Source organism: Kitasatospora dryopteridis (genome assembly GCF_050749075.1).
Lineage (GTDB): Bacteria > Actinomycetota > Actinomycetes > Streptomycetales > Streptomycetaceae > Kitasatospora.
Genome location: NZ_CP192749.1, coordinates 3,439,030 through 3,493,796, shown reverse-complemented (window position 1 = coordinate 3,493,796; position 54,767 = coordinate 3,439,030). Strand labels below are relative to the sequence as shown.

General features: G+C 73.6%; 55 protein-coding genes and 1 pseudogene (2 of these 56 only partly in view). 37 read left to right on the top strand and 19 right to left on the bottom strand.

Features of this window, described 5'->3' with window-relative positions:
• The 5 genes from ACQ614_RS15885 to ACQ614_RS15865 form a co-directional block, all read left to right on the top strand.
• Nucleotides 1-934, top strand: the 3' portion of a protein-coding gene (locus ACQ614_RS15885; RefSeq protein ID WP_431679219.1) for an acetoin utilization protein AcuC. The gene continues 266 nt to the left of window position 1, outside the view; the window shows 934 of its 1,200 coding nt (coding positions 267-1,200); the start codon falls outside the window, past its left edge; it ends in the stop codon at nt 932-934.
• 277 nt (nt 935-1,211) lie between these two features.
• Nucleotides 1,212-1,421, top strand: a complete 210-nt coding sequence (locus tag ACQ614_RS15880; protein WP_052390398.1) for a helix-turn-helix domain-containing protein — start codon at nt 1,212-1,214, stop codon at nt 1,419-1,421.
• A gap of 87 nt (nt 1,422-1,508) precedes the next feature.
• The gene (locus ACQ614_RS15875; protein ID WP_425555045.1) at nt 1,509-1,640 is read left to right on the top strand and encodes a 30S ribosomal protein bS22; all 132 of its coding nucleotides are present in this window, start codon (nt 1,509-1,511) and stop codon (nt 1,638-1,640) included.
• Nucleotides 1,641-1,872: 232 nt separating this feature from the next.
• The gene (locus tag ACQ614_RS15870) at nt 1,873-2,931 is read left to right on the top strand and encodes an NAD-dependent epimerase/dehydratase family protein (protein WP_431679217.1); all 1,059 of its coding nucleotides are present in this window, start codon (nt 1,873-1,875) and stop codon (nt 2,929-2,931) included.
• Nucleotides 2,928-3,941 (top strand): lysophospholipid acyltransferase family protein, encoded by a 1,014-nt coding sequence (locus ACQ614_RS15865; protein ID WP_431679216.1) that lies wholly within the window; start codon nt 2,928-2,930, stop codon nt 3,939-3,941. Before ACQ614_RS15870 ends, ACQ614_RS15865 begins: the two co-directional genes overlap by 4 nt.
• An 85-nt stretch (nt 3,942-4,026) precedes the next feature.
• Here ACQ614_RS15865 and ACQ614_RS15860 read toward each other — a convergent pair whose 3' ends face one another.
• The 3 genes from ACQ614_RS15860 to ACQ614_RS15850 form a co-directional block, all read right to left on the bottom strand.
• On the bottom strand, nt 4,027-5,235 hold the full coding sequence (locus ACQ614_RS15860; protein WP_431679215.1) for a DUF5667 domain-containing protein: 1,209 nt from the start codon (nt 5,233-5,235) through the stop codon (nt 4,027-4,029).
• A gap of 256 nt (nt 5,236-5,491) precedes the next feature.
• Nucleotides 5,492-6,349 (bottom strand): ECF subfamily RNA polymerase sigma factor, BldN family, encoded by an 858-nt coding sequence (locus ACQ614_RS15855; RefSeq protein ID WP_431679214.1) that lies wholly within the window; start codon nt 6,347-6,349, stop codon nt 5,492-5,494.
• Between the two features lie 476 nt (nt 6,350-6,825).
• Nucleotides 6,826-7,830, bottom strand: a complete 1,005-nt coding sequence (locus tag ACQ614_RS15850) for an HAD family hydrolase (RefSeq protein ID WP_431679212.1) — start codon at nt 7,828-7,830, stop codon at nt 6,826-6,828.
• A gap of 109 nt (nt 7,831-7,939) precedes the next feature.
• Here ACQ614_RS15850 and ACQ614_RS15845 point away from each other — a divergent pair, with 109 nt between their 5' ends.
• The 7 genes from ACQ614_RS15845 (at nt 7,940) to hemB (ending at nt 15,225) form a co-directional block, all read left to right on the top strand.
• The gene (locus ACQ614_RS15845) at nt 7,940-8,215 is read left to right on the top strand and encodes a glutaredoxin family protein (RefSeq protein WP_431679211.1); all 276 of its coding nucleotides are present in this window, start codon (nt 7,940-7,942) and stop codon (nt 8,213-8,215) included.
• Nucleotides 8,216-8,409: 194 nt separating this feature from the next.
• A complete protein-coding gene (locus ACQ614_RS15840) occupies nt 8,410-9,132 on the top strand; it encodes a 3'-5' exonuclease (protein WP_431679210.1) in 723 nt (240 codons plus the stop codon).
• Between the two features lie 107 nt (nt 9,133-9,239).
• Nucleotides 9,240-10,154, top strand: coding sequence for a redox-sensing transcriptional repressor Rex (locus ACQ614_RS15835; RefSeq protein ID WP_431683938.1), 915 nt, complete (start codon nt 9,240-9,242; stop codon nt 10,152-10,154).
• Nucleotides 10,151-11,497 carry a glutamyl-tRNA reductase gene (locus tag ACQ614_RS15830; protein WP_431679209.1) on the top strand — a complete coding sequence of 449 codons (1,347 nt, stop codon included), beginning with the start codon at nt 10,151-10,153 and terminating at the stop codon, nt 11,495-11,497. The genes ACQ614_RS15835 and ACQ614_RS15830 overlap by 4 nt, the downstream gene beginning before the upstream one ends.
• A gap of 41 nt (nt 11,498-11,538) precedes the next feature.
• Nucleotides 11,539-12,537 carry a hydroxymethylbilane synthase gene (gene hemC / locus ACQ614_RS15825; protein ID WP_431683937.1) on the top strand — a complete coding sequence of 333 codons (999 nt, stop codon included), beginning with the start codon at nt 11,539-11,541 and terminating at the stop codon, nt 12,535-12,537.
• Nucleotides 12,534-14,180, top strand: coding sequence for a uroporphyrinogen-III synthase (locus tag ACQ614_RS15820; protein WP_431679208.1), 1,647 nt, complete (start codon nt 12,534-12,536; stop codon nt 14,178-14,180). The genes hemC and ACQ614_RS15820 overlap by 4 nt, the downstream gene beginning before the upstream one ends.
• A gap of 46 nt (nt 14,181-14,226) precedes the next feature.
• On the top strand, nt 14,227-15,225 hold the full coding sequence (gene hemB, locus ACQ614_RS15815) for a porphobilinogen synthase (protein ID WP_431679207.1): 999 nt from the start codon (nt 14,227-14,229) through the stop codon (nt 15,223-15,225).
• A gap of 126 nt (nt 15,226-15,351) precedes the next feature.
• On the opposite strand, the gene ACQ614_RS15810 is transcribed toward hemB, so the two are convergent.
• The 3 genes from ACQ614_RS15810 to ACQ614_RS15800 form a co-directional block, all read right to left on the bottom strand.
• Nucleotides 15,352-15,609, bottom strand: coding sequence for a hypothetical protein (locus ACQ614_RS15810; protein WP_431679206.1), 258 nt, complete (start codon nt 15,607-15,609; stop codon nt 15,352-15,354).
• Between the two features lie 258 nt (nt 15,610-15,867).
• Nucleotides 15,868-16,215: a rodlet layer protein gene (locus tag ACQ614_RS15805; RefSeq protein ID WP_431679204.1), complete on the bottom strand. Its 348-nt coding sequence runs from the start codon at nt 16,213-16,215 to the stop codon at nt 15,868-15,870.
• A 156-nt stretch (nt 16,216-16,371) separates the two neighbouring features.
• A complete protein-coding gene (locus tag ACQ614_RS15800) occupies nt 16,372-16,716 on the bottom strand; it encodes a rodlet layer protein (RefSeq protein WP_263104826.1) in 345 nt (114 codons plus the stop codon).
• Nucleotides 16,717-17,025: 309 nt separating this feature from the next.
• Between ACQ614_RS15800 and ACQ614_RS15795 the strand changes: the two genes are divergently transcribed.
• On the top strand, nt 17,026-17,676 hold the full coding sequence (locus ACQ614_RS15795; protein ID WP_431679203.1) for a hypothetical protein: 651 nt from the start codon (nt 17,026-17,028) through the stop codon (nt 17,674-17,676).
• 95 nt (nt 17,677-17,771) lie between these two features.
• On the opposite strand, the gene ACQ614_RS15790 is transcribed toward ACQ614_RS15795, so the two are convergent.
• The 4 genes from ACQ614_RS15790 to ACQ614_RS15775 all read right to left on the bottom strand — a co-directional run bounded on the left by ACQ614_RS15790 (nt 17,772) and on the right by ACQ614_RS15775 (nt 19,427).
• Entirely contained in the window at nt 17,772-18,161 is a 390-nt protein-coding gene (locus tag ACQ614_RS15790) for a hypothetical protein (protein WP_431679202.1), read from the bottom strand.
• Nucleotides 18,162-18,286: 125 nt separating this feature from the next.
• The gene (locus ACQ614_RS15785) at nt 18,287-18,550 is read right to left on the bottom strand and encodes a chaplin (protein WP_431679201.1); all 264 of its coding nucleotides are present in this window, start codon (nt 18,548-18,550) and stop codon (nt 18,287-18,289) included.
• A 90-nt stretch (nt 18,551-18,640) separates the two neighbouring features.
• A complete protein-coding gene (locus tag ACQ614_RS15780; RefSeq protein ID WP_431679199.1) occupies nt 18,641-18,883 on the bottom strand; it encodes a chaplin in 243 nt (80 codons plus the stop codon).
• A 301-nt stretch (nt 18,884-19,184) separates the two neighbouring features.
• Nucleotides 19,185-19,427 carry a chaplin gene (locus ACQ614_RS15775; RefSeq protein WP_431679198.1) on the bottom strand — a complete coding sequence of 81 codons (243 nt, stop codon included), beginning with the start codon at nt 19,425-19,427 and terminating at the stop codon, nt 19,185-19,187.
• A gap of 334 nt (nt 19,428-19,761) precedes the next feature.
• On the opposite strand from ACQ614_RS15775, the gene ACQ614_RS15770 reads away from it, so the two are divergent.
• The 3 genes from ACQ614_RS15770 (at nt 19,762) to ACQ614_RS15760 (ending at nt 22,281) form a co-directional block, all read left to right on the top strand.
• Nucleotides 19,762-20,001, top strand: coding sequence for a chaplin (locus ACQ614_RS15770; protein ID WP_363492106.1), 240 nt, complete (start codon nt 19,762-19,764; stop codon nt 19,999-20,001).
• Nucleotides 20,002-20,199: 198 nt separating this feature from the next.
• Entirely contained in the window at nt 20,200-21,447 is a 1,248-nt protein-coding gene (locus ACQ614_RS15765) for a serpin family protein (protein ID WP_431679197.1), read from the top strand.
• Between the two features lie 78 nt (nt 21,448-21,525).
• Nucleotides 21,526-22,281 (top strand): Clp protease N-terminal domain-containing protein, encoded by a 756-nt coding sequence (locus ACQ614_RS15760; RefSeq protein ID WP_431679195.1) that lies wholly within the window; start codon nt 21,526-21,528, stop codon nt 22,279-22,281.
• 76 nt (nt 22,282-22,357) lie between these two features.
• Here ACQ614_RS15760 and ACQ614_RS15755 read toward each other — a convergent pair whose 3' ends face one another.
• Nucleotides 22,358-22,846 carry a hypothetical protein gene (locus tag ACQ614_RS15755; RefSeq protein WP_363492109.1) on the bottom strand — a complete coding sequence of 163 codons (489 nt, stop codon included), beginning with the start codon at nt 22,844-22,846 and terminating at the stop codon, nt 22,358-22,360.
• A gap of 493 nt (nt 22,847-23,339) precedes the next feature.
• Here ACQ614_RS15755 and hemL point away from each other — a divergent pair, with 493 nt between their 5' ends.
• The 7 genes from hemL to ACQ614_RS15720 all read left to right on the top strand — a co-directional run bounded on the left by hemL (nt 23,340) and on the right by ACQ614_RS15720 (nt 30,380).
• On the top strand, nt 23,340-24,716 hold the full coding sequence (hemL, locus tag ACQ614_RS15750) for a glutamate-1-semialdehyde 2,1-aminomutase (protein ID WP_431683936.1): 1,377 nt from the start codon (nt 23,340-23,342) through the stop codon (nt 24,714-24,716).
• A 26-nt stretch (nt 24,717-24,742) separates the two neighbouring features.
• Nucleotides 24,743-25,390 carry a histidine phosphatase family protein gene (locus ACQ614_RS15745; protein WP_431683935.1) on the top strand — a complete coding sequence of 216 codons (648 nt, stop codon included), beginning with the start codon at nt 24,743-24,745 and terminating at the stop codon, nt 25,388-25,390.
• Between the two features lie 189 nt (nt 25,391-25,579).
• Entirely contained in the window at nt 25,580-26,179 is a 600-nt protein-coding gene (locus ACQ614_RS15740) for a TlpA family protein disulfide reductase (RefSeq protein WP_431679194.1), read from the top strand.
• On the top strand, nt 26,176-26,946 hold the full coding sequence (locus ACQ614_RS15735) for a cytochrome c biogenesis CcdA family protein (RefSeq protein ID WP_431679193.1): 771 nt from the start codon (nt 26,176-26,178) through the stop codon (nt 26,944-26,946). The genes ACQ614_RS15740 and ACQ614_RS15735 overlap by 4 nt, the downstream gene beginning before the upstream one ends.
• A gap of 2 nt (nt 26,947-26,948) precedes the next feature.
• The gene (gene resB, locus ACQ614_RS15730; RefSeq protein ID WP_431679192.1) at nt 26,949-28,700 is read left to right on the top strand and encodes a cytochrome c biogenesis protein ResB; all 1,752 of its coding nucleotides are present in this window, start codon (nt 26,949-26,951) and stop codon (nt 28,698-28,700) included.
• Between the two features lie 3 nt (nt 28,701-28,703).
• Nucleotides 28,704-29,840 (top strand): c-type cytochrome biogenesis protein CcsB, encoded by a 1,137-nt coding sequence (gene ccsB / locus ACQ614_RS15725; RefSeq protein WP_431679191.1) that lies wholly within the window; start codon nt 28,704-28,706, stop codon nt 29,838-29,840.
• A 135-nt stretch (nt 29,841-29,975) separates the two neighbouring features.
• Entirely contained in the window at nt 29,976-30,380 is a 405-nt protein-coding gene (locus ACQ614_RS15720) for a hypothetical protein (protein ID WP_363492115.1), read from the top strand.
• A gap of 65 nt (nt 30,381-30,445) precedes the next feature.
• Here the strand turns inward: ACQ614_RS15720 and ACQ614_RS15715 are convergent, their stop codons facing one another.
• Complete coding sequence (locus ACQ614_RS15715) at nt 30,446-30,655, bottom strand: acyl-CoA carboxylase subunit epsilon (RefSeq protein WP_363492117.1); 210 nt, start codon at nt 30,653-30,655, stop codon at nt 30,446-30,448.
• A 58-nt stretch (nt 30,656-30,713) separates the two neighbouring features.
• Nucleotides 30,714-32,297 (bottom strand): acyl-CoA carboxylase subunit beta, encoded by a 1,584-nt coding sequence (locus ACQ614_RS15710; RefSeq protein ID WP_431679190.1) that lies wholly within the window; start codon nt 32,295-32,297, stop codon nt 30,714-30,716.
• On the opposite strand from ACQ614_RS15710, the gene ACQ614_RS15705 reads away from it, so the two are divergent.
• Nucleotides 32,291-33,748 carry a menaquinone biosynthesis decarboxylase gene (locus tag ACQ614_RS15705; RefSeq protein ID WP_431679189.1) on the top strand — a complete coding sequence of 486 codons (1,458 nt, stop codon included), beginning with the start codon at nt 32,291-32,293 and terminating at the stop codon, nt 33,746-33,748. The genes ACQ614_RS15710 and ACQ614_RS15705 overlap by 7 nt on opposite strands.
• Nucleotides 33,745-34,644, top strand: a complete 900-nt coding sequence (mqnP, locus tag ACQ614_RS15700; RefSeq protein WP_431679188.1) for a menaquinone biosynthesis prenyltransferase MqnP — start codon at nt 33,745-33,747, stop codon at nt 34,642-34,644. The genes ACQ614_RS15705 and mqnP overlap by 4 nt, the downstream gene beginning before the upstream one ends.
• A gap of 20 nt (nt 34,645-34,664) precedes the next feature.
• Here mqnP and ACQ614_RS15695 read toward each other — a convergent pair whose 3' ends face one another.
• Nucleotides 34,665-35,624, bottom strand: a complete 960-nt coding sequence (locus ACQ614_RS15695; RefSeq protein WP_431679187.1) for a HEAT repeat domain-containing protein — start codon at nt 35,622-35,624, stop codon at nt 34,665-34,667.
• A 260-nt stretch (nt 35,625-35,884) separates the two neighbouring features.
• On the opposite strand from ACQ614_RS15695, the gene ACQ614_RS15690 reads away from it, so the two are divergent.
• Complete coding sequence (locus ACQ614_RS15690) at nt 35,885-36,268, top strand: VOC family protein (protein WP_431679185.1); 384 nt, start codon at nt 35,885-35,887, stop codon at nt 36,266-36,268.
• A gap of 28 nt (nt 36,269-36,296) precedes the next feature.
• Here the strand turns inward: ACQ614_RS15690 and ACQ614_RS15685 are convergent, their stop codons facing one another.
• Together ACQ614_RS15685 and ACQ614_RS15680 are read right to left on the bottom strand one after the other, a co-directional pair.
• The gene (locus ACQ614_RS15685) at nt 36,297-37,013 is read right to left on the bottom strand and encodes an MOSC domain-containing protein (RefSeq protein ID WP_431679184.1); all 717 of its coding nucleotides are present in this window, start codon (nt 37,011-37,013) and stop codon (nt 36,297-36,299) included.
• Between the two features lie 52 nt (nt 37,014-37,065).
• Nucleotides 37,066-37,806, bottom strand: a complete 741-nt coding sequence (locus ACQ614_RS15680; protein WP_431679182.1) for a cyclase family protein — start codon at nt 37,804-37,806, stop codon at nt 37,066-37,068.
• Nucleotides 37,807-37,903: 97 nt separating this feature from the next.
• On the opposite strand from ACQ614_RS15680, the gene ACQ614_RS15675 reads away from it, so the two are divergent.
• The 6 genes from ACQ614_RS15675 (at nt 37,904) to ACQ614_RS15650 (ending at nt 43,673) form a co-directional block, all read left to right on the top strand.
• Complete coding sequence (locus ACQ614_RS15675) at nt 37,904-38,545, top strand: UbiX family flavin prenyltransferase (protein WP_363492125.1); 642 nt, start codon at nt 37,904-37,906, stop codon at nt 38,543-38,545.
• Nucleotides 38,546-38,665: 120 nt separating this feature from the next.
• Nucleotides 38,666-39,127, top strand: coding sequence for an Lrp/AsnC family transcriptional regulator (locus tag ACQ614_RS15670; protein ID WP_363492127.1), 462 nt, complete (start codon nt 38,666-38,668; stop codon nt 39,125-39,127).
• A gap of 58 nt (nt 39,128-39,185) precedes the next feature.
• On the top strand, nt 39,186-40,148 hold the full coding sequence (locus ACQ614_RS15665; protein WP_431679181.1) for a threonine ammonia-lyase: 963 nt from the start codon (nt 39,186-39,188) through the stop codon (nt 40,146-40,148).
• 122 nt (nt 40,149-40,270) lie between these two features.
• The gene (mqnE, locus tag ACQ614_RS15660; RefSeq protein WP_431679180.1) at nt 40,271-41,434 is read left to right on the top strand and encodes an aminofutalosine synthase MqnE; all 1,164 of its coding nucleotides are present in this window, start codon (nt 40,271-40,273) and stop codon (nt 41,432-41,434) included.
• 226 nt (nt 41,435-41,660) lie between these two features.
• On the top strand, nt 41,661-42,596 hold the full coding sequence (locus tag ACQ614_RS15655; protein WP_431679179.1) for a L,D-transpeptidase family protein: 936 nt from the start codon (nt 41,661-41,663) through the stop codon (nt 42,594-42,596).
• A 132-nt stretch (nt 42,597-42,728) separates the two neighbouring features.
• Complete coding sequence (locus ACQ614_RS15650) at nt 42,729-43,673, top strand: beta-ketoacyl-ACP synthase III (protein WP_363492131.1); 945 nt, start codon at nt 42,729-42,731, stop codon at nt 43,671-43,673.
• Between the two features lie 177 nt (nt 43,674-43,850).
• On the opposite strand, the gene ACQ614_RS15645 is transcribed toward ACQ614_RS15650, so the two are convergent.
• Complete coding sequence (locus ACQ614_RS15645) at nt 43,851-44,492, bottom strand: TetR family transcriptional regulator (RefSeq protein WP_431679178.1); 642 nt, start codon at nt 44,490-44,492, stop codon at nt 43,851-43,853.
• Between the two features lie 457 nt (nt 44,493-44,949).
• Between ACQ614_RS15645 and ACQ614_RS15640 the strand changes: the two genes are divergently transcribed.
• Complete coding sequence (locus ACQ614_RS15640; protein WP_431679177.1) at nt 44,950-47,226, top strand: serine/threonine-protein kinase; 2,277 nt, start codon at nt 44,950-44,952, stop codon at nt 47,224-47,226.
• A gap of 9 nt (nt 47,227-47,235) precedes the next feature.
• On the opposite strand, the gene galE is transcribed toward ACQ614_RS15640, so the two are convergent.
• Nucleotides 47,236-48,210, bottom strand: coding sequence for a UDP-glucose 4-epimerase GalE (gene galE, locus ACQ614_RS15635; protein WP_431679176.1), 975 nt, complete (start codon nt 48,208-48,210; stop codon nt 47,236-47,238).
• Between the two features lie 152 nt (nt 48,211-48,362).
• Here galE and ACQ614_RS15630 point away from each other — a divergent pair, with 152 nt between their 5' ends.
• The 4 genes and pseudogenes from ACQ614_RS15630 (at nt 48,363) to ACQ614_RS15615 (ending at nt 54,404) form a co-directional block, all read left to right on the top strand.
• Entirely contained in the window at nt 48,363-50,000 is a 1,638-nt protein-coding gene (locus tag ACQ614_RS15630; RefSeq protein ID WP_431679175.1) for a glycosyltransferase, read from the top strand.
• A gap of 192 nt (nt 50,001-50,192) precedes the next feature.
• Nucleotides 50,193-52,604 (top strand): annotated as a pseudogene (locus tag ACQ614_RS15625) (bifunctional glycosyltransferase/CDP-glycerol:glycerophosphate glycerophosphotransferase); the annotation flags it as partial.
• A 97-nt stretch (nt 52,605-52,701) separates the two neighbouring features.
• Complete coding sequence (locus ACQ614_RS15620) at nt 52,702-53,265, top strand: CDP-glycerol glycerophosphotransferase family protein (RefSeq protein WP_431683934.1); 564 nt, start codon at nt 52,702-52,704, stop codon at nt 53,263-53,265.
• Nucleotides 53,262-54,404 (top strand): glycosyltransferase family 4 protein, encoded by a 1,143-nt coding sequence (locus ACQ614_RS15615; RefSeq protein ID WP_431683933.1) that lies wholly within the window; start codon nt 53,262-53,264, stop codon nt 54,402-54,404. The genes ACQ614_RS15620 and ACQ614_RS15615 overlap by 4 nt, the downstream gene beginning before the upstream one ends.
• A 284-nt stretch (nt 54,405-54,688) precedes the next feature.
• Here ACQ614_RS15615 and ACQ614_RS15610 read toward each other — a convergent pair whose 3' ends face one another.
• Nucleotides 54,689-54,767, bottom strand: partial view of a sensor histidine kinase gene (locus ACQ614_RS15610; protein ID WP_431679174.1) — the 3' end only. It continues 1,109 nt past the right edge of the window; 79 of the gene's 1,188 nt are visible here — the last part of the coding sequence; its start codon lies off the right edge, out of view; the stop codon is at nt 54,689-54,691.

Here is a 54,767-nt window from a genome sequence, read left to right as displayed (position 1 = left end):
CGACCTGCGGCACGGCCTGGGCACCGACGACAACTGGGCGTTCCCCGGGCTGCACACGGCCTCCGCGCTGATCGCCGGCCAGTCGGTCGCCGCCGCCGAGGCGGTGTGGCGCGGCGAGACCCCGCACGCCGTGAACTTCGCCGGCGGCCTGCACCACGCCATGCCCGACCGGGCGTCCGGCTTCTGCGTCTACAACGACCCGGCGCTGGCCGTCGCCCGGCTGCTGGAGCTCGGCGCCGAGCGGGTCGCCTACGTCGACGTGGACGTCCACCACGGGGACGGCGTCCAGCAGGCGTTCTGGAACGACCCGCGGGTGCTGACCGTCTCGCTGCACGAGAACCCGGCCACGCTCTTCCCGGAGACCGGCTGGTCCACCGAGACCGGCGGCCCGGACGCCCCCGGCAGTGCCGCCAACCTGCCGCTGCCGGCCGGCACCGGCGACGCCGGATGGCTGCGCGCCTTCCACGCCCTGGTGCCCGAACTCCTCGCCGCCTTCCGCCCGCAGGTCCTGGTCACCCAGCACGGCGCCGACACCCACGTCGAGGACCCGCTCGCCCACCTCGCGGTCAGCCTGGACGCCCAGCGGCTCGTCGCAGAGTCCCTGCACGGCCTCGCCCACCAGTACGCCGACGGCCGCTGGATCGCCCTCGGCGGGGGCGGCTACGCCGTCGTCGACGTCGTCCCGCGGACGTGGACCCACCTGGTCGCCACCGCGGCAGGACGCCCGCTCGACCCGGCCGCCGAGACCCCGGCCGACTGGCGCGCCGAGGTCTACCGCCGCACCAGACAGCAGGCCCCGCTGCGGATGACCGACGGCACCAGCCCCGACTGGCACGACTTCCACGAGCGGGGCTACGACCCCGCCTCCCGCCTCGACCAGGCGATCATCGCCGCCCGCCGGGCCGTCTACCCCCACCACGGCCTGCTGCCCTGACCCCGCCCGCCGCCCCGGCCGGGTCGGCGCCCGCCGCGCGCCCCCGCGCCGGGCCGGTGCTTCCGAGCGCCCCGCAGGGCCGAAAGGCCCGGTCCGCCTGCGCCAGACGCCGATCGGCTACGTACTGCAACGGGGGGATGCCGCACCGTACAAGGACTGCGCATCCCCCTCTTCCCACTGGTACCACCCATAACTACTCTGGGGATACACGTGTGCCGGTGGAGTCACCGGAGGGGAAGCCGGTGCCTTGCACACGGGTAAGGGTCGGGTGATGGTCATGAGTTCGGGCGAACGCCCCCTGCAGGAAGTCGTCTTCCTGACCGTGGCCGAGGTGGCCTCGGTCATGAGGGTGTCCAAGATGACGGTGTACCGGCTGGTGCACAGCGGCGAGCTGCCGGCCATCCGGGTCGGGCGCTCCTTCCGTGTCCCGGAGCAGGCGGTCCACGCGTACCTGAAGGAGTCCTACGTGCGCCTCGAGAGCGCGTAGGCCTGACACGGCGGGGCCAGGATTACTGCTTACCCCGAGCGGACGGTAGGCTAGGCCCTCCGTCAGTCGTATGGACACCCGTCTCCCATGGACGGGGTCCGAGTGAGCGAGGGTTGTTCCGTGGGCTCTGTCATTAAGAAGCGTCGCAAGCGTATGGCCAAGAAGAAGCACCGCAAGCTTCTGAAGCGGACTCGCGTGCAGCGTCGCAACAAGAAGTAACCCGCGGCCGGACTACTTCCCGCTCACGCGGGGGGCCAGCCGCTTGCACCGACGGCCGCCTCGCGCGCACCAGGTGTCCGCACTGCCCGCCCGGGCCCAGCCCGGGCGGGCAGTGGTGTCTTCGCACCCGGTGCGCGTCGCGCCGGTACGGCCCGCGCGTGGCGCCGGTACGGCCCGGAAACATCCGCGCGGTACGGTGCACTCAGGGCGATTCCGAGGAGGCCGCAGCAGCGTGGGCAGGACCGTGCTCGTCACCGGAGTGGCACGGCACCTAGGTGCCCGCTTCGCCGCCGGCATCGCCCGCGAGCGCGGCGTGGACCGGGTCGTCGGCGTCGACGTCCAACCGCCCGCCGAGGATCTCCCGCCGGACGTCTCCTTCGTCCGCGTCGACCTCCGCCGCCCCGCCATCGCCCGGGTGATCGCCGAGCACGAGGTCGACACCGTGGTGCACCTCAACGTCTCCGCGACGGGCCCCGGCGGCCGGACGGCGGTCAAGGAGACCAACGTCATCGGCACCATGCAGCTGCTCGGCGCCTGCCAGAAGGCCCCCGGTCTGCGCCGCCTGGTGGTGAAGTCCACCACCGGCGTGTACGGCTCCGCACCCCGCGACCCCGCCGTCTTCGCCGAGCGGATGCAGCCCAAGGAACTCCCCGCCGGCGGGTTCGCCCGCGACGCCGCCGAGGTCGAGGGCTACGTCCGCGGCTTCGGCCGCCGCCGCCCCGACGTCGCCGTCACCGTGCTGCGCTTCGCCAACATCGTCGGCCCCGCCGGCGACACCCCGCTCTGCGCCTACTTCACCCTGCCGGTGCTGCCCACCGTGCTCGGCCGCGACCCCCGGCTGCAGTTCGTCCACGAGGACGACGCCGTCGAGGTGCTCCGCCTCGCCACCCTCGACCCCCGCCCCGGCACGTCCAACACCGGCACCTTCAACGTGGCCGGCGACGGCGTGCTGCTGCTCTCCCAGTGCGCCCGCCGCCTCGGCCGGCCCACCGTGCCGCTGCTCCGCCCGGCCCTCGGCGCCGTCGCCGGGCTCGTCCGGCAGACCAGGCTCGCCGACATCTCGCCCGAGCTCATCCAGCTGCTCACCCACGGCCGGGTCGTCGACACCGCGCAGCTCCGCGAGACCTTCGGCCACACCCCGCGCTTCACCACCGCCGAGGCGTTCGCCGACTTCGTGGCCGCACAGCGGGCCGGCCTGCTGCCCCCCGAGCGGCTCGCCGCCGTCACCGACCGGCTGGCCGCCCTGCTCGGCCAGGACGACCGCCACACCGAGGAGCCGATGCCGCGATGACCGCAGCCCGCAGGACCGAGCCGGCCGAGGCCAAGGTCATTCCGATCGAGTCCGCCCCCAGCTGGCACGCCGGGCAGCCGCCCGCCGGCGGCCTCGCCGACCGCCTCGCCGAGGCCGTCGGCACCGCCCTCTCCGGGCAGCTCGGCGCCACCGCCACCAAGGTCTTCGGCAAGGGCTGGGAGGACCGCGCGGCGAGCGGCCTGGCCTTCCTGCGCCGCCGCATCACCGGCGACTACGAGGTCGACGAGTTCGGCTTCGACCGGGAGCTCACCGAGGAGGTCTTCCTCTCGCTGCTCCGCCCGGTCGCCGAGAAGTACTTCCGGGTGGAGGTCCGCGGCGTGGAGAACATCCCCGCCGAGGGCGGCGCACTGATCGTCGCCAACCACTCCGGCACCATCCCGCTGGACGCGCTGATGACCCAGGTGGCCATCCACGACCACCACCCGCACCGCCGGCACCTGCGGATGCTCGCCGCCGACCTGGTCTTCGTGCTGCCGGTCGCGGGCGAGCTCGCCCGCAAGGCGGGCCACACCCTCGCCTGCAACGAGGACGCCCAGGCGCTGCTGGAGCGCGGCGAGGTGGTCGGCGTCTGGCCGGAGGGCTTCAAGGGGATCGGCAAGCCGTTCTCCGAGCGCTACAAGCTCCAGCGGTTCGGGCGCGGCGGCTTCGTCTCGTCCGCGCTGCGCGCCGGGGTGCCGATCGTGCCCTGCTCGATCGTCGGTGCGGAAGAGACCTACCCGATGATCGGCAACCTCCGCTCGCTGGCCCGGCTGCTCGGGCTGCCGTACGTGCCCATCACGCCGACCTTCCCGTGGCTGGGGCCGCTCGGAGCCGTCCCGCTGCCCACCAAGTGGACGATCCAGTTCGGCGAGCCGATCCCGACCGACAGCTACCCGCGGGAGGCCGCGGACGACCCGATGCTGGTCTTCAACCTGGCGGACCAGGTGCGGGAGACCATCCAGCACACCCTCTACAAGCTGCTGGTGCAGCGGCGCTCGGTCTTCTTCTGAGCGGCGCCGGCCGGGTGCCCGGGCACGGGCGTGCCGCGGCGGCCGTGGGAGCTCGGGAATCCCACGGCCGCCGCGGCGTACGGCCTCAGCCCAGGGTGAGACCGGGCAGCAGACCGGGGATCAGCGGCGGGATGGTGATGCCCTGCCCCTCCGGTGCCGCGCTGGACGAACCGGTCGGCGCGGGGGAGGCGCCGGAGCCGGTCGTGCCGCCCGTGGCCGGGGCGCCGCTCTGCCCGCCGCCCAGGCCGCTGGTGAGGCCGTCGACCAGCCCGCCGACGCCCTGCGGGGCGGTGCTGGGCGCGGCCCCGTTCGGAGCGGTGCCGGTGCCGTGCGCGGTCGGCGCACCCGTGCCGCCCTGCGAGGTGCCCTGGACGGCGCCGCCGGACGCCTTGCCGGAGCCGGACTGCCCGCCGCTCGCCCCCGTGCCGGCCTGACCGCCCTTGCCGGGCTGCGCCAGGTGCAGGGGCGCGACGTCCTCGCTTATGTCGTCGAAGAGCTCGTCGACCTTCTCGGCCTGCGGGCCGAGCTGGCCGGGCAGCCGGTCGTGCAGCTGCGACCAGCGGTCGTCCTCGCCGTCGGCGAAGGTGGCGAGCTGCCGCATCGGGGCGAGCGAGCCGTTGGACCGGTAGACCGAACGCAGCAGGTCGCGGCCGCGGACGGCCTCGGCGTGCATGTCGTCCAGCGCACGGCGGACCTGCTCCACGGTGGCGGGGCTGAGCGTGTCCGGCGAGCCCGAGCGCTGCAGCAGGCTCTGCGCCTCGTCCAGCCGGGCGGAGGCCTGCTCGAGCAGCAGCGCGCCGCGCTCCGAGTCGGAGCCCGCCCAGTCCAGCCGGAGGCCCTCCAGCCCGCGCTTCATGCCGTACAGGGCGTCGCCCGGCAGTGCGTTGCCGCTGGCCGCCGCGGCGCCGGCGAAACTGCCGACCGCGACGCCCGCCACCAGACCGCCGATCGCCAGCCGGCGGCCCCAGCGGCCGCGGCCCGCACGGGCGGCGTGGCCCCCGCGCTGCCGGGGCACCGAGGGGGCCACGCCGCCGGCGAAGGCCTGCTCGAACGCGGCCATCAGCTGCGCCCGCTGGACCGCCTTGGCCTCCGCGGAGAACTCCGGGACGGGCAGCTCCTCCAGGGTGTCCGCCATGGCCAGCAGCTCGGCCATCGCGGTCGATCCGGCACGGTGGGAACCGCCCGCCGTGCCTCCGGCGGGGCCGCCCCCGCCGGGTGGGTTGTCCGTCCGGTGGGCCTCCAATGCCTCGGCGAAGGCCTTCGCCCGCCGGTGCTCCAGCACGTTTGCCGTCACGGGCCACACCTCCCTTCGTCGTTGTCGACACCGTGGCCAGCCGGAAGGTTGTCTCGGCGGGCCGAAACCACACCATCGGGTGATGCGGCCCGATCCTGCTTGACCGCAAGCCCGTCGGTGGTTTCCACGCTGGCCAACGAGCGGTGCCGGGAGTCGGTTACGCACGGCTGATCATGTGACCGCCCTTTCACCCGCCCGTGTCGGAGCACGGGCCCGGGTGACGGGCCGTCGGCGCCGGGCGGCGCGGCCCTGCCGCTCACCGCGCGTCCGGCGGCAGCAGGCGGGCCAGGGTGCGCACCGCGCGGTACTGGAGGGTCTTGATGGCGCCCTCGTTCTTGCCCATGATGCGGGCCGTCTCGGCGACCGAGAGGCCTTGCAGGAAGCGGAGGTTGACACACTCCTGCTGCTGCGGGTTGAGCCGCCGGACGGCGTCCCGCAGGGCTGCGTTGGCGAGCGACTCCAGCACCGACTCCTCGGGGCTGCGCTCGCACTCGTTGGAGTCCAGCATCTCGCCGGTGGTGACCTCCAGCCGGAACCGGCTGGACTTGAAGTGGTCGGCCACCAGGTTGCGGGCGATGGTTACCAGCCAGGCGCCGAAGTCCCGGCCCTGCCAGGTGAAGGTGCCGATCCGGCGCAGTGCGCGCAGGAAGGTCTCGCTGGTGAGGTCCTCGGCGGTGGCCCGGCTGCCGACCCGGTAGTAGATGTACCGGTAGACGGTGTCCGCGTACTGGTCGTAGAGCCGGCCGAAGGCCTCGCTCTCGCCGGCCTGGGCGCGCTCGACCAGCTCCATCACCGGGTTGTGCTCGGTGTCGGCGCCGGTGCCGCGGTCCGTCCGGGGACGGCTGCGGGCCGTGGCACCGATACCGCGGCCGCGGGTGCCGGCGGCGGTGCCGCCGGTCGTCGTCGAGCGCAGCAGGGTGCCCGGGCGGGCGGCGGGGACGGGACGGCGGACGGGCGCGGCGGCCGGGACGGCCCCCGCGACCGCGGGCTGGGGGACCAGCACCTGGAATTCGCGGACGGCGGCCCACAGCCGGTCCAGCCGGGCGCCGGTGCGCAGGGTGGCGGTCGACGGGCGGGAGGTGGCAGGCACGTCGTTCCGGACGGGTGGGTACACGGGACTCCCAGAGGCAGAACTGTGGACGGGTCACCTCCGCCTGTGCGGAGAGCACGCCCCCGGCCCCCGCCGGGGGGACACGCAGGTGCCGTGCATCCAGGAGAGGATAACGCTTTGTGCAATGACGGCTACACCCTGTGGCGGAACTGGTCGTTTGAGATCCGGATGGCGCGTATATTCAGCCGGTACTGATCGCCCCTAGCCGGTCCGGGCGCGCAATGTGTGATCGATTGTCGACGCGGTGTGACCGATTCGGGTGAACGGCGGGCGGTTTCCCTGCCTCGGGGTCCGGTAACCCACAACTTTCCCGAGGCGCCGAACGATCGGATCCGGTCGGCAACGAAGCGGACCCGACCGGCCGGCGCCCCTCCGGGATCGCCCTTCCGTGTGAGCGGTTCCCACCTGCGAAGTGGACGGCGAAGGCCCGGGTCGTCCGGTCCGGGTCGGCCCCGCGCCGCCCGTCCGGTGGCGGACCGTCAGGCCGTGCGCCGCCGGCGGTGGACGGCGAGGGCGGCGGCGGTGGCGCCCGCTGCGACGCCGAGACCCACGGCGGCCGGCAGGCCGACCCTGGCGGCCTTGCGGCCCGTCCGGAAGTCGCGGACCCGCCAGCCGTTGGCCCGGGCGTGCCGCCGCAGCGGGGCGTCCGGGTTCACCACGTAGGGGTGGCCGACCAGGCTGAGCATCGGGATGTCGTTGGCGGAGTCGCTGAACGCCGCGCACCGGGCGAGGTCCAGCTGCTCCCGGCGGGCCAGCGCCTGCACCGCGGCGGCCTTGGCCGGGCCGTGCAGCAGCCCGCCGACCAGCCTGCCGGTGTACTCGCCGTCGGCCGTCTCGGCGACCGTGGCCAGGGTGCCGGTCATGCCGAGCCGGCGGGCGATGATCCGGGCGATCTCCTGGGGCGCGGCGGTGACCAGCCAGACCCGCTGGCCGGCGTCCAGGTGCATCTGGACGAGGGCGCGGGTGCCCGGCCACACCTTGTCCGCGATGACCTCCTCGAAGATCTCCTCGCAGATCTGCTCCAGCTCGGCCGTCCGCTTGCCGGCGACCAGGCCGAGCGCGGTGTCCTGGGCGTCCGCGATGTGCGCCGGGTCCTCCGAGCCGTGCAGCCGGAACCACGCCTGCTGCCAGACGAACCGGGCGACGTCGCGGCGGGTGAAGAAGCGGCGGCGGTACAGGCCGACGCCCAGGTAGAACATGGCGGCGCCGCGCAGGATCGTGTTGTCGCAGTCGAAGAAGGCGGCGGCCCGCGGGTCGTCCGGGGTCGGGGTGTGGTCCTCGGCGGGTGCCTTGGGCGGACGCCCCGGCTTCTCGGCCTTCTCGGCCTTCTCGGCCTTCACCGTGGCGCTGCCGTTCCGCTCCGCGCGCCGGGCGGCGACGGCGAGCAGGTCGGCCTCGGCCGCGTCGGCGGCGGCCTCGCCCGCCAGCGCCGTCCGCTCGTCGGAGGAACGCCTTGCGAGGTGGAGCCTTCGTAGCGCGACCATGGACCGAGCATAGCCAGGCCTGCCGACTCTTCCCGTGACGCCCGCGTGCAGGTGCCGTTAACGGTGCGCATCGGGGCAGTGACCCGCGCCACGGGCGCACAATGGCGGGGTGAGCCTGCTGCGACGCGACAAGAACAAGAAGCCCGCCGACCGGGTCGTCACCCTGATCGGCAAGCCCGGCTGCCACCTGTGCGACGACGCCCGTACCGTCCTCCTCCGGGTCACCGGCGAGCTCGGCGCCGCCTTCGAGGAGAAGGACATCACCCAGGACGAGGCGCTGTACCGCGAGTGCGCCGAGCAGATCCCGGTGACCCTGATCGACGGCCGCCAGCACGACTTCTGGCGGGTGGACGAGCGCCGGCTGCGCGCCGCCCTCGGCGCCTGAGGCGCCCCCGCGGCGCCCGCCCACGCCTCTCCGCCGCCCGCGGAACCCCGGGCCGCCCCCGCCGATCGGCGGGGGCGGCGGACCGAATCGTTGCCTAGCCGATAGAGATCATCCGGCAAATCGGTGAATTCGTCGGCTTACGATCGAGCCTGTTTCGTGTCCGCCGGGGGCCTGCAGGCGAAGGAGAGAGCGCGATGGGCGGCTATGCCGTCGTCGACGTCGAGGCCACCGGCCGCAGCCCCTGGCGGCACCGGGTCGTCGAGGTCGCGGTCGTCCTGCTGGACGGCAGCCTCCGCACCGAGGAGGCCTTCTCCACCCTGGTCGACCCCGTCGGGCCGGTCGGTCCGACCCATGTGCACCGGATCACCCAGGACGACGTGGTCGGCGCCCCGCGCTTCCGCGAGGTCGCCCCCTACCTGCTCGACCTGCTGGCCGGGCGGGTCATGGTCGGCCACCACGTCTCCTGCGACCACGCCTTCCTGGAGCGCGAATTCGCCCGGATCGGGGTGCCGCTGCCGCCCGTCCAACTGCTCTGCACCATGCACCTCGCCCGCACCCACCTGCCCGCCGCCACCGGCTGGGGCCTCGCCGCCTGCGTGGAGGCCGCCGGACTCGGCTGGTACCCGGCGCACACCGCGATGGGTGACGCCCGGGCCGCCGCCGACCTGCTGCGCCACTACGTCCGCGCCGAGGCGCTGCCCCCGGCCGACCGCCGGGAGCCGCTCCGGGCGGCCGCGTCCGTCCCCTGGCCGCGGCTCGGCCGGGCCCGCTCGCTGGCCGAGGGGGAGGCGGTGCCGCTGCTGCGGCGGGAGGCCGCGCTGGGCCCGTGGCCGCTGGGCGCGGCCGTACCGGGGCTGCCCGACCAGGGCGCCGCGGTGGCGTCCGAGGCGGTGCCGACGGCGCCGGGCGGTGAGTGATGCGCATCACTGTGGAGGGACAAATCGGACACCATCTTTGTGCACACGTTCACAAACGCATAGCCTGGCTGCCTAAGCCCAGCTTCACCCTCGGGAGCACCGTGGCAATCGGCCGACCCACCCAGAGCAGTTCGCAGGCGCCCGACACCGGCGCCGCGCGCCGACCCTCGCGTGCCCGGGGCATCCCGGAGGCGACCGTCGCCCGCCTCCCCCTCTACCTGCGGGCCCTGACCGCGCTCTCCGAGCGGTCCGTCCCCACCGTCTCCTCCGAGGAACTGGCCGCCGCCGCCGGCGTCAACTCCGCCAAGCTCCGCAAGGACTTCTCCTACCTCGGCTCCTACGGCACCCGCGGCGTCGGCTACGACGTCGAGTACCTGGTCTACCAGATCTCCCGTGAGCTGGGTCTCACCCAGGACTGGCCGGTCGTCATCGTCGGCATCGGAAACCTCGGCCACGCCCTCGCCAACTACGGCGGCTTCGCCTCCCGCGGCTTCCGGGTCGCCGCCCTGCTCGACGCGGACCCGGGCGTCGTCGGCTCCACCGCCGCCGGCCTGCCCGTCCGGCACATGGACGAGCTGGAGCAGATCGTCGAGAGCCAGCAGGTCTCCATCGGCGTGATCACCACCCCGCCCGGCGCCGCCCAGCAGGTCTGCGACCGCCTCGTCGAGGCCGGCGTGACCAGCATCCTCAACTTCGCCCCCACCGTGCTGACCGTCCCGGACGGCGTGGACGTGCGCAAGGTGGACCTCTCCATAGAGCTCCAGATCCTCGCCTTCCACGAGCAGCGCAAGGCCGGCGAGGAGCCCGGCGGCACCGACTCGGTGCTCGACCGCGCGCCCGGCCCCGTCCGCGCCGCCGCCGCCAAGCTGCGCCGCGCCGCCGGCGGCACCGCCAAGGCCGAGCCCGCCCAGGGCACCGCCGCGCAGCCCGCCCCCGGCCGCGCCGCCAAGACGGCTCCGAGCCCCAAGACGGTCCAGACCGCCGGCGGCGAGGGCGACCTCTCGGCGGTGATGCCGGCATGAGCCTGCTCGTCGTCGGACTGAGCCACCGCACCGCCCCCGTCGGCGTGCTGGAGCGCGCCGCCCTCACCGGCGAGGTCCCCACCCGCCTGCTGCACGACGCCGCCGCCTCGGCCACCGTCGCCGAGGCCGCCCTGGTCAACACCTGCAACCGGATCGAGCTCTACGCGGACGTGGACAAGTTCCACGCCGGCGTCGCCGAGCTGTCCCTGCTGCTCGCCCACCACAGCGGCGTCGACCTGGAGGAGCTCACCTCCCACCTGTACGTCCACTACGAGGACCGCGCCGTCCACCACCTCTTCTCGGTGGCCTGCGGCCTGGACTCGATGGTCGTCGGCGAGGGCCAGATCCTCGGCCAGCTGCGCGACGCACTGGCCCGCGCCCAGGACGAGCACACCGCCGGCCGCGGCCTCAACGAGCTGTTCCAGCAGGCCCTGCGGGTCGGCAAGCGCGCCCACAGCGAGACCGGCATCGACAAGGCCGGGCAGTCCCTGGTCACCTTCGGCCTGGAGCAGGTCGCCGCGGCCGCCGGCGAGATCGCCGGCAAGCGCGTCCTGGTGGTCGGCGCCGGCTCGATGAGCTCGCTCGCCGCCGCCACCCTGGTGCGCTCCGGCGTCACCGACCTGCTCATCGCCAACCGCACCCCCGAGCGCGCCGAGCGGCTGGTCGCCATCCTCGGCACCGGCCGCACCGTCGACTTCGCCAAGGTCCCGGAGGCCCTCGCCGACGTCGACCTGGTCGTCTCCTGCACCGGAGCGGCCGGCGTGGTCGTCACCGCCGACGAGGTCGCCGCCGCCGTCGCCGCCCGCACCGGCGACGGCCCGCTCGCCTTCCTCGACCTCGCCATGCCGCGCGACGTCCACCACGACGTCCACGAGCTGCCCGGCGCCCTCCTGGTCGACATCGAGAGCCTCTCCCACGCGCACTCCGCCGCCGGCCCCGGCGCCGGGGACGTGGACGCCGTCACCGGCATCGTCGCCGACGAGGTCGCCGCCTTCGGCGCCGCCCAGCGCGCCGCCCGGATCGCCCCCACCGTGGTGGCGCTCCGGTCCATGGCCTCCGACGTCGTCATCGGCGAACTCGCCCGCCTCGAAGCGCGGCTGCCCGACCTCGACGAGCGCTCCCGCGCCGAGATCGGCCAGACCGTGCGCCGCGTCGTCGACAAGCTGCTGCACGCCCCCACCGTGCGGGTCAAGCAGCTCGCCGCCGAGCCCGGCGGCGCCTCCTACGCGGACGCGCTGCGCGAGCTCTTCGACCTGGACCCGGCGGCCGTTCACGCCGTCTCCGGCACCCCGGCGTCCGCGCCGGCCGCCGGCCGACCCGCCCACGGCGGAGCGGCCGGATGAACCCCGTAAATCCCCACCGGCACGACCTGGACGAGCACCTCATGAATGGTCAACTGAGCAGCCCCCCGGGCGCCCCCGAGCAGCCGCTGCGCCTCGGCACCCGGCGCAGCGCCCTTGCGATGGCGCAGTCCGGCATGGTCGCGCGCGAGGTGAGCCGGGTCACCGGCCGCCCGGTGGAACTGGTCGAGATCACCACGTACGGCGACACCTCCCGGGAGGCGCTGGCGCAGATCGGCGGCACCGGCGTGTTCGTCTCGGCGCTGCGCGACGCCCTCCTCGAGGGCCGCATCGACCTCGCCGTGCACTCCCTCAAGGACCTGCCCACGGCCGCCCCCGCCGGCCTGCGGCTCGCCGCCGTCCCGGAGCGCGAGGACTTCCGCGACGCACTCGTCGCCCGTGACGGCCTCTCCCTCCAGGAGCTCGTCGAGAAGCTCGCCGGCAGCGGCCGCGCTGCCCGGATAGGCACCGGCTCCCCGCGCCGGATGGCCCAGCTCAACGCCTGGGCCGCGGCCCGCGGCGCCGCCCTGGAGACCGTCCCGATCCGCGGCAACGTGGACACCCGGATCGGCTACGTCGCCTCCGGCGAACTGGACGCCGTGCTGCTCGCCACCGCGGGCCTCAACCGGCTCGGCCGCAGCGCCGAGATCACCGAGCACCTCGACCCCGAGCTGATGGTCCCGGCCCCCGGCCAGGGCGCACTCGCCGTCGAATGCGTGGACGCCGGCCTCGCCGCACAGCTCGGCGCGCTCGACCACACGCCCACCCGGGCCGCGGTCGTCGCCGAACGCGCCCTGCTCGCCGCCCTGGAGGCCGGCTGCTCGGCGCCCGTCGCCGCGCTGGCCACCTGGGCCGGCACCGAACTGAAGCTGGAGGGCGTGGTCGGCACCACCGACGGCGCCACCCTGCTGAGAATGACCGCCACCGGTCCGCTCGTCCTGGACGGGACGGCCGAGGAGCAGGCCGCGGCGCTGGGCCGCGCGCTCGCTGCCCGGCTGCTCGACCAGGGGGCGGCCGGCCTGATGGGGGAGCGAAACCGATGAGCCCCACCGCCGCCACCAGCCCCTCCAACGGCCCGGCCCAGCCGACCGGCCGCTGCACCTTCCTGGGCGCGGGCCCGGGCGACCCGGGTCTCCTCACCCTCCGCGCGGTCGACGTGCTGGCCTCGGCCGACGTTCTGATCGCCGACCCGCTGACCGCCGCCGCCGTCCGCGCGCACTGCCCGGCCGGCGTCCAGGTGCACAACCCCGCCGAGGAGGACGGCCTCGACGTCGCCAAGCTCGTCGCGGACGCCGTCCGCGCCGGCAAGCACGTGGTGCGCACCGTCGACGGCGACCCGGGGCTCGACGGCTGCGCCGCCGAGGAGATGCTCGGCTGCGCCGGCGCGGAGATCGCCTTCGAGGTGATCCCCGGCGTCGCCCAGTCGGTCGGCGTGCCGGCCTACGCGGGTGTGCCGCTGCGCAGCAGCCAGGGCGCCGACGTGCGCTTCGTCGACGCGGCGGCGCTGCTCGGCGGCGCCGGCGTCGACCTGGGCGCGCTGGAGACCACCCTGGTCGTCCGCACCACCCTCGGTCAGCTGCCGGCCACCGCCAACGCGCTGGTCGCCAACGGCCGCAAGCCCGAGGCCGCGCTCTCGGCGACGCTGTCCGGCACCACCACCCGGCAGCGGACCTTCACCTCCACGCTGGCCGGCATCGCCGCCGACCTGAAGGCGGCCCGGGTGCTGCCCTCCCCGGTGTCGGCCCCGGTCGACCCGGCGACGCCGGTGATAGCCGTGGTGGGCGAGCAGGTCGCCCACCGGGCCTCGCACTCGTGGTTCGAGACCAAGCCGCTGTTCGGCTGGAACGTGCTCGTCCCGCGGACGAAGGAGCAGGCGCACGGCCTGTCCGACCAGCTGCGCGGCTACGGCGCCGTCCCGCAGGAGGTGCCGACCATCGCGGTGGAGCCCCCGCGCACCCCGCAGCAGATGGAGCGCGCCATCAAGGGCCTGGTGACCGGCCGCTACGAGTGGATCGCGTTCACCTCGGTCAACGCCGTGAAGGCCGTCCGGGAGAAGTTCGAGGAGTACGGCCTGGACGCCCGCGCCTTCGCCGGCATCAAGGTCGCCGCGGTCGGCGAGACCACCGCGCAGGCCCTGGTCGACTTCGGCGTGAAGCCCGACCTGGTGCCGTCCGGCGAGCAGTCCGCGGCCGGCCTGCTGGAGGACTGGCCGCCCTACGACCCGGTCTTCGACCCGATCGACCGGGTGCTGCTGCCGCGCGCCGACATCGCCACCGAGACGCTCGTCGCCGGCCTGGTCGAACTCGGCTGGGAGGTCGACGACGTGACCGCGTACCGCACGGTGCGCGCCTCGCCGCCGCCGGCCGAGACCCGCGAGGCGATCAAGGGCGGAGGCTTCGACGCGGTGCTCTTCACCTCGTCCTCCACCGTGCGGAACCTGGTCGGCATCGCCGGCAAGCCGCACAACGTGACCGTCATCGCCTGCATCGGCCCGGCCACCGCCAAGACGGCCGAGGAGCACGGCCTGCGGGTCGACGTGATGGCGCCCGCGCCGTCCGCCGCCGCGCTCGCCCAGGCCCTCGCCGAATTCGGCGCCCGCCGCCGGGACACCGCGGTCGCCGCCGGCGAGCCGGTCTACCGGCCGAGCGAGCGCCGCCCCGGGTCGCGCCGCAAGGCCGCCCGCTGAACCCCGCCGCCGGGGAGGCCCCGAGCCTCCCCGGCGGTTTCGTGTCGTGAGAGAGAAGCAGCAGTTGTCCGCCGAATTCCCGACCGTACGCCCGCGCCGCCTCCGCTCGACCCCGGCCATGCGCCGACTGGTCGCCGAGACCCGCCTGCACCCGGCCGAACTGATCCTCCCCGCTTTCGTCCGCGAGGGCATCACCGAGCCGAAGCCGATCACCTCGATGCCCGGCGTCGTCCAGCACACCCGGGACACCCTGCGCTGGGCCGCCGTGGAGGCCGCCGAGGCCGGCCTGGGCGGCATCATGCTGTTCGGCGTGCCCGAGGTGCAGGACGCGGTCGGCAGCGAGGGCACCAACCCGGACGGCATCCTGCAGCAGGCCATCCGCGACGTGGTCGCCGAGGTCGGCGACCAGCTGGTCGTCATGTCCGACCTCTGCCTGGACGAGTACACCGACCACGGCCACTGCGGCGTCCTCGCCGAGGACGGCTCGGTCGACAACGACGCCACCCTGGAGCGCTACGCCGAGATGGCCGTGGTGCAGGCCGACGCCGGCGTCCACCTGGTCGGCCCGTCCGGCATGATGGACGGTCAGATCGGCGTGGTCCGGCGGGCCCTGGACGAGGCCGGCCACCAGGACACCGGCATCCTCGCCTACACCGCCAAGTACGCCTCCGCCTTCTACGGTCCGTTCCGCGAGGCCGTCGGCTCCTCGCTCAAGGGCGACCGCAAGACCTACCAGCAGGACCCGGCCAATGCCCGGGAGTCGCTGCGCGAGCTGGAGCAGGACGTCGCCGAGGGCGCCGACCTCGTCATGGTGAAGCCCGCCATGGCCTACCTGGACGTGCTGCGGCAGATCGCCGACGCCTCCCCGGTGCCGGTCTCCGCGTACCAGGTCTCCGGCGAGTACGCGATGATCGAGGCCGCCGCCGCCAACGGCTGGGTGGACCGCGAGCGGATCATCCTGGAGACGCTCACCTCGATCCGCCGGGCCGGGGCCGAGCAGATCCTCACCTACTGGGCGGTCGAGGCCGCGGGGATGCTGCGCTAGGGCGTTCCTTCAAGGCACCCGGGTGGCCGATCAGGGGCGGTGGTTGCCCGAGTACCTCGTTCGCGCCGACACAGGAGGCCGGGCCGCGGAATCCCGCGGCCCGGCCTCCTGCGTCGTGCGGCCGGGTCAGCCGATGTGGGCCTCGCCCTCGGTGCCGCCGCCGACGGCCGTGCTGGTCGCCCAGCCCCACTCCTGGCCGATCACGGAGATGTTGCTGGTCTCGGCCCAGCCGTGGCCCTCGCCCGCGACGAACGGGTCGTCGGCGGTGGCGACCAGGTGGGCGCCGCCGCCCGCGTCCACGTGCGCCTGGGCGGGCGCCGCGACGCCGGCCACGGCCAGCGCGCCGACGGCGGTCAGCAGGGCCTTGCCGAGCATGCTCTTCATGATGGAGGGGTCCTCTCTACGACGGTGATGCGGACTCAACTGATCACAACAAGCCGCCCCGACCCGGGAACCACGCGCCCGGCCTGACGCGCCGTCACCCGAACGCCACCCGGCCGGGACCGCTGTGCGGAACGGCCCCGGCGGGCGTCGGGGAGGTGCGGAGGCCCAGGGCCCGGCCGGCGGCCGGACGCAGAACGGCAACCGCCGGGCCCGGAGGAGCGGCTCCCCCGGGCCCGGCGGCAGATCGGACCGGCAGGATCAGCCGATCAGGTGGGACACGCCGCCGTCGCCGCTGCCCACGGTGTTCTGGCCCACCACGCAGGTCTGCTGCGGCTGGTTGTTGAGGACCGGGACCTCGATCGGCACGGCCAGGCCGATGACCGCGCCCACCGCGATGTTGTGGACCTCGGGCAGGCAGAGGTTCGGGTTGTCCAGGGTGTGGTAGTTCGGGCTGTGGTCACCGGTGGTGCCGGTGGCGTTGGTGCCGCCGTTGCCCTGGATGGAGGTGGCGGCACCGTCGGCGTCGCCGATCGCCATCGCGGGAGCGGCGGCCATGGCGACACCGGCGGCGGCGACGCCGGCAGCGGCGAGAGCCTTCTTGATCATCTCTGCGTTTCCTTCGTGGGAGGTTCTGAATGGATGGAGCCTCGGCCCGGCGGGTGGCTCACGCCGGGCGTCGTGCGCCGCCCCGGCCGGGGGAGCGGCCGGAGCGGGGAGTTGGGGTTCGGGGCGCCGGCCCCGGGGCACAGCGGTGAGCGGTCGTCAGCCGATCAGGTGGGAGACACCGCCGTCGCCGCTGCCGAGGGTGCCCTGGCCGACCACGCAGGTCTGCTTGGGCTGGTTGTTCAGCGCGTCGACCTCGACCGGGACCGCCACGCCGAGCACGGCCACGCCGATGTTGTGGATCTCGGGGAGGCAGACGTTCGGGTTGTCGGCGAAGTGGAAGTTGGGGCTGTGGTTGCCCCAGGTGCCGGTGGCGTTGGTGCCGCCGTTGCCCTGGATCGAGCCGGCGGAGCCGTCCGCGTTGCCGATCGCGCCGGCCGGGGCCGCGGCGGTGGCGAGGGCGGCGGCCGCCAGGCCGAGGCCCGCGAAGGTCTTCTTCAGCATGGGAGATACCTCTCTGAAATGCTCGGGTGCGGCGGCTCGGCGGCCGAACGCGGTATTCGTCGATTCCGGTCGTGTCGCCGTCGAGCTGCGACATCGGGTTAAAAGAACGACGGCCGGGAAAGTTACGCAGATTCTTCGCAGGCGTCTGATTGATCATCAGGTCGGCGGTATTCCAGTCCGACTATTAGCCCGTAACGGTCAACCGCCGCAATCCGGCCTGTGGTCGGTCGTTGCGCAGATTGCTTTTCCGCGGGGCTCTCCCTGCGGGACAGCCCCGGTAGAACGCACTCGGACAGAACGGTGAATTGCATGAAGCTCTCCAAGCGGGCCACCGGCGCCCTGCTGCTCGCGGTCGGGGCCGGCGTCGTCTCCGCCCAGGGCGCGGCCGAGGCCCGGCCGATGACCCCCGGCGAGGTGGCGGCCGTCGAGGACGGCCTCGCGGGCCAGGAGGTGCCGTTCAACGTCCCGCTGCCGCTGCTCACCCAGACCGGCACGCTCTCCGGCGGGCTGCCCGCCTCGCCGCTGCAGCCGCCGGTGCCCGAGGAGCGCCCGGGCTCCCAGCTCGTCCCGGACCGCATCGTCCCCGCGGTCAACACCGGCCGGGTCGGCCCCGCCGTCGACGCCGTGGTGCCGCTGCCCGCCGCCGACTCCAGCACCGAGCTCGGCCAGGCCGTCCTCAACGTGCCCGCCGCCCCGATCCGGACGGCAGGGCCGGCGCTGGAACTCGGCCAGCCGGTGCGCTACGCCACCGACCACAGCGGGGAGTTCGCCGACGGGGCGCTCTCCTTCGGCGAGCTCGACCCGCAGCTGGTGACCGCACCCGTGCAGGCCGTCCCCGGGGCCAAGGCCTCGCTCGGCGGCGACGACCAGAAGGTCTCCGTCACCGACGCCGTCGGCAACCTCACCGCGACCGCCACGGGCGCGCTGTCCGACAACGTCCTGGCCCAGCCCGCGGTGTGACCCGGCGCAGGCGCAGGAGAGCCCGGCACCCCCTCGGGGGTGCCGGGCTCCTCGGTGTGCGCGGCCGGAGCCGTACGGTGTGGCCGCCGGGCAGGTCAGCCGGGCAGCAGGCCGAGCGCCGGGCCGACCACGGGCAGGCTCTGTGCGCCGCCGCCGGCGCTGAGCGGCGCGGTGAGCGGCGCGGTGCCGACCTGCGGCACGCCGTTGTCCGGCTGGACGGCCACGCCGTTGTTGAGCACGTCGGCGGAGGACTGCGCCCAGGGGTCGAGCCGCAGGGTCTTCACCGGGGCCACCGCGTACCCGAGCGCACTGGTGGTGCCCTCGACCACGTGCCCGGTGTCGGTCGACTGCAGTTGGGCGGTGGGCCGGGGCAGCCCGGCCGGGGCGGTCTGCCCGGCGGCGGAGGCCGGGCCGGCCGCGGCGCCCACCACGGCGGCCGCACCGAGCGCGGCCAGCAGGCCGGTACCGGTCGTCTTCAGCACCATGGCTGAACCCTTCTTGTTCGCTGGGATGGCCGGGCCGCGGCCCGGCGGCGCCGTCGGCGCCGACGCGAACTGCCCCCCGGCCACCGGCCGGGGGGCAGACGCACGAGTGGTGCCGATCGCGGTGATCAGCAGTCCTCCTCGACCTCCGGCGCGTCCACGTTGGCGCAGGTGTTGCCGAACGCCGGGTTCAGCAGGCCGATGACGTTGACGGAGTTGCCGCAGACGTTCACCGGGACGTGCACCGGCACCTGCAGCAGGTTGCCGGAGAGGACGCCGGGCGAGCCCGCCGCCACACCCTCGGCGCCCGAGCCGGCGCTGGCAACGCCCGCACCGCCGAGGACGATGCCGGCCGCAGCGGTGAGGACGGCGGCCTTCTTCACGTTCTGCATGGGAGTCGATCTCCTAATCACACACGGGGAGGATGCGCCGCACCCGGCAGGGCCGGGTGCGGCACGGAGACGGCGTCAGCCGCCGCTGCTTCAGCCGACGTTGGCGCAGGAGTTGCCGAACGCCGGGTTCAGGGCGCCGATCACGTTGACGGTGTTGCCGCACAGGTTGACCGGGACGTGCACCGGGACCTGGACGAGGTTGCCGGACAGCACACCCGGGGAGCCGGCGGCGACGCCCTCGGCCCCGGAGCTAGCGGCGGCGACACCGGCGCCGGAGGCGACCAGGCCGGCGGCGGCGATGGTGAGGACAGCAGCCTTCTTGAACGTGCGCATGGGGATTGTTCCTTCGGTTCGTACCCGGTCTTCCGTGGCCGGAGGACGGGCGCCGGGCGAACAGGTGTCATCGCCCGGCATTTCCTGGATGCTCCGTGCTGGTTGCTCCGCAGCCCGATCGGCGTGGATCGCCCGTGGCTCGGGCGGGCCGTCGGCCGCGTTCGTTCGTGCGCCCCGCCACCATGTCCCGCACGGTGGGGACTTGGCGGCACCGGGCGCTGCCAGGAGGTCGCCGGAGGGCTCCCCCTGGGAGTCGTGGGCCGGCCGCGGGCCGGATGCGGCCGCAGGGCGGCCGTCGGGGTCAGGCGTTGGCGCAGGCGTTGCCGAACGCGGGGTTCAGCAGGCCGATCACGTTCACGGTGTTGCCGCAGACGTTGACCGGGATGTGCACCGGGACCTGGACGAGGTTGCCCGAGAGCACGCCGGGGGAGCCGGCCGCGACGCCCTCGGCCGTCGCGCCCGAGGCGGACGCGGCGGCGGCGCCGCCGAGCAGCATGGCCGCTGCGGCAACGGTGCCGAACGCGCCGTAGGCGATCTTGCGCATGGTGCAGTCTCTTTCTGTTCGCTTGTCCCGCATCGGGTGCGCCGCGGGCCGGTGGGGGCGCCGCGGGCCTGCTCGGGCGGGTGGGTCCGGCACGGCCGGGGAGGCCCCGGGCCGTACCGGTGGAGCCGGTACGCAGGGAAGAACGACGGCGGCCGCCCGGGGAAACGGGCTGATCCCACGATCACCCGAATGCCTTCACTACTGCGTCCGGGTGAATGTCACGGCCGGTTCGGTACCGCACCGAGCAGACCTCGTTGGGCCCGGTGCACGTCCCGTGCCCTTCCGCGCCGAGCCTGTGCGGCCCATGGAAGAACCGAACAACGAGGAGACTCAAATGAGCGTCAAGAAGGCCGCCGCTGTCGGCGCCGCCGTCGTGGGCATCGTCGCTGCCGGTGCCGGCACCGCCATGGCGAGCAGCGGCGCCGAGGGTGTCGCGGCCGGTTCCCCGGGCGTCGCCTCGGGCAACAGCATCCAGGTTCCGGTGCACGTGCCCGTCAACCTGTGCGGCAACTCGATCGACGTCATCGGCCTGCTGAACCCGGCGTTCGGCAACTCCTGCGCCAACGTCGGCTGACCGGGCCCCGAGCCCGTCGGCCGTTCACCGGTCGATTCCGCACCGTTCGGGCCGCCGCCCCCGTCCCCTCCTCCTGGGGCGCGGGCCGGCGGCCCGTTGCGTTCCCCGCCGGGCGGTTGCGGTGCGGGAAATCCGCTGGCCGGAGCGCGGGGGTGGGCCTAGGCTGCGGCGGACACCGGGCGCTGCAGGGCGGGGAGCATGCTTTCGAACACGACCGTACGGGCCGTCAATTCGCTGACCGAGCGCTGGGCGGGCCTCGTCCGCACCGAGGGCGGCACCGTGTTCACCGCGGCCGGGCTGTGGCCGCTGCTCGCCGCGCTCGCCTCCGGGGCGGACGGTGCCGCGGGCAAGGAGCTCGCGGACGCGCTCGGGGTGCCGGCTGCGGACGCGGCCGAGCGCTCCCGCGAACTCCTCGCCGCCCTGGGGAAGTTGCCCGGTGTCGCGGCCGCCGTCGGCCTGTGGACCGAGCCCGGGCTGCGGGTCTCCCCGGACTGGACGGCCGGGCTCCCGGCCCATGTGCACCAGCCGCTCGAAGGCCCGGACATCCAGGCCCGCTTGGACGCCTGGGCCTCCCGTCACACCGACGGGCAGATCGACGCCTTCCCGTTGGAGGTCGCGCCCGGCACGGCGCTGCTGCTCGCCGCGGCGCTGGCCGTCCGCACCGACTGGATACGCCCGTTCAGGCCGGGTTTCCTCGATGTCGAGGCGGGGCCGTGGGCCGGGCGGGAGTTCGCCGGCCTGTACCGGACGACCTCCCTGCTGGAGCGGGTCGCGGTCGCGGAGACGCCGACGGGCAGGGTCTCCGAACTGCGGGTGCTCGGCGGCAACGGCATCGACGTCCATCTGCTGGTCGGTGAGCAGGACGCCCGTCCGGGCGAGGTGCTCTCCGGCGGCCTGGGTATCCTCGCGGGCCGGCACCGCCGGGTGACCGGTGACCTGCTGCCGTACGGCGAGGCGGGCCCGGGAGTCCTGGTCATGGCATCGCGCAGCTTCGTCCCGGAGCACGAACTCTTCGCCCGCGTCGCACGTTTCACGGTGAAGGCGCGGCACGACCTGCTGGCGGACGCCGCCTGTTTCGGCCTGGGGGCGGTCTCCCGGCAGGAGCCCGACGGCAGCGGCCACCTTCCGGGGATCTGTGCGGACCAGCCGCTCGTGGTCGAGGCCGCCGCCCAGGCCGCGACCGCGAGTTTCGGTGCCCTGGGTTTCCGTGCCGCCGCGGTCTCCGCCGTCGCGACCGCCGTAGGGGCGGCGATGTCACCGCCGTACCGGGTGCGCCGGGTGCTGTTCACCACGGACCGCCCGTTCGGCTTCCTCGCCGTGCACCGAACCTCCCGGCTGGTCCTGGCCTCCGGCTGGGTGGACACCCCCGATGCCTTCGACCGGGCGGAGCTGTGGGGCCCGCAGGACGAGGAGGAATCGTGGGACGAGGAGGAGCCGTGGGGCTGACCCGGAGCCCTGCACCGCCGCCGGCTTTACTGTCAACCGACGGTTGACGCCCCGAGGGTGTCAACCTATGGTTGACGCATGGTGAATCCCGTGCAGATGACCAATCCCGTGCGGCTCGACGACCTCATCGCGGCCATCAAGAACGTCCACACCGACGCGCTCGACCAGCTCGCCGACGCGGTGCTCGCCGCGGACCACCTCGGCGAGGTCGCCGACCACCTGATCGGCCACTTCGTGGACCAGGCCCGCCGCTCCGGCGCGTCCTGGACGGACATCGGCCGGAGCATGGGGGTGACCCGGCAGGCCGCCCAGAAGCGCTTCGTGCCCAAGGATCCGGGCGCGGGCGGCCCCGCCGACCTCGACCCGGGCCAGGGCTTCGGCCGCTTCACCGACCGGGCCCGCAACGTCGTCATGGCGGCGCAGAACGAGGCCCGTGCGGCCGGCAACGCCGAGATCGCCCCCGAGCACCTGGCCCTGGGCCTGCTCGCCGAGCCGGAGGGCTTCGCGGCCCAGGCCCTCCTCGCCCAGCGCGTCACCCCGGAGGCCCTGCGGGAGGCCCTCTCGGCCGCCCTGCCGCCGGCCGGCGGGGAGCTGCCCGATCTCATCCCGTACGACGCCCGCGCCCGCAAGGCGCTGGAGCTGACCTTCCGTCAGGCGCTGCGGCTCGGCCACAACTACGTCGGCACCGAGCACATCCTGCTCGCGCTGCTGGAGCTGGAGGACGGCGAAGGCCCGCTCTCCGGCCTCGGGGTCGACCGCGCCGCGGCCGAGACCCTGATCGCCGAGGCCCTCGCCGCCTTCGCGGCCGCCCAGAACCCGCCCTCGCAGGCCTGATCCCGCACGGACACCGACCGCCCCCGGCCTGCAGGCCGGGGGCGGTCGGTGGTGTCCGAGGGGGCGGAGCCCCGTCTCAGGGCCAGACCAGGCAGTACAGCTGGTGGCCGGCGTCGTGCAGGCGGTTGGCGAAGTCCTGCCACTCGTGGAGCATCTGGTAGATCACGAAGGCGTCGCGCGGCCCGCGCCGGTCCGGCACGGTCGACCAGATGAAGGCCGCGGCGCCGAGCTGGGTCTCGTCCGCCTTGCGGAGCGGTTCGACCACGTTGTGCGGCAGCTGGACGACCGCGTAGTCGGGGTGCAGGACGACCAGCTCCAGCGGCGGGACCTGGTGCAGGGGGACGCCCTGGATGCCGGTGAGGACCATGGCGCTCATGGTCTCCGGTTTGATCTTGGTGGAGAGGTGGCCGTTCAGCGAGCCGCTGGTCTCCATGAGGTCGCCCAGCCGCCCCAGGGCACCGAGCTCGCCGGCCTCCAGGCCGAGGCCGCCCGGCCCGAGCGCGGTGGGGACTCTCGCCGCGGTGGCCCGGTCGGGTGCGCCGAAGTACTTGTAGGTGACTCCCACGCGTCCCTCGCCCCGCCTTTCCCTGCCTGTACCCGTACCCCCGTGCGCGGCCTCCGAGGAGGGACGGGGGCCACCCGTGGCCTCCTCGAAGCCGTCCTGCGCCTCGGACACTCGGACCATCCTCACCGGAATTCGCCGGAATCGACAGACCCCCACACGCCCGGTGTCCTTCCGAACGTGCCACTTACCCGTCTTGTGCCGCCGTACACACTGCTTTGTCCGCACCGCCCAACGACCGCGTCGCAGCGGCCTGCCGGGCACGGTCCGAGCGGTCGCCCCCCGGCGTCCCTCGGCCCGATCCCGGGACGTGCGTCCCGCTGTGCCCCCGGACCCACGGCTCTCGGCCGGAATCCTTCGCGACGGTCGCACGGACAACCGTACCGTCCGAACCCCCGGTCAAGGCAGCAGCACACGGATCATCGTTCCAGATGATCGGGTCCGGCATGCATTGGGCAAGGACACGATTTGAGAGCATGTTCTGGTGACCAACCCCGTGAGCAACCCCGAGAGCCGGTCCGAGAGCGCCCCGCGGGCCGGCCTTCCCAGCTATCCGTACGAGGCTCCGCAGTCCCTGGAGCTGTTCGAGCGCGCCTCCGTCGTGACCCCCGGTGGCGTGAACTCGCCAGTCCGTGCCTTCCGCGCGGTCGGCGGCACGCCGCGCTTCATGGTGTCCGGCAGCGGCCCCTGGCTGACCGACGCCGACGGCCGCGAGTACGTCGACCTGGTCTGCTCGTGGGGTCCGATGATCCTGGGCCACGCGCACCCGGCGGTGATCGAGGCGGTGCAGCAGGCGGTCGGCCGCGGCACCTCCTTCGGCACCCCCGGTCAGGGCGAGGTCGAGCTGGCCGAGGAGATCACCGCCCGGGTGGCGCCGGTGGAGCAGGTCCGCCTGGTCTCCAGCGGCACCGAGGCCACCATGTCGGCGATCCGGCTGGCCCGCGGCTTCACCGGCCGCTCCAAGATCGTGAAGTTCGCCGGCTGCTACCACGGCCACGTCGACGCGCTGCTGGCCGCGGCCGGCTCCGGCGTGGCGACCTTCGCGCTGCCGGACACCCCGGGCGTCACCGGCGCCCAGGCCGGCGACACCATCGTGCTGCCCTACAACGACCTCGACGCCGTCCGGCAGGCCTTCGCCGCCCACCCCGGCGAGATCGCCTGCGTGATCACCGAGGCCTCGCCCGGCAACATGGGAGTCGTCCCGCCGCTGCCCGGCTTCAACCGGGGCCTGGCCGAGCTCTGCCGGGCCGACGGCGCGCTGTTCATCTCCGACGAGGTGATGACCGGCTTCCGCGTCTCCAAGGCCGGCTGGTACGGCCTGGAGGCCGCCCGGGAGGGCTGGGCGCCGGACCTCCTCACCTTCGGCAAGGTCATGGGCGGCGGCTTCCCGGCCGCGGCCTTCGGCGGCCGCGCCGACGTCATGGCGTACCTGGCCCCGGCCGGGCCGGTCTACCAGGCGGGCACGCTGTCCGGTAACCCGATCGCCACCGCCGCCGGCCTCGCCCAGCTGCGCCACTGCACCGACGAGGTGTACGCCGCCGTGGACCGGGTCGCCGAGCAGGTCTCCGGCCTGGTCACCGAGGCGCTCGCCAAGGAGGGCGTGGCGCACCGGCTGCAGAAGGCCGGGAACATGTTCTCGGTGTTCTTCACCGAGGAGCAGGTGAACGACTACGACGCGGCCCGCCGCCAGCAGGCGTTCCGCTTCAACGGCTTCTTCCACTCGATGCTGTCCCAGGGCGTCTACCTGCCGCCCTCGGCGTTCGAGTCCTGGTTCGTCTCGTCCTCCCACGACGAGCGGGCGATCGAGCGGATCGCCGCCGCCCTGCCCGCCGCCGCGCGGGCCGCCGCCGAGGCCACCGAGGAGGCCGCGTGACCAGCGAGACCACCGTCGTCCACCTGATGCGCCACGGAGAGGTGCACAACCCGGAGGGCATCCTCTACGGGCGCCTCCCCGGCTACCACCTCTCCGAGCTCGGCCGGCAGATGGCCGACCGGGTCGCCGAGCACCTCGCCGACCGGGACATCACCCACGTGGTGGCCTCGCCGCTGGAGCGCGCCCAGGAGACCGCCGAGCCGATCGGCAAGGCGCACGGCCTGGAGGTGGCCGTCGACGAGCGGCTGATCGAGGCGGACAACATCTTCCAGGGCAAGACCTTCGGCGTCGGCGACGGCTCGCTGAAGAACCCGGGCTACTGGAAGTACCTGACCAACCCGTTCAAGCCCTCCTGGGGCGAGCCGTACATCGAGCAGGTCGTGCGGATGATGGGCGCGCTCGCCGCGGCCCGGGACGCCGCGCGCGGGCACGAGGCGGTCTGCGTCAGCCACCAGCTGCCGATCTGGATCGTCCGCTCCTTCGCCGAGCGCCGCCGCCTGTGGCACGACCCGCGCAACCGGCAGTGCTCGCTGGCCTCGCTGACCAGCTTCACCTACGAGGGCGACCGGATCGTCTCGATCGGCTACCGGGAGCCCGCCCGGGACCTGCTGCCGGCCCACCTGGTCGGCAAGGGCGGCAAGGACAAGCCGGTCGGCAAGAGCTTCGGCGCCTGAGACCCTCCACCGGTCTCCCGCCGTCCCCGCGCGGGCCCTCGCCGGCACCCTCCGGAGTGACCGCCGCCACAGCGGTGAAATGCCCGGTCTAAGGGGATCATAAGTACAGAAACTGCAGGTCGGAGGGGGTTCGACACCTAACGTCGGACCCCCTCAAACCTGCCCAAAGTCCCATGCGAAACTTTTCACATGTCTGGGACGACCCGCCGCCGCGCCCGCCTCGCCGCCACCCTCGGCGCGGCCGCCGCGCTCGCACTGACCGCCTGCAGCAGCTCCGGCACATCCGGCGGAGACGGGCAGGCCGGCTTCATCACCGGCAAGGCCGGCATCGCCACCGCGAGCCCGGCGGAGCGGAAGGCGGCGCCGGACATCACCGGCAAGACCCTCGACGGCAAGCCCGTGTCGCTCTCCGACCACAAGGGCAAGGTCGTCGTCCTCAACATCTGGGGCTCCTGGTGCGGCCCCTGCCGGGCGGAGGGAAAGAACCTCCAGGAGGTCTCGCAGAAGTACGAGTCCCAGGGCGTCCAGTTCCTCGGCATCAACACCCGGGACGTCAACCCGGCGAACGCCGTCCGCTTCGAGCAGCAGACCGGCATCACCTACCCGAGCCTGTACGACCCGGACGGCACCCAGATCCTGCGCTTCCCCAAGGGCAGCCTCAACCCGCAGTCCATCCCGACCACCATCGTGGTCGACCGCGAGGGCCGGCTCGCCGCCCGGGCGATGCGCGCGCTCTCCACCGAGGACCTGGAGAAGATGATCACTCCGGTCCTCGCGGAGCAGAAGTGAGCGCGCTCGCGGCGTTCGGCACCAACGAGACGGTGTTCAGCGGGGCCCTCGTGCTCGCGCTGCCGATCGCCCTCGCCGCCGGGCTGGTCTCCTTCTTCTCGCCCTGCGTGCTGCCGCTCGTCCCCGGCTACCTCTCCTACGTGACGGGGCTGTCCGCCGCCGACCTCGCGGACGCGAAGGGCGCCCGGCGCGGCCGGATGCTCCTCGGCTCCGCGCTGTTCGTGCTCGGCTTCACCGCCGTCTTCGTCTCCGGCGGGGCGCTGTTCGGCGAGTTCGGCCGGACGCTCCAGGAGCACCAGCGGGCGATCGACGTCGTGATGGGCGTGGTGACGATCGTCATGGGCCTCGCCTTCATGGGCCTGCTGCCCGGCCTCAGCATGCGCGAGGTGCGCACCCACCGCCGCCCGGCGGTCGGCCTGCTCGGCGCACCGCTGCTGGGCATCGTGTTCGGCGTCGGCTGGACGCCCTGCATCGGCCCGACGCTGTCGTCGATCCTGACCCTCTCGATCGACCAGGCCAGCGCGGGACGCGGCGCGCTCCTGATGTCCGTCTACTGCGTCGGCCTCGGCGTACCGTTCGTCCTGGCCGCGCTCGCCTTCCGCAGGGCGCTCGGCGCCTTCGGCTGGGTCAAGCGCCACTACCAGGGGGTGATGCGGCTCGGCGGCGGCATGCTCGTCGTGGTCGGCCTGCTCCTGGTGACCGGAGCCTGGTCGGAGCTGGTCAACAACCTGCAGGTCCTCACCAACGACGTCACGATCGGAATCTGACCGTGGGCGACACCAAGACCCTGACCGCCGAGGGCGGCGAGCTCGACGCCGAGCGCCTCAGCACCGCCCCCGAGGAGTCGGAGGCCCCGGTCGGCATCGGCGTCCTCGGCTGGTTCCGCTGGACGTGGCGCCAGCTGACCTCGATGCGGGTCGCGCTGATCCTGCTCTTCCTGCTCTCGCTGGCGGCGATCCCCGGCTCGCTGATCCCGCAGAACAGCCAGAACGCCTTCAAGGTGCAGACCTGGAAGGCCGCCCACCAGGGCATCACCCCGCTCTACGAGAAGCTCCAGCTGTTCGACGTCTACAGCTCGGCCTGGTTCTCGGCGATCTACATCCTGCTGTTCGTCTCGCTGGCCGGCTGCATCGTCCCGCGCACCTGGCAGTTCGTCGGGGTGCTGCGGGCCCAGCCGCCGGCCGCCCCGCGCAACCTCACCCGGATGCCGGTGTACGCGGCCTGGCGCACCGATGCCGACCCCGAGGCGGTCAACGCCGCCGCGCACCGGCTGCTGCGCAAGCGCCGCTTCCGCGCGAACCTCGCCGGCGGCGCCGTCGCCGCGGAGAAGGGCTACCTGCGCGAGGTCGGCAACCTGCTCTTCCACTTCTCGCTGTTCGCCCTGCTGGCCGGCTTCGCCTGGGCGAGCCTGGCGAGCGGGCAGGGCGGCAAGCTGGTGATCGAGGGCCAGGGCTTCTCCAACACCACCACCCAGCTCGACGACTTCACCGGCTCCGCCTTCTACGGCACCGACGACCTGGACGCCTTCGGCTTCAAGCTGGACGGCTTCACCGCCCGCTACCAGACCAGCGGCGAGCAGATCGGCAGCGCCCGCGAGTTCACCGCCCACATCCGGTACTGGACGGGCACCGCCTCCGACAAGCTGGCCAAGGGCTCCATCCAGGTCAACCACCCGCTGGAGATCGGCGACTCCAAGGTCTTCCTGATCGGCCACGGCTACGCGCCGGTGGTCACCGTGAAGAACGCCAAGGGCGAGGTCGTCTACACCGGCCCGACGCCGTTCCTGCCGCAGGACAGCAACCTCACCTCGACCGGCGTGATCAAGGTCAGCGACTACGGCGAGAAGGACGGCAAGCGCACCCAGCTCGGCTTCAACGGCTACTTCCTGCCGACCGCGCCGGTGAACTTCGAGAAGACCGGCCCGATCTCGCTCTTCCCGGACGCTGCCGAGCCGATGCTGGTGCTCACCGCGTTCGCCGGCGACCTGGGCACCGACTCGGGCCTGCCGCAGAACGTCTACCAGCTCGACCAGAGCCACATGACCCAGCTGAAGCAGGACGGCGACATCGCCCGCGTCCGCCTCAAGCCGGGCCAGGGCTGGGAGCTGCCGGACGGCTACGGCACCGTCACCTTCGACGGCTACCAGCAGTGGGCCAGCTTCAACGTCTCGCACCGCCCGGGCAACGCGGTGGCGCTCCTCGGCGCGGTCTGCGCGATCCTCGGCCTGATCGGCTCGCTCTTCGTGCAGCGCCGCCGGATCTGGGTCCGCGCCATCACCTCGCCGGACGGCACCACCCTGGTCGAGCTGGCGGGCCTGGCCCGCAGCGAGTCCGCCCGCACGGCCGAGGAGCTCGCCGAGTTCGCGGTCGAGCTCCAGGACGACGCCCCGGCCCTCGACGACACGGCGCTCGACGCCCCGGCCCTCGACGACGTGACGGCCGACGGGACGGACGCCGCCGGGCCCGATCCTGCCGACACCCCCGTACCGGCAACCCCCGCAGACCCGGACTCCAAGGAGTAGACGGTGAATCTCGCCTCGGTCGACCCGCAGCTGGCCGACCTCTCCAACAAGCTGATCTACTCGGCGATGGCCGTGTACACCCTCGCGATGTTCGCCCACCTCTTCGAGTGGACGTTCGGCAGCAAGGGCGCGATCGCCGTCCGCTCGGCCGAGCAGTCCGGCGGTCTGGCCGAGACCCTCGCCGCCGCGGAGGAGTCCGCCAAGGCCGCCCGCAAGGTCACCGTGACGGTGGCCTCCGCGGACGGCGGCACCACCACGCTCACCCGCACCGCGCTCGCCGACGCCGGCGCCACCGTGGTCACCAGCGGCCGCGGCGACGGCGCCCCGGGCGACGGCCCGGGTGCCGCGGGCAGCAGCGAGAAGGGCGACCTGGCGGGCCGGATCGCCGTCTCGCTGACCGTGCTCGGCGCCCTGCTGCACGCCGGCGGCGTGATCACCCGCGGCCTGTCGGTGATGCGCTGGCCGTGGGGCAACATGTACGAGTTCTCGTGCGCCTTCGGCCTCACCATGATCCTCGCCTACCTGGGCCTGCTGGCCTCCCGCAAGCAGGTCCGCTGGCTGGGCCTGCCGGTGGTGCTGGCCGTGCTGCTGACCCTGGGCGTGGCCGTCTCGGTGCTCTACACCGACTCCGAGCAGCTCGTTCCCGCCCTGCACTCGTACTGGCTGGGCATCCACGTCTCCACCGCGATCATCTGCGGCGGCGCGCTGTACGCGGCCTTCGTGGCCACCGTCCTCTACCTGGGCAAGGACTCCTACGAGCGGCGCGTGGAGGCCGGCCTGCCCGGCGGCCCGCTGGGCACCCCGGCCTCCGTCTGGGACCGGCTGCCCGCCGCGGCGACCCTCGACAAGCTGTCGTACCGGATCAACGCGCTGGTCTTCCCGCTGTGGACGTTCACCATCATCGCCGGCGCGATCTGGGCCGAGGCCGCCTGGGGCAAGTACTGGGAGTGGGATCCGAAGGAGACCTGGTCCTTCATCACCTGGGTCGCCTACGCCGCGTACCTGCACGCCCGGGCGACCGCCGGATGGAGGGGCCGAAAGGCGGCCTATCTGGCCCTGTTGGCCTTCGCCTGCTGGCTGTTCAACTACTACGGCGTCAACATCTTCGTCACCGGCAAGCACTCGTACGCCGGCGTCTGAACCGCCGTCGGGCCCGTACGGGCGGCGGTCGGCATCCGGCCGCCGCCGTACGGGGCCGTTCCACCGAAGAACCGTGAGGGATCGCCCGTCCGGTCGTTGACCAGGACGTCCGAAAAGCCGCGAGGAGGGGCCGCCATGGAGAGCGACGAGGTCATGTTGACCGTACGGATCACCGCGGGGGAGAGAGCACTGCTCCGGCGGCTCGCCCAGGGCCATCACAGCGACGTCTCCGAGGTCGTCGCCGACGGCCTGCTGGACATCCTGCCGACGCTGCACTGCGCCCCGGACGCCTACCGCCTGCTGGCCGCGCTGCGGCCGCCCGCGCCCTGCGCGCAGACCGTCTGGCTGCCCGCCGAGCTCGCCGACCTGCTCGGCCCGGCGGTCGGCCGGATCGCCCAGACCACCGGTGTCCGGCTCGGCTCGTCCTGCATCATGCTGGGCGGCGCCGTGCGGCTCTGGCTCGGCCAGGACCCGCAACTGCTCGCCGAGCACCTCTCCACCATGCACGAGGGCCGTCCGGCCGCCCTGGCGGCCGCGTAGCGCCCCTGCAACGCAGTCCGGGCCTCCCGCACGGTGTGACCCGTGCCGGAGGCCCGAAGTGTTCGTCAGGCGGCCTGCTGCCAGCTGACGGGGGAGTAGTACGCCGGGCGGCGCTCCAGGCGCTGCCAGCTGGCGATCGGCTCGACCGCCGGGGCGGACGCGGCCTGCTGGGCGGCCGCGGCACGGGCCAGCAGCACCGCGGTGACGGCGGCCAGCTCCTCGTCGGTCAGCGAGCCGCGGACGATGCGGACAAGGGGTTCGGCGGAAGCGCTCATGGTCCTTGTTTCTCCCCCATGGTGAAGTCTGACGGGTTCCGAACGGCGTAAGAACCGGTTACATCGGCGGGTTGCCGTGCTTGCGGCTGGGCAGGTCGGCGTGCTTGGTGCGGAGCATGGCGAGCGAGGCGGCGAGGACCTGACGGGTCTCGGCGGGGTCGATGACGTCGTCGACGAGGCCGCGTTCGGCCGCGTAGTACGGGTGCATCAGCTCGCTCTTGTATTCCTTGATCTTCTGGGCGCGCATCGCCTCGGGGTCCTCGGCGGCGGCGATGTCGCGGCGGAAGATGACGTTGGCGGCGCCCTCGGCGCCCATCACGGCGATCTCGTTGGTCGGCCAGGCGAAGGACAGGTCCGCGCCGATCGAGCGGGAGTCCATCACGATGTAGGCGCCGCCGTAGGCCTTGCGCAGGATCAGCGAGATCCGCGGCACGGTCGCGTTGCAGTACGCGTACAGCAGCTTGGCGCCGTGCCGGATGATGCCGCCGTGCTCCTGGTCGACGCCGGGCAGGAAGCCGGGCACGTCGAGCAGGGTGACGATCGGGATGTTGAAGGCGTCGCACATCTGCACGAACCGCGCGGCCTTCTCGCTGGCCCGGATGTCGAGGACACCGGCGAGCCAACTCGGCTGGTTGGCGATCAGGCCCACCACGTGGCCGTCGATCCGGGCCAGCGCGACGATCACGTTGGTCGCCCACCGCTCGTGGACCTCGAGGTACTCGCCGTGGTCGACGACCTCCTCGATCACCTTGCGCATGTCGTACGGCCGGTTGCCGTCCGCCGGCACCAGGTCCAGCAGCGAGTCGTTGCGGCGCTCGACCGGGTCGTCGGTGGCGCTCGCCGGCGGCATCTCCCGGTTGTTCTGCGGCAGCAGCGACAGCAGGTAGCGGACCTCCTCGATGCAGGACTGCTCGTCGTCGTAGACGAAGTGCGACACGCCGGAGACCGCGGAGTGCACGTCGGCACCGCCCAGCCCGTTCTGGGTGATCTTCTCGCCGGTGACCGCCTGCACCACGTCCGGGCCGGTGATGAACATCTGCGAGGTCTCGCGGACCATGAACACGAAGTCCGTCAGGGCCGGCGAGTACGCCGCACCGCCCGCGCACGGGCCGAGCATCACCGAGATCTGCGGGATCACCCCCGAGGCCCTGGTGTTGCGCTGGAAGATGCCGCCGTAGCCGGCCAGCGCGGTGACGCCCTCCTGGATCCGGGCGCCGGCGCCGTCGTTCAGCGACACCAGCGGCGCACCCGCCGCGATCGCCATGTCCATGATCTTGTGGATCTTCTGCGCATGGGCCTCACCCAGCGCACCACCGAAGATCCGGAAGTCGTGCGCGTAGACGAACACCGTCCGCCCGTGCACCGTCCCCCAGCCGACCACCACACCGTCGGTGTGCGGCTTCTTCGCCTCCAGCCCGAAACCCTGCGCACGGTGCCGCCGCAACGGCTCCACCTCACGGAACGAGCCCTCGTCCAGCAGCAGCTCGATCCGCTCCCGCGCCGTCAGCTTGCCCTTCGCGTGCTGCGCCTCGGTCGCCTTCTCGCTCGGACCCCGCCGGACCTGCTCCCGGAGCTCGTGCAGCTCAGCCCCCCTCTTGGCGGGGCCAGGGTAACCGGTACCGGATACTGACAGGCATGGCATACGACGATCTCCGCTCATTCCTCCGCGCCCTGGAGCGAGAGGGCGACCTCAAGCGGATCAAGACCGAGGTGGACCCGTACCTGGAGATCGGGGAGATCGTCGACCGGGTCCAGAAGGCCAAGGGCCCGGCGCTGCTCTTCGAGAACGTCAAGGGCTCCTCGATGCCGCTGGCCATGAACGTCTTCGGCACCGAGCGCCGCCTCGCCAAGTCCCTCGGCCTGAAGTCCCCCGACGACATCGCGGAGAAGATCGCCGGCCTGCTCAGGCCCGAGCTGCCGCAGGGCTTCACCGGCTTCCGGGACGCCTTCGGCAAGCTCGCCTCCATGGCGCACGTGCCGCCGAAGCACGTGAAGTCCGGCGACGCGCCGGTGCAGGAGGTCGTCCTCACCGGCGACGACGTCGACCTGGACCAGCTGCCCGCCCTCTTCACCTGGCCGCTGGACGGCGGCTCCTTCTTCAACCTGGGCCTGACCCACACCAAGGACCCGGACACCGGCATCCGCAACCTGGGCCTCTACCGCCTGCAGCGCCACGACCGGCGCACCATCGGCATGCACTGGCAGATCCACAAGGACAGCCGCAACCACGCGGCCGTCGCCGCCAAGCGCGGCGAGCGGCTGCCCGTCGCGATCGCCTTCGGCTGCCCGCCCGCGGTGACCTACGCGGCGACCGCGCCGCTGCCCGGCGACATCGACGAGTACCTCTTCGCCGGCTTCGTCGCCGGCGAGCGGGTGAAGATGGTCGACTGCAAGACCGTCCCGCTGCAGGTGCCGGCCGACGCCGAGGTCGTCCTGGAGGGCTGGCTGGAGCCCGGCGAGATGCTGCCGGAGGGCCCGTTCGGCGACCACACCGGCTTCTACACCCCGCAGGAGCCCTTCCCGGCGCTGACCATCGACTGCGTCACCATGCGCCGCCGCCCGATCCTGCAGTCGATCGTCGTCGGCCGGCCGCCCACCGAGGACGGGCCGCTCGGCAAGTTCACCGAGCGGTTCTTCCTGCCGCTGCTGAAGGTGATCATCCCGGACATCGTCGACTACGACCTGCCCGAGGCCGGCGGCTTCCACAACTGCGTGATCGTCTCGATCGACAAGAAGTACCCCAAGCACGCCCAGAAGGTCATGCACGCCATCTGGGGCGCCCACATGATGTCGCTCACCAAGCTGATCATCGTGGTGGACGCCGACTGCGACGTGCACGACTACCAGGAGGTCGCCTGGCGGGCGCTCGGCAACACCGACTACAGCCGCGACCTGACCGTCGTCGAAGGCCCGGTCGACCACCTCGACCACGCCTCCTACCAGCAGTTCTGGGGCGGCAAGGCCGGCATCGACGCCACCCGCAAGCTGCCCGAGGAGGGCTACACCCGCGACGGCGGGTGGCCCGAGATGGTCTCCTCCGACCCGGAGACCGCCGCCCTGGTGACCAAGCGCTGGAAGGAGTACGGCCTGTGACCACGGCCGCGTTCGAGGTCCCGCCCGGCAAGGTCAAGTCCTTCCTGCGGCTGGTGATGATCGAGCACTCGGTGTTCGCCCTGCCGTTCGCCTACATCGCCGCACTCACCGCGATGTTCCTGGCGGACAGCCGGGTGCACTGGGGCGAACTGTTCATCGTCACCGTCTGCATGGTCGGTCTGCGGACCTTCGCGATGGCCGCCAACCGCATCATCGACCGCGAGATCGACGCCCGGAACCCGCGAACGGCCGGCCGCGAGCTGGTCACCGGCGCCGTCTCGCTGCGCACCGCGTACGTGGGCTCCGGTGTCGCACTGGTGGTCTTCCTCGGTGCCGCCGCCCTGCTCAACCCGCTGTGCCTGGCGCTCGCCCCGGTCGCCGTCGTCCCGATGGTCGTCTACCCGTACGGCAAGCGGTTCACCGACTTCCCGCACGCCATCCTCGGCCTCGCCCAGGCCGCCGGCCCGATCGGCGCCTGGCTGGCCGTCACCGGCACCTGGTCCTGGGACGCCGTCGTCCTCGGCCTCGCCGTCGGCATCTGGATCGGCGGCTTCGACCTGATCTTCGCCTGCCAGGACGTCGCCGCCGACCGCGCCGACGGCGTCCGGTCGGTGCCGGCCCGGTTCGGGGTGCCGGCCGCCCTGTACGGGGCCCGGGTCTGCCACGTGCTCACCGCGGGCCTGCTCACCTGGTACGCCGTCCTCACCGACGCCGGCCCCGCCTTCTGGGTGGGCCTGCTGGTCGTCGCCGGCGCCTTCCTCTACGAGCACTCCATCGTCAAGCCAGGCGACCTCTCGCGCCTCAACCGCGCCTTCTTCACCACCAACGGCTTCGTCGGCATCTCCCTCTTCGCCTTCGCCCTCCTCGACCTGGTCCTCCGGGGCCTCACGATCTGAGCGGCCGGCTGATCGGGCCCTCAGCCTCCGGGCCGCTTGAGGGCCAGGCGGGCGTAGGCGCGGACGTCGGCGTCGGGGTCGGCGAGGCGGTCGCGGAGGGCGGTGCGGACGGGGGCGGCCGCTGCGTGGGGCGCCAGGGCACGGACGGCGGCCTTGCGGACGTCCATGTGGGAGTCGGCCAGCAGCGCCAGCAGCGGCTCCAGGGCCCCCGCCGCGCCGAGCGCCCTCGCCGCGCCCTTGCGGACCTGCCAGGCGTCGTCCGGCACTGCCGCGAGCGCGGCCAGCGCCGGCGGGCAGCCGACTCCGGCCGCCCCTTCGAAGGCGGCCGCCCGGACCAGCGGGTCGGCGTCGCCCGCAAGCCGCAGCAGGTCCGCCTCCGCAGCCGGGTCGCCGACCGTGCCGAGCCCCTCGCCGACGGCCACCCGGATCTCCCGGGCGGTGTCCCCGGCGGCCGCGGCGAGCAGACCGGCGTCCCGCAGCGAGACCAGGCCGTGCACCGCCTGCAGCCGCACCGGCACCGCCGGGTCGGCCAGCCCCGCGGCGAAGAGCCCTGCCGTGCCGGTCCGCAGCACCCTGGCGAGTTCCAGCACTCCCGCCCGCACCACCGGGTCGGGCGAGCCGGCAGCCGCGCCCAGGGCGGGGCCGATCGAGCCGTCCAGTACCTCCACCAGTTCCCGCAGGCCGGCCACGGCCGCCGACCGCACTTCGGCGTCGGGGTCGCCCAGGGCGGCGGCGAGTGCCGCGCCGGTGCCGGCCGGTGCGGACTCGGTGAGCACGGACACCGCGGTGCGCCGCACCTCCGGTGCCCCGTCCGCGAGGTAGGGCGCCAGCCGGTCCAGCGCCGGCTGCTCCTCGGCGAGCCGGAGCAGTTCGAGCAGCCGGGGCGAGGCCGGTGCCGTGACGGCGGCCTCCTCGCGGGCCGGTGCGGCGGTGCCGCCGGTGCGTCCGACCGCCATCGGGTGGACCTCGCCGATCAGCACGGTCTCCCCCGGCGGGGGCTCCAGGCCCTCCACGAGGGCCGGGCCGATGGCGGCCGGGTTGCCGCAGCATTACGCCACCTGACGGACCGTCGGCCCCCGTTCGGAGCAGCGGCGACGGCACCGCGCCGGACCGAACCGCCACCCCGCCCGGCGGCCGCCGGGCCCGCCACCCGGTAGCCGGAGTCGGCCGCCCCGCGCGGCCCGGTCGCGGGATCATGGAAGGTGCACGAGCCGTCGCAACCCCCGAGGAGTGGTCACCGATGATCGGCAAGCTGCAGTGCGTGGTGCTCGACTGCCACTACCCGGCCGGGCTGGCGCACTTCTACGCCGCCGTGCTGGGCGGCGAGATCGACCGCCCGGACCCCCGCTGGTCGCTGGACGCCGAATGGTCGACCGTGCACACCCCGGACGGCATGGTGCTGGGCTTCCAGCGGGTCGACGACTTCCGGCCGCCGATGTGGCCCGACCCGGCCCATCCGCAGCAGCTGCACCTGGACATCGACGTCGAGGACCTCGACGCGGCGGAGGAGAAGGTGGTGGCGCTGGGCGCGGTGCTGAAGGCCTCCGAGTCGGGCTGGCGGGTGTACGTGGACCCGGCGGGCCACCCGTTCTGCCTGGTCGGCCCGCCTGGCGGCGCGGCCTGAGCGGCCGCGGGTCCCGCCGGCAGGGACGTCAGCCGGCCGACAGCACCAGCGGGTCGCCGACCTGCAGCCGGCCGGGGCGGGCGACGGCGGCCAGTGCGTCCAGCCGGTTGTCGTGGCCGCGGGCGACCGCCCGCAGGATCTCCGGAGCGTGCGGCAGCCCGGGCTGGGGAGCGCCGACCATCACGCAGCGCTCGCTGGAGCGGACGAAGGCCAGCCGTACGCCGTCGCCGAAGCGGCCCTCGCGGCCGAACCAGGTGTCCTCGACGAAGGGCGGGGTGCCCGGCGGGGTGCGGAGCAGGACGTTGGGGCGGAAGCGGCGCTCGTCGACGGCGGCGGCCGGGGCCGCGGCGCGCACCCAGTCGAGGGTGGCGGTGGTGAGCACCGAGACCGGCAGCTGGTCGAAGTGCGAGACGGCGTCCTCCCGGGCGAGGGTGACGTCCGGGCGTTCGAGGTAGGCCTGCAGGAAGGCGTCCGGGTCCTCGACGGGGCCGCCGAGCGGGTCGAGGAGCTCCGGGGCGTCGATCCGCTGGCCGAGCCGGGAGGAGAGCCGCAGCAGGCCGTCCATCCGGCGGAAGCGGCGGGTGTTCTTGCCGGAGCCGAACCGGCCGGCGCCGTCGCGGACGGCGTAGAGCCGGTCGCCGGCGAGGCCGCGCCCGTCCACCTCGACGGCGTCGAGGAGTTCGCCGCCGGTGGACTTCACCGGGTAGCGCCAGATGCGCTCCACGACACCGGAGATCTCTGCCATGGCGGGAGCCTATCCGGCGGCCGGATCGTGGTCTAGACCTATTGGCGGTCCGTCAGCCGACCCGGGCGACCGCCCGCACCGGGGCGCCGTCCGCCGCCGCCAGCCGCAGCGGGAAGAGCGACACCTCCACCGCCGCCCCCGCCTCCCGGGCCGCCAGCAGCGGCGTCAGGTCGGTGAGGTTCTCGGCGATCACCCCGCCGTCCGGCCGGCCCAGCAGCACCCGGTGCGCGGCCAGCGTCGGCTCCTCCTGCGCCGGGTCGTGCTCGTCCGCCAGCTCCGCGAGGAGGGCCGCCACCGCGGGGTCGGCCGGCCCGGGCTCCGGGGTACGGTCCACCGACAGCGCGTCCACGCCGACCGTGCGCACCCCCGCCGCGACGATCGCCTCCGCGGCCTCCCGGGTCAGGTACGGGTGGGCCAGGTACCGGTCGGTGCCCCAGTACCGGGGCCAGCCGGTCGCCAGCAGCAGCACGGCGCCCGGCGTGCACTCCGCGAGGGCGGGGGCGAGCTGATCGGCCGTCACCGCCGTCCGCGGCTCCAGGCCGCGCAGGTCCGCGACCACCGCCGGGCCGGTGAACAGCTCCAGCGGCAGTCCGTCCAGGGTCGGCCAGGTGACGTCCACGTGGTACGGGGCGTCGACGTGCGTCCCGGCCTGCGAACCCAGGTGCAGCGCCAGCACGTTGACCCCGGAGGTGTCCGTGGTCAGGGCGGGCCGCAGCTCCACCTCCGGATCGCCGGGGTAGACCGGCATCCCGGTGGTGAGCGGATGGGTGAGGTCGATCAGCGTCGGCGCCATGCCGTCCATCCTGCCCCGCCCGGCCCCCTCGCCGCAGCCGTGTCCGCCAGGGACGGGCCGGGCGGGCCCGGCGGAGCAACGGCCTAAGGTCGGGGGTATGAGCGATCAGCAGGTACGCAGGCCGTGGGTGGTCGGGGTGTCCGGCGCGTCGGGCACGCCGTACGCGGCGTCGGTTATCCGGGCGCTGCTGGCGGCGGGGGAAGCGGTCGACCTGGTGGTCTCCCGGGCCGCCCGGCTGACCATCCTGGACGAGACCGGCATCTCCTTCCGCGACGCGCACTGGCGCGAGGACCTGGAGCGGTGGATCGGCACCGGCGACCTCGACGGCGTCCGCCACTGGTCGGCAGGGGACTTCGCGGCCGGCCCGTCCTCCGGCTCGTACCCCGCCAAGGGCATGCTGGTCGTCCCGGCGACCACCGGGGCGGTGGCCGGGATCGCGCTCGGGCTCAGCAAGGACCTCCTCCAGCGGGCCGCGAGCGTCACCCTCAAGGAACGCCGCCCGCTGGTGGTGTGCCTGCGCGAGACACCGCTCAATGGGGTGACGTTGAAGCACCTGGTGGAGCTGGACGCCCAGGGCGCGGTGGTGCTCCCTGCCTCGCCCGGCTTCTACGCGGGCGGCTCCACGGCCCGGGAACTGGTCGACTTCGTCGCGGGGAGGGTGCTGGACGCGGTCGGTGTGCCGCACACGCTCTACCGCCGCTGGGAGGGCGAGCTCGGAGCTGCGGCCAAGGCAGAGTGAGACCGTGCGGACCGGGAGAGTATGTTCTTTGCGATATCCGGGTTGACTCGCGCACGCCGCCTTCGAATCCGGATAATGATCTCTCGGTACGGTGAGGTTCGGAAGGGCGCTGGCAGGTATATGGACACAGTGGACAGACAGCTCATCCAGGCACTGCGCGAGAACGGCCGCGCCTCGTACGCCGAACTCGGCCGACTGGTCGGCCTGTCGGGCCCGAGCGTGACCGACCGCATCAACCGGCTGGAGCAGGCCGGTGTGATCACCGGCTACCGCGCCACCGTCAACCCGGCGTCGCTGGGCTTCGGCGTCACCGCGCTGATCGGCCTTCAGCTCACCGACGCCGCCGACCACGAGGACGTCGCGCACCGCCTCAAGGACCTCTCCGAGGTCGAGGACTGCTGGTTCATCGCCGGCGACGACTCGTACATGCTGAAGGTGCGCGTCCCGGACGTGGAGGGGCTGGAATCGGTCGTCAAGCGGATCTCCGGCACCAAGGGCGTGGCCCGCACCCGTACCACCGTCGTACTGTCCACCAAGTGGGAGAGCAGGGTCAGCGACCTGCCGCTGGGCACCGCCGAGTGACCCGGCGGGCGCAGCCCGCCGAACGCACCGCAGCAACGACGGACACGGGAGTGACGGAATGACGCTGGTCGGACTGGAGGAGCTGCGCGCCGCGCAGCAGCGGATCGCCGGGGTCGCCGTGCGCACCCCGCTGCTGCCCTGCCCGTGGGCGGCGGACGGCGACCGCCGGCTCTGGCTCAAGCCGGAGAGCCTCCAGCCGACCGGCGCCTTCAAGATCCGCGGCGCCTACAACCGGCTCGCCGCGCTCACCGCCGAGGAGCGCGCCCGCGGCGTGGTCGCCCAGTCCAGCGGCAACCACGCACAGGCGGTGGCCTACGCCGCCGCCCTGCTCGGCATCCGGGCCGTCATCGTGATGCCGGACACCTCCCCGGCCGTGAAGGTCGAGAACACCCGGGGCTTCGGCTCCGAGGTGATGCTGGTCGCGCCCGACCGGCGCGACACCGTGCCCGCCGAGCTGGTCGCCGAGCACGGCTACGTGTGGGTGCCCCCGTACGACGACCGGTACATCATCGCCGGGCAGGGCACCGTCGGCCTGGAGATCGCCGAGGACGCCCCCGAGGAGCTGGACACCGTGCTGGTGCCGGTCAGCGGCGGCGGCCTGATCTCCGGCACCGCGGCCGCGCTCAAGCTCACCCGCCCCGGCATCCGGGTCGTCGGCGTCGAACCGGAGCTGGCCGCCGACGCACAGGCCAGCCTGCGGGCCGGCGAGCGGATCGCCTGGCCGGTCGCCGACACCTACCGCACCGTCGCGGACGGCCTGCGCACCCCCTCGGTCGGCGTGCTGCCCTTCGAGCACCTGACCACGTACGTGGACGACATCGTCACCGTCACCGAGGACGAGATCCGCGACACCGTCGCCGTGCTGGCCCGCCGCGGCCGGCTGGTCGCCGAGCCGTCCGGGGCGGTCTCCGTCGCCGGCTGGTTCCACCGGGCCACCGAGATCGGCGGCCGGGCCGCGGCCGCAGTGGTCAGCGGCGGCAACATCGAGCCCAAGCTGCTGGCCGAACTGCTCGCGAGCTAGCGGCCCGGGGGCGCGGGAACTGCGCCGCGCGGTTGCCGCGCCCCTGTGGGCGGCTCGCACATACCGAGGCGTAGTCTCGGTTCCGGCATTGTTTCGGCAGGTACGAGAGGCGGGGGCACCGCATGGACGCAGGGCTCAAGCGCGAGCTGGAGGCGAAGGTCTACGCGGGCGAGCGGCTGACCCGCGAGGACGGCATCGCACTCTACGAGAGCGACGACCTCGCCTGGCTGGGCGGCCTGGCCCACCACGTGCGGACGCGGAAGAACGGCGACGTCGTCCACTTCAACGTCAACCGCCACCTCAACATGACCAACGTGTGCAGCGCCTCCTGCGCGTACTGCTCCTTCCAGCGCAAGCCGGGCGAGAAGGACGCGTACACCATGCGGATCGAGGAGGCCGTCCGCCTGGCCAAGGCCATGGAGTCGGAGTCCCTCACCGAGCTGCACATCGTCAACGGCCTGCACCCGACCCTGCCCTGGCGCTACTACCCGCGCTCCCTGCGCGAGTTGAAGCAGGCGCTGCCGAACGTCTCGCTGAAGGCCTTCACCGCCACCGAGATCCACTGGTTCGAGAAGATCAGCGGCCTGTCGGCGAGCGAGATCCTCGACGAGCTGATCGACGCCGGCCTGGAGTCCCTCACCGGCGGCGGCGCGGAGATCTTCGACTGGGAGGTCCGCCAGCACATCGTCGACCACGCCACCCACTGGGAGGACTGGTCGCGGATCCACCGCCTGGCGCACGAGAAGGGCCTCAAGACCCCGTGCACCATGCTCTACGGCCACATCGAGGAGCCGCGCCACCGGGTGGACCACGTGCTGCGCCTGCGCGAGCTGCAGGACGAGACCGGCGGCTTCCAGGTCTTCATCCCGCTGCGCTACCAGCACGACTTCCACGACTCCAAGGACGGCGTCGTCCGCAACCGGCTGATGGACCGCACCGAGATGGCGACCGGCGCCGAGGCGCTGAAGACCTTCGCGGTCTCCCGACTGCTGTTCGACAACGTTCAGCACGTCAAGGTCTTCTGGGTGATGCACGGCGTCACCACCGCGCAGCTGGCGCTCAGCCACGGCGCGGACGACATGGACGGCTCGGTCGTCGAGTACAAGATCACCCACGACGCGGACAACTTCGGCACGCCGAACAAGCTCGGCCGTGACGACCTGCTCGAACTGATCCGCGACGCCGGCTTCCGCCCGGTCGAGCGCAACACCCGCTACGAGGTCATCCGCGAGTACGACGGCCCGGACCTGACCCGCCGGGAGACCCCGCAGGCCATGCGCCTCTGACACCCCGTCGGCCCGTCGCGGCCGCCGTCCCGGGGCCCGTCGGCATGCAGCCGGCGGGCCCCGGCGCGTGTCCGGCACCCGCACGCCCCGCCCTCGGCAACGCCCCTGCGCGCTTTGTCCGATCGGCACTGGCACGCCCCTGCCACCCCGCGGACCGCGTATGCTCACAGGCTCACCACACGCCCCGGGTTTCGCCTCCGCCCGGGACTTTGGGAGGATCGTCCCCATGTCCGGTTCCCATCGCGCCTCCGTCCACCACCGCCCGGCCGACGTGCCGGGCCCCCGCAGCAGTGCGGACGGACAGGCACCACGGCCGCGCGGACACCGGCGCAAGGCCAAGCCGAAGCGCCGCGGCGGCAAGGCGCTGATGGGCGGTACGGCGGTGCTGCTGGCCGCCGCAGCGGGCTGGTTCACCGTCGGCCAGGGCCGGGCCCTCCCCTCGTTCACCAGCGCCGGCGCACCCGAGCGCCCCGAGGCCGACGTGGCGCGGGCCGACATCGCCCCGATGTCGGCCGGCGGGCACACCGAGGGCCCGGCCGCCGCGGACCGCTCCGACCGCACCGACGGCACCGTGGCCGTCATCCCGGGCCTCGGCCCGTCCTTCCTGGCGAAGATCCCCGCCGAGACCACCCAGGTCGTGGTGGCCTCCGGCAAGGGCAAGGACGCCGCCGACACCACCGTCACGCTCTGGACGCGCACCGTGGACGGCCGCTGGAAGCCCGGCCAGGCCTGGGCCGGCCACAACGGCTACAAGGGCTGGGCCGAGCAGAAGCGGGCCGGCGACCTGCACAGCCCGATCGGCGTCTTCGGGCTCACCGACGCCGGCGGTCGCAAGGCCGACCCGGGCAGCAAGCTGCCCTACGACAAGGACCCGGGCTTCGTGGTCGGCGGCAAGGGCTTCAACGGCGAACCGCTGGCGGGCTCCTTCGACTACGTGGTGGCGATCAACTACAACCGGGTGGCCGGGCGCTCCCCGCTCGACACCGCCTCCCCGGAGGGCAAGGCCAAGGGCGGCGGCGTCTGGCTGCACGTCGACCACGGCGGCCCCACCCACGCCTGCATCTCGCTGCCCGAGGCGAACATGATCGAACTGATCCGCGCCCTCGACCCGGCGGCCCACCCGGTGATCGCGATGGGCGACGCGGCCACGCTGGCCACCTGACCCAGACGAGGCGACCGTGCGGCCCGGCCCGTACGGATTGCGGGGAGTTGTCACCCTTCTACAGCCAAATCACCCGGATACTGTGCCGGTGCGTCACCGGGCGACCCGTCGGTAACCCGGTTGAGTTGATGTATGACCGCCTCCCGCATCGTGTCGCTCGGCCACTACCAGCCGCCCAAGGTCCTCACCAACGACGACCTGGCGAAGCTGGTCGACACCGACGACGAGTGGATCCGCTCCCGGGTGGGCATCCGCACCAGGCACATCGCGGTCGACGAGACGCTGGTCGACCTCGCCACCGAGGCGGCCCAGAAGGCGCTCGCGGCCAGTGGCCGGCAGGCCCACGAGGTGGACCTCGTCGTGGTCGCCACCTGCACCGCGATCGAGCGCAGCCCCAACACGGCCGCGGCGGTCGCCGCCCGGCTCGGGGTCACCGCCCCCGCGGCGTACGACATCAACACCGTCTGCTCCGGCTTCTCCTACGCGCTGGCCACCGCGGACCACGCGATCCGGGCCGGCGCCGCCACCCGCGCGCTGGTGATCGGCGCCGAGCGGATGTCCGACACCATCGACTGGACGGACCGCTCCACCTGTGTGATCTTCGGCGACGGCGCCGGCGCGGCGGTCGTGGAGGCCGTCCCGGACGAGCAGGCGGGCATCGGCCCGGTGGTGTGGGGCTCGGAGCCCGAGAAGGGCGACGCGGTGGTCATCACCGGCTGGGACCCGACCATCAGCCAGCAGGGCCAGGCGGTGTTCCGCTGGGCCACCACGCAGATCGCCCCGCTGGCCCGGGAGACCTGCCGCAGGGCCGGCCTCGAACCCTCCGAGCTCCGCGGCTTCGTCGCCCACCAGGCCAACCTGCGGATCATCGACGCCATCGCCGCCAAGCTCGGCGCGGGCCCCGACACGGTGATCGCCCGCGACGTGGTGGACTCCGGCAACACCTCGGCCGCCTCCATCCCGCTCGCGCTCAGCAAGCTGGTCGAGCGCGGCGAGCTCCGCTCCGGCGACCCGGTGCTGCTCTTCGGCTTCGGCGGCGGCCTCGCCTACGCCGGCCAGGTGGTGCGCTGCCCGTAGGGCCTGACAGGACAGCGCAGTGGGGCGCCGGAATCCGAGGATTCCGGCGCCCCACTGCTGCTCGGGCACGTCACGGTGCGTCGGCGAACCTCCCCCGAGGACACGGCCGCCGCCCGCCACGCCCCGGACAGGAGGCCGGGGCGCACGTGCGATGTGGACGGTGGTGGTGGAGCCGTACTACTTGGGCGGCTTCCTGCCCACGACACCCAGGTAGACCTGGAGCGCGAGGTTGGGCTTGAGGTCCTTCACCTTCACGCCCCAGGAGGTGAAGGCCTTCTGGTGCTCCGCCGCGGAGGCGAGCAGGGAGACCAGCGAGCCGGCCACCGCGGCCGGGTCGACCGTCTTGTCGGTCTTGCCCTGGTTCGCCCGTACCGCTTCGGTCAGCGGTCCGACCACCGAGTTGAGGACCTTCATGCGGATCTTGAAGAACCGTTTGTCCCCTTCGGCAGCACCGAGAGTCACCACGCGAAGAATGGCATCGTTCTTGCGCCAGAAGGCGAGGAAACCGTCCACCAGTTCTTCCGAAGTGGCAGCACCGGTCTTTCCCGCCCAGGACTTTCCTTCGACGAGCTCTTTGAGCCCGCCGCTGTCCTCGGCCATTTCCTCTGCGATCTCGAGGACTGCGCCCTCGACATCCGGGAAGTACTGGTAGAAGGTCGCGGGGGAGGTACCCGCCATACGGGCGACGTCGATGACCTTGACGTCCCGGTAAGGCGACGTGCTGAGCATCTCGCGGAGGCAGTCGAGCAGCTTCTGCCGCGTCTCCTGTCCGCGTCGCCCGGCGACGCGACCGTCGACGGTGCGAACTTGTCCTGTCATGCCGTCAGCTTACCGCGGCACGATCTTGGCGCGATTCGGTGATGCGACAATTAGGCCGCCCGGGGTGGTAATGGAGCGCTCGGACGGATATTCAACGCTCCCCTTGTAGCCCCCCCGTGCACTGATGACCCCACAGCGTGACGGCCGGTCTGCTGAGGGGTGGTCGGATGACAGGCAGTGATCGCCGGACGGGCCTCCCGTACCCGCCCGCCCGTCCCCTCCGGAGCGTGCCCCGGTGGTGCGGAGGGCGCGTCCGGGGCGCCGTCGGGCGCCGCTCCGCGCCCCGGCGGTGCGGTTCGCGGCGCACGCTTCGTGCGCGCCCGGTGCGGACGCCGCCCGTCCGGAACACTGCGCCCGCGCGCCGCGGGCGGGGGAGATTGGCTCCCGGGGGCCGGGCATTGGAGAATCGGGGGCGCACCCCGGACGGGGGACGGCACAACGGGGAGGTGGCAGCTCAGTGGACCAGCTGACGGCGCACGATCCAAGGCGGATCGGGCCCTTCGAGGTGCTGGGGCGGCTCGGCGCGGGCGGAATGGGCCTGGTCTACCTGGCGCGCTCCGCCTCGGGCCGCAGGGTCGCCATCAAGACCGTGCGCACAGAGCTGGCCGAGGACGACCTGTTCCGGGTCCGCTTCGCCCGCGAGATCGCCGCCGCCAAGACGGTCGGCGGGTTCTACACCGCCGCCGTGGTCGACGCCGACGCGGACGCCCGGGTGCCCTGGCTCGCCACCGCCTACGTCCCCGCGCCCTCGCTGGAGGACCTGGTCAACCACTGCGGCCCGCTGCCGGTGGACGCCGTCCGCTGGCTGGTCGCCGGCATCGCCGAGGCGCTGCAGTCGATCCACGCGGCCGGGCTGGTGCACCGCGACCTGAAGCCGTCCAACGTGCTGGTGGTCGAGGACGGCCCCCGGGTGATCGACTTCGGCATTGCGGCCGGCGTCTCGCACACCCGGCTCACCATGACCAACGTCGCGGTCGGCACCCCCGCCTACATGTCGCCCGAGCAGGCCAGGGACAGCCGCAGCGTCACCGGCGCCAGCGACGTCTTCTCGCTCGGCTCGCTGCTGGTCTTCTGCGCCACCGGCCACCCCCCGTACCGCGGCGCCAACCCGGTCGAGACGGTGTTCCAGCTGCTGCGCGAGCAGCCCGACCTCTCCGGGCTGCCGGTCGAGCTGATCGAGCTCGTCCGGGCCTGCATGCGGCCCGCGCCCGAGCACCGGCCGACGCCCGCGCAGATCCAGGCCGAGCTCGCCCCGCACCTCTTCTCCCGCGACGACGCGCAGGGCGACGCCGGGGACTGGCTGCCGCCCAGCGCCCTCCAGCTGATCGAGCAGAAGCGCGGCCGCCGCTCGGTGGCCCCGCCGGTCGCCCCGCCGCCCGCCCCCGCGCCCGTCCTGCCGCCGCAGCCCTCGGCGCCCCCCGCGGACAGCGGCCACGGCTCGCTCGGCGGCGAGGCCGCCACCGAGCGGATCGCCCCGCGCCGCCGCCCGGCCGGCGAGGAGGTGCAGCTCTCCGGCGGCCCCGTCCGGATAGGGCCGGGCCCGCGGGCCGACCAGTCCTCCGCCGGTCAGTCCGGCGTGGTGCCGGCCGCACCGGCCGCCACCGACTGGGTGCGCCGCGCCCAGGTGCCGCCGCCCGCGCCCGCGCCGCGCTGGCGGCCCTGGCGGTTCCGGATGTCGAACGACGTCTGGGGCACCCCGGTGGTCGCCGACGGCACGCTGTTCGTCTCCAGCTTCGAGGTGCACGCGCTGGACATCGCCTCCGGCGAGCGGCGCTGGAAGACCCGCGACGTCGCCTGGGCGCTCGCGGTGGCCGACGGCAGGGTGCACGCCGCCGACGGCCCGCACCTGTACACCGTCGACGTCGCCGACGGCACCGAGCGCTGGCGCAACTCCCTGGACGGCTGGGTCTACTCGCTGGACGCCGCCGACGGGGTGCTCTGCTGCGGCATCAGGGGCGGCGGCGTGCAACTGCGTTCGGCCGCCAACGGCGCCGAACTGTGGCGCGCCGACGACGCCCAGCAGGACTACGAGAACCCGCAGTCCGGCCCGGCCCTGATCGGCGGCTCCGCCTACTACTACGGCGGCGGCCGGCTGCGCTGCGTGGACCCGCGCGGCGGCGGGCTGCGCTGGTCGTTCCCGGTCGGAGAGGACGTGCCCTCCCGCCCGGTCGAGCGCGGCGGCGTGCTGTACGTCACCGCCGGGCCCCGGGTGCACGCGCTGGACGCCGCCACCGGTGCCGAGCGCTGGCGCTTCGACGCGCCGGTGGTGCTCTTCACCCCGCCCGCACCGGACGCCTCCGCCGTGTACGTCGCCGACTACCTCGGCACGCTGTACGCCGTCGACCTGGCCACCGGGCGGGAGCGCTGGCGCGGGCGGACGGGCAGCCGGCAGGGCGCCGAGCCGGCCGTCGTCGCGGACACCGCGGTGCTGCTCGGCTCGGGGGAGACCCTGTACGCCTTCGACACCGCCACCGGGCGGGAGCGCTGGCGCTACGCCGCCCGCGGCGAGATCGTCGGCTCGCCGGCGGTCGCCGACGGCCTGGTGCACGTCGGCAGCCGGGACCACTCCCTGCACACCATCGACCTGGTGACCGGGCGGCTCCGCTGGGAGCTCGGCACCAAGGGCGAGCTCACCGGCTCGCCGGTGGCCGTCGCCGGGCGGGTGTTCGCGGGCAGCAAGGACCGCTGCGTGTACGCGCTGGACTCCTACTACGGCACCGCGGTGCCGCAGTAGGAGCCGGGCTCACAGACCGGGGTGGCGGGCGCGCCAGCCCGCCCAGGCGGACTCGATCATCTCGTCGACGCCGTACCGGGCCGACCAGCCGAGCTCCTTGCGGATGAGGTCGGCGGCGGCGACCACCCGGGCCGGGTCGCCGGGGCGGCGCGGGGTGATCTCGGGCGTGGTGCCGAGGCCGGTGACGCGGGCCACGGCGTCCAGCATGCCGCGGACGGAGACGCCCTCGCCGCGGCCGATGTTCAGGGTCATGCTGACCGGGTCGCCGGAGGCGTCCAGCCGGCGGACGGCGGCCAGGTGGGCGGCGGCCACGTCGTCCACGTGGATGTAGTCGCGGATGCAGGTGCCGTCCGGCGTCGGGTAGTCGTCGCCGAAGACCAGCGGCGGCAGGCCGTCGGTGAGCCGCTGGAAGACCATCGGCACCAGGTTGGTCACCCCGTCGTCGGCCAGCTCGGGGGAGGCCGCGCCGGCCACGTTGAAGTAGCGCAGCGAGACGGTGGACAGGCCGTACGCCTTCGCCGCGGCGGCGAGCATCCACTCGCCGACCAGCTTGGTCTCGCCGTACGGGTTGATCGGCGCGCACGGGGTCTCCTCGGTCACCAGGTCGGTGTCCGGCATGCCGTAGACCGCGGCCGAGGAGGAGAACAGCACCTTCCGGACGCCGCCGGCGACGGCCGCGTCCAGCACCGTCCGCAGACCCTCGACGTTCTCCCGGTAGTAGAGCAGCGGCTCCTCGACCGACTCGCCGACCTGCTTCTTGGCGGCGATGTGCAGCACACCGGTGACGCCGTGCTCGCGGACGGCCGCGTCCAGCAGGGCCCGGTCGAGGGTGGAGCCGACCACCAGCGGCACCCCGGCGGGCAGGCGGCCGGCCGAGCCGGAGCTCAGGTCGTCGACGACGACCACCCGCTCGCCCGCCTCGGCGAGCTGCCGCACGACATGTCCGCCGATGTATCCGGCGCCGCCCGTGATCAACCAAGTCATGCCGAGATCCTATGCGGCGGTGTTCGAACCGGGCGGGAGCGGCGGGCACGGTGTCGGCCGGGTGCTTCCGACCCGAGTTATCCGACACCCTGATAAGTACGGTCCGGTACGATCGCAGCCGGTTGTCGTCAGCGGGAGGAGCAGGTCGCGGGATGACCGCCAGCACTCCCGGCCCCGCGCCCAGCACGACTCCGCAGGTCAGCGTCGTGGTGATCGTCTTCGACGACGCGGCGCACATCGCCGATGCCGTGCGTTCGGCGCTCTCCCAGGGGGACGCCGTCGCCGAGGTCGTGGTGGTCGACGACGCCTCCACCGATGCCACTCCGGAGCGCCTGGCGAGGCTCGCCGCCGCCGATCCGAGAGTGAGAGTCGTCACGCGGACGGAGAACAGCGGCGGCTGCGGCACCCCCCGCAACCAGGGCCTCGCCGCCGCCCGCTCGCCGTACGTGATGCTGCTGGACAGTGACGACGTGCTCGCCCCGGACGCCGTCCGGCTGCTGCTGGAGACCGCCGTCGCCGAGCAGGCCGAGGTCGTCGCCGGGGTGTGCGTCCGGCGGGAGCTGCCGGCCGGCACCGACACCCCCTGGCAGCGCGACCTCTTCCCCGCGGTCGGCGCACCGCCCCGGCGCTACGACGGCATCGGCGAGCGGCCCGACTTCCTCCGCGACACCCTCTGCGTCAACAAGCTCTACCAGCGGGACTTCCTGGAGAAGCACCAGGTGAGGTTCGCGGAGGGCCCGGTGCACTACGAGGACTTCGCCTTCACCGCCCGGCTCTACGCGGCCCGGCCGCGGCTGGTCGCGGTCGGCGACACCGTGTACCTGTGGCACGTCCGCCGGGAGGCCGGGCGGCAGTCGATCTCGCTGCGGCGCGACGAGGTCCGCAACTGGCAGGACCGGGTGGACGCGCACGCCGATGTGGTGCGCATCCTCGCCGAGGCCGGCGAACCGGGCCTGGCCGACGCCGCCCGCACCAAGTTCATCGACCACGACCTGCGGATGTACATCCGGGAGATGCGGCAGAAGCCCGCCGCCTACCGGGCCGCCTGGTGGCGGATCGCCCGCGCCCACCTGGCCGGATTCGGCACCGACCCGCTGCTCGGCGCCAGCCCGGCCGGCCGCTGGCTGAGCGAGCTGCTGCTGGCCCGCCCCGAGCCGGTCGAGGGCACCGACCTGGCCCGCGCCTGCGAACTCGCCGCGACCCCGCCCCGGCTCGCCCCGCCCTACCTCGCCGACGAGGACGGCCGGCCGCTGCTGGCCGAGGGCGTGCCGCTCACCGGCCTCGACGAGCTGCCCCCGTCCCGGCTGCCGCTGGCCGTCGACGGCACGGTGCGGCTCGGCCCGGTCTGCAGCGTCCGGCTGCGGGTGCACGACCCGTACGGGCTGGTCTCCGCGGCCGACCCGGTCGACGCCCGGCTCGAACTGCGCACCCGGCTCGGCCCGCCGCTGACCGTCCGCCGCCCGCTGGAACTCGCCGCCCACCCCGACGGCGGCTGGACGGCCGAGACCGCCGTGGACGCCTTCGAACTGCGGGACGTCGGCGAGATGACCGCCTGGTCGCTGCGGGTCGTGCTGTCCTTCGAGGGCGGCGGCCGCGCCGCCACCACCGTCCGCGCCCCGGGCCTCGGCAAGCGGCACGCGATCGTCCACCGGCCGCTGCTGCGCTTCGCCCTGGTGCAGGCGTACGGCACCACCAACGGCGAGCTCGGCCTGCGGGTCGCCGACGGCGTGCGCGGCGGCTGGGAGGTCGTCCGGGCCCGGCTCCGGCGGCTGCTGGCCCGCCTCGGCTGAGGACGAACGGCCCACCCCGGCACGGCGTACCGCGGCCCGGGGAGCGCCCGGGGGACGGGGCACTCCCCGGGCGGTGGGAGAATTCATGGGATTCACACGAAGCCGTGGTCCCATCGGCAGAGCCGGAACGGCAGAGTCGGACGGCCCCGGCAGGCACCTTCGGCACCACCCGACGACAAGGACCCCCGCTCCATGCCCTCCAGTCAGGCGCAGCCGCTGGTCAGCGTCATCGTGATCGTCTACAACGACGCCGCCCGGCTGCCCCGGGCGGTGGCCTCCGCCCTCGGGCAGTCGCTGCGCGGCCTGGAGGTGCTGATCGTCGACGACTGCTCGACCGACGACAGCTTCGCCGTGGCCCGGCGCCTGGAGCGGGAGAACCCGGGGCGCGTGCGGGCCCTGCAGCTGCCCGCCAACAGCGGCGGCTGCGGTGCGCCGCGCAACCACGGTGTCGCCGAGGCCCGCGGCGAGTACGTGATGTTCCTCGACAGCGACGACGAGCTCGCCGAGCACGCCGCCCGCAACCTGTACGAGGCGGGCTCGCGGACCGGTGCCGACCTGGTCTCCGGCCTCAGCGTGCGGCGCTTCCTCGGCAACCGGCACGGCAAGACCGACGCCTGGTACCCGTGGATCTACTCGCGCACCCGCACCCTGGACTCCATCGCCGAGCTGCCCGACCTGCTGGTGTGGGACACCCTCTCCACGAACAAGGCCTACCGCCGGACCTTCCTCGCCGAGCACGCGCTGACCTTCCCGGTCGGCATCCTCTACGAGGACCTGCTCTTCTCCTCGCAGGCGTACCTCGCCGCCGAGCGGATCACCCTGATCCCCAACCGGGTCTACTGGTGGGACGTCGCCCCGCCGAGCAAGGGCGAGCGCTCGCTCTCCAACCGCCGCCACGAGATCCGCAACTTCACCGACCGGCTGGAGATCCACCGCCGGATCGACGCGATGCTCGCCGACCGCGGCATGGTCGAGCTGAAGTACCGCAAGGACGTGAAGTTCCTCAAGCACGACCTGGTGCTGCACCTGCGCGACCTGCCCTTCCTGCCGGAGGACTTCCGCAAGGAGTTCGCCGAGCACGCCCGCGGCTACCTGGCCGGGCTCGCCCCGGAGGCGTACGAGGAGGTCGGCAGCCCGCAGCGGATCTGCGCCTACCTGCTCGGGCAGGACGACTGGGACAACCTGCTGCCCGCCGTCGACACCCTGATCAACCGGGACAAGCTCGCCGCCCCGCTCACCGAGCAGGACGGCCGGGTGTACTTCTGCGCCGAGCACCTCGACGACCCCGAGGGCCGCAAGGTGCTCGACGTCACCGCGCACGGCTACCACGCGGCACCGCTGCGCAAGCTGTTCCTGCGCAACCGGCTCACCGGCTACGCGGCCGGCCCGCAGGGCATCGAGCTGGCCGGGCGGATCGTCAACCCGCTCGGCCGTGTCCCGGCCGACGCCGGGCTCGCCGCCCGGCTGGACTTCTCGCCCCGCCGCAAGGGCATGAAGTCGTTCTCCTTCCCGGTCGCCGAGGTCCGCCACGACGGCGACGGCATCGCCTGGCGGGCCACCGCCGACATCGCCCGCAAGCTGCGCCCGCTCGGCGTGCTGGACGCCGTCTGGGACGTCCGCCTGGTGCTGACCGCCAACGGCGAGCGCACCACCACCCGGCTCACCGTCGGCGACATCGACCTCGCCGCGGCCGCCGCCCCCGCCGTCCGCCCCCGGCTGACCAGGCTCACCGGCGACCGCCTCGCCCCGCACGCCACCGCCCGCGGCCACCTCGCCTTCGAGCTCGCCGCGGAGGGCGCGGCCGCCCGGCGCGGCACCGACCTCGTCGAGCGCGCGCTGCGCGGGGAGGCCTCGGCGGTCGCCAACGCCGCCGCCGACCGGGCCCGGCGCACCGCCCGCGGTGCGCTGCAGCTCAAGCGCACCCTGAACAACGGCGACACCAAGCTGAAGGTCTACCACCGGCTGCTGCAGCGGTTGCCCGTGGTCAAGGGCCAGGTCGTCTTCGAGAGCCAGCAGGGCCTGCAGTTCAGCGACAGCCCCCGCGCGGTCTACGAGGAGCTGGTGCGCCGCGGTGCGCCGATGAAGCCGGTCTGGTCGTACGCCAAGTCCACCGAGGGGTTCCCGTCCGGCGCGACGCTGGTGCGCCGCTGGTCCTGGCAGTACCTGCGGGCACTGGCCCAGGCCGAGTTCTGGGTGGACAACCAGGGGTACCCGTACCGGCTGCGCAAGCGGCCCGAGACCACGTACATCCAGACCTGGCACGGCTCGGCGCTCAAGAAGATGGGCTTCGACCTGGCCTCGCTGAAGCGGCAGACGCCGGCCCAGCAGGCCGAGTACCTCGCCGGGCTGGACCGCTTCGACCACTTCGTCGTCCGCTCCGAGCACGACGTGCGCACCCTGGCGCCCGCGTACCGGATCGGCGAGGAGCGGCTGCTGCGCACCGGCTACCCGCGCAACGACGTGCTGCTTCGCGAGGACGCGGCGAAGGACCGGCACCGGCAGCTCGGCATCGACCTGTCGAAGCCGGTGGTGCTCTACGCGCCGACCTTCCGGGCGGACGCCCGCGGCAAGGTGCGCGCCTTCGAGCTGCCCTTCGACGTGGAGGAGTTCGCCGACCGCTTCGGCGACCGGCTGACCCTGCTGGTGCGCTGCCACTACCTGAACCGGGTGGTGCTGCCGCGCCTTCGAGCTGCCCTTCGACGTGGAGGAGTTCGCCGACCGCTTCGGCGACCGGCTGACCCTGCTGGTGCGCTGCCACTACCTGAACCGGGTGGTGCTGCCGCCGTCCGTCCGCGGCCGGGTGGTGGACGTCTCCGACGTCCAGGACGTCACCCCGCTCTACCAGCTGTCGGACGCGCTGGTCACCGACTACTCCTCCCTGATGTTCGACTACGCGCTGCTCGACCGGCCGATGCTGTTCTTCGCCTACGACTGGGAGGAGTACGCCGAGGACGTCCGCGGCACCTACTTCGACCTGCTGCGCGAGGCACCGGGCCCGGTGCTCCGGGACGCCGGCGAGCTGTTCGCCGCGCTGGAGGAGCTGGAGGCCACCGGCAAGGAGTACGCGGACCGCCGCCGCGAGTTCGCGGCGGCGTACGGCGAGTACGACCGGGGCGACGCCGCGGCCCGGATCGCCGACCTGATGTTCGGCCCGGAGCCGGGCGGCGGGCCGGGCCGGCAGACACGGGGCGAGCAGGCGCAGGGCGGGCCCGGGCAGGGCGGACAGGACCAGCAGGACCAGCACGAGCGGGAGACCGTCCGGTGAATCGCGACATCTTCATCGTCAGCAACAGCGTCGACGAACTGGGCGGCGTCTCCAGCTGGTCGCACCGGATGGCCGAGCTGCTCACCGGCCGCGGCCACCGGGTGGAGCTGATCGGCATCACCCCGGCGGTGCTGCACAAGGACTTCGGCGACGGCCTCCCGTACGGGATGACCACCCTCTACGACGCGCAGCCGCCGGCCGCCTGGACGCCGAAGTACCCGTGGCAGCAGCTGGACGTCGCGGCCAGGCGGCGGAACGCCGCCCGCGAGGCCGGGATGCGCGGGGCCGCCGAGCGGATGAGCGCGATGTTCCGCGCCGCCCGGCCGGGCGCCGTGGTGATCGTCACCCAGGTGTGGGCGATGGAGTGGGTGGCGCTGGCCGACCTGAAGGGCCTTCAGGTCATCGGCATGAGCCACGAGTCCTTCGAGACCTGCCGGGCCTCCTCCCGGTTCGCCCGGGTGCAGCGGTACTACGCGGACGTGGACCGCCTGGTGGTGCTCACCGACGAGGACGCGGACGCCTGGATCCGCCAGGGCATGAACTCCACCTGCGGCATCCCCAACCCGCTGCCGTTCCCGGTGCCGGAGACGGTCGCCCCGGCCGACCGCACCGTCGTCTCGATCGGCCGGCTCGCCCAGGAGAAGGGCGTCGACCTGCTGCTGGAGACCTGGGCCGAGGCGGTCTGTGACCGGCCCGGCTGGCAGCTGAAGATCTACGGCCTCGGCGAGGAGGAGGAGGCGCTGCGCGCGCAGTGCACCGACCTCGGCCTGGACGGCTCGGTCGAGTTCTGCGGCCGGACGGACGACGTGCCCGGGGCACTCGCCGGCGCCGGAATCTTCGTGCTCTCCTCGCGCGGTGAGGGCTTCCCGATCTCGCTGATGGAGGCGATGGCCTGCGGCGTGCCGTGCGTGGCCTTCGACTGCGCCCCCGGCGTGCACGAGATCGTCCGGGACGGCGAGGACGGCCTGCTCGCCCCGGTCGGCAACACCTCCGCGCTGGCCCGCCAGCTCGGCCGGCTGATGGACGACCGGGAGCTGCGGGACACGATGGGGGAGCGGGCCCGCGAGGCGATCGTGCGCTTCTCGCCGGACCGGGTGCTCGACCGCTGGGAGGAGCTGTTCGCCCTGCTGGAGGCGTGAATCGCGGGCGGGGCCCGTTCTTCGGGCGCGCCGCGGCGGCGAACCGGACATACAGCTGAAATGCTGACAAAGCCAGCTTGATCGCCGCGCCCGCGCACAGCCTCGGGAGGAGACCCCGGTGCGCCCCAAGAAGGAACCCACCCGACCGTCCCCGGCCGGCCCGCGACCCACCGGGCCGAGGCTCCGGGTGCCGCCCGGCGGCTGACACCCGCCCATCCGGGCCGGGCCCGGCGGCCGTACCGCGCAAGGGAGGCGGCCGTCGGGCCCTCCAACGCGCCGGACGGTCAGGCCCGCCCCGCGCGGGTGCGCCACGGCAGCTCCACGGTGACCGTGGTCGGACCGCCCTCCGGGCTCTCCACCAGG

What these genes read in the sequence shown, in the direction of transcription:
- ACQ614_RS15650 (WP_363492131.1), top strand. Translation starts at nt 42,729, where the DNA reads ATGACCGCCTCCCGCATCGTGTCGCTCGGCCACTACCAGCCGCCCAAG.
- ACQ614_RS15775 (WP_431679198.1), bottom strand. Translation starts at nt 19,427, where the DNA reads ATGCGCAAGATCGCCTACGGCGCGTTCGGCACCGTTGCCGCAGCGGCC.
- ACQ614_RS15760 (WP_431679195.1), top strand. Translation starts at nt 21,526, where the DNA reads ATGGTGAATCCCGTGCAGATGACCAATCCCGTGCGGCTCGACGACCTC.
- ACQ614_RS15655 (WP_431679179.1), top strand. Translation starts at nt 41,661, where the DNA reads ATGTCCGGTTCCCATCGCGCCTCCGTCCACCACCGCCCGGCCGACGTG.
- ACQ614_RS15805 (WP_431679204.1), bottom strand. Translation starts at nt 16,215, where the DNA reads ATGATCAAGAAGGCTCTCGCCGCTGCCGGCGTCGCCGCCGCCGGTGTC.
- hemC (WP_431683937.1), top strand. Translation starts at nt 11,539, where the DNA reads ATGAATGGTCAACTGAGCAGCCCCCCGGGCGCCCCCGAGCAGCCGCTG.
- ACQ614_RS15745 (WP_431683935.1), top strand. Translation starts at nt 24,743, where the DNA reads ATGCGCCACGGAGAGGTGCACAACCCGGAGGGCATCCTCTACGGGCGC.
- ACQ614_RS15715 (WP_363492117.1), bottom strand. Translation starts at nt 30,655, where the DNA reads ATGAGCGCTTCCGCCGAACCCCTTGTCCGCATCGTCCGCGGCTCGCTG.
- ACQ614_RS15740 (WP_431679194.1), top strand. Translation starts at nt 25,580, where the DNA reads ATGTCTGGGACGACCCGCCGCCGCGCCCGCCTCGCCGCCACCCTCGGC.
- ACQ614_RS15875 (WP_425555045.1), top strand. Translation starts at nt 1,509, where the DNA reads ATGGACGGGGTCCGAGTGAGCGAGGGTTGTTCCGTGGGCTCTGTCATT.
- ACQ614_RS15685 (WP_431679184.1), bottom strand. Translation starts at nt 37,013, where the DNA reads ATGGCAGAGATCTCCGGTGTCGTGGAGCGCATCTGGCGCTACCCGGTG.
- ACQ614_RS15785 (WP_431679201.1), bottom strand. Translation starts at nt 18,550, where the DNA reads ATGCAGAACGTGAAGAAGGCCGCCGTCCTCACCGCTGCGGCCGGCATC.
- ACQ614_RS15865 (WP_431679216.1), top strand. Translation starts at nt 2,928, where the DNA reads ATGACCGCAGCCCGCAGGACCGAGCCGGCCGAGGCCAAGGTCATTCCG.
- ACQ614_RS15800 (WP_263104826.1), bottom strand. Translation starts at nt 16,716, where the DNA reads ATGCTGAAGAAGACCTTCGCGGGCCTCGGCCTGGCGGCCGCCGCCCTC.
- ACQ614_RS15880 (WP_052390398.1), top strand. Translation starts at nt 1,212, where the DNA reads ATGAGTTCGGGCGAACGCCCCCTGCAGGAAGTCGTCTTCCTGACCGTG.
- ACQ614_RS15705 (WP_431679189.1), top strand. Translation starts at nt 32,291, where the DNA reads ATGGCATACGACGATCTCCGCTCATTCCTCCGCGCCCTGGAGCGAGAG.
- ACQ614_RS15780 (WP_431679199.1), bottom strand. Translation starts at nt 18,883, where the DNA reads ATGCGCACGTTCAAGAAGGCTGCTGTCCTCACCATCGCCGCCGCCGGC.
- ACQ614_RS15795 (WP_431679203.1), top strand. Translation starts at nt 17,026, where the DNA reads ATGAAGCTCTCCAAGCGGGCCACCGGCGCCCTGCTGCTCGCGGTCGGG.
- ACQ614_RS15675 (WP_363492125.1), top strand. Translation starts at nt 37,904, where the DNA reads ATGAGCGATCAGCAGGTACGCAGGCCGTGGGTGGTCGGGGTGTCCGGC.
- ACQ614_RS15790 (WP_431679202.1), bottom strand. Translation starts at nt 18,161, where the DNA reads ATGGTGCTGAAGACGACCGGTACCGGCCTGCTGGCCGCGCTCGGTGCG.
- ACQ614_RS15665 (WP_431679181.1), top strand. Translation starts at nt 39,186, where the DNA reads ATGACGCTGGTCGGACTGGAGGAGCTGCGCGCCGCGCAGCAGCGGATC.
- galE (WP_431679176.1), bottom strand. Translation starts at nt 48,210, where the DNA reads ATGACTTGGTTGATCACGGGCGGCGCCGGATACATCGGCGGACATGTC.
- ACQ614_RS15830 (WP_431679209.1), top strand. Translation starts at nt 10,151, where the DNA reads ATGAGCCTGCTCGTCGTCGGACTGAGCCACCGCACCGCCCCCGTCGGC.
- ACQ614_RS15820 (WP_431679208.1), top strand. Translation starts at nt 12,534, where the DNA reads ATGAGCCCCACCGCCGCCACCAGCCCCTCCAACGGCCCGGCCCAGCCG.
- ACQ614_RS15680 (WP_431679182.1), bottom strand. Translation starts at nt 37,806, where the DNA reads ATGGCGCCGACGCTGATCGACCTCACCCATCCGCTCACCACCGGGATG.
- ACQ614_RS15850 (WP_431679212.1), bottom strand. Translation starts at nt 7,830, where the DNA reads ATGGTCGCGCTACGAAGGCTCCACCTCGCAAGGCGTTCCTCCGACGAG.
- ACQ614_RS15710 (WP_431679190.1), bottom strand. Translation starts at nt 32,297, where the DNA reads ATGCCATGCCTGTCAGTATCCGGTACCGGTTACCCTGGCCCCGCCAAG.
- mqnE (WP_431679180.1), top strand. Translation starts at nt 40,271, where the DNA reads ATGGACGCAGGGCTCAAGCGCGAGCTGGAGGCGAAGGTCTACGCGGGC.
- ACQ614_RS15670 (WP_363492127.1), top strand. Translation starts at nt 38,666, where the DNA reads ATGGACACAGTGGACAGACAGCTCATCCAGGCACTGCGCGAGAACGGC.
- ACQ614_RS15810 (WP_431679206.1), bottom strand. Translation starts at nt 15,609, where the DNA reads ATGAAGAGCATGCTCGGCAAGGCCCTGCTGACCGCCGTCGGCGCGCTG.
- ACQ614_RS15645 (WP_431679178.1), bottom strand. Translation starts at nt 44,492, where the DNA reads ATGACAGGACAAGTTCGCACCGTCGACGGTCGCGTCGCCGGGCGACGC.
- ACQ614_RS15765 (WP_431679197.1), top strand. Translation starts at nt 20,200, where the DNA reads ATGCTTTCGAACACGACCGTACGGGCCGTCAATTCGCTGACCGAGCGC.
- ACQ614_RS15840 (WP_431679210.1), top strand. Translation starts at nt 8,410, where the DNA reads ATGGGCGGCTATGCCGTCGTCGACGTCGAGGCCACCGGCCGCAGCCCC.
- ACQ614_RS15630 (WP_431679175.1), top strand. Translation starts at nt 48,363, where the DNA reads ATGACCGCCAGCACTCCCGGCCCCGCGCCCAGCACGACTCCGCAGGTC.
- ACQ614_RS15690 (WP_431679185.1), top strand. Translation starts at nt 35,885, where the DNA reads ATGATCGGCAAGCTGCAGTGCGTGGTGCTCGACTGCCACTACCCGGCC.
- ACQ614_RS15770 (WP_363492106.1), top strand. Translation starts at nt 19,762, where the DNA reads ATGAGCGTCAAGAAGGCCGCCGCTGTCGGCGCCGCCGTCGTGGGCATC.
- ACQ614_RS15720 (WP_363492115.1), top strand. Translation starts at nt 29,976, where the DNA reads ATGGAGAGCGACGAGGTCATGTTGACCGTACGGATCACCGCGGGGGAG.